This is a genomic window from Pseudomonas sp. NMS19W, from assembly GCF_051554255.1.
Taxonomy (GTDB): domain Bacteria; phylum Pseudomonadota; class Gammaproteobacteria; order Pseudomonadales; family Pseudomonadaceae; genus Aquipseudomonas; species Aquipseudomonas kribbensis.
The window spans coordinates 2,354,395-2,412,065 of the sequence record NZ_CP136718.1 but is presented as its reverse complement, the minus strand read 5'-3'; the positions used below and the strand labels follow the sequence as shown (position 1 = coordinate 2,412,065).

21 protein-coding genes and 2 pseudogenes (2 of these 23 only partly in view) are annotated in these 57,671 nt (G+C 63.1%); 14 read left to right on the top strand and 9 right to left on the bottom strand.

The features are described 5' to 3' along the window. On the bottom strand, window positions 1–511 hold the 5' portion of the coding sequence (locus R1A29_RS10830; RefSeq protein ID WP_438301439.1) for a threonine dehydratase. Its footprint begins 446 nt before the window's first position; 511 of the gene's 957 nt are visible here — the first part of the coding sequence; the start codon lies at window positions 509–511; its stop codon lies beyond the left edge, outside the window. 95 nt (window positions 512–606) lie between these two features. On the opposite strand from R1A29_RS10830, the gene R1A29_RS10825 reads away from it, so the two are divergent. From R1A29_RS10825 to R1A29_RS10795, 7 genes are all read left to right on the top strand, one after another. After that, a complete protein-coding gene (locus R1A29_RS10825; RefSeq protein ID WP_438301438.1) occupies window positions 607–1,452 on the top strand; it encodes a helix-turn-helix transcriptional regulator in 846 nt (281 codons plus the stop codon). 125 nt (window positions 1,453–1,577) lie between these two features. Beyond that, complete coding sequence (gene proP / locus R1A29_RS10820) at window positions 1,578–3,077, top strand: glycine betaine/L-proline transporter ProP (RefSeq protein WP_114882313.1); 1,500 nt, start codon at window positions 1,578–1,580, stop codon at window positions 3,075–3,077. Window positions 3,078–3,207: 130 nt separating this feature from the next. After that, on the top strand, window positions 3,208–4,047 hold the full coding sequence (gene yghU, locus R1A29_RS10815; RefSeq protein WP_438301437.1) for a glutathione-dependent disulfide-bond oxidoreductase: 840 nt from the start codon (window positions 3,208–3,210) through the stop codon (window positions 4,045–4,047). A 38-nt stretch (window positions 4,048–4,085) separates the two neighbouring features. Next, window positions 4,086–5,585 carry a glycolate oxidase subunit GlcD gene (gene glcD / locus R1A29_RS10810; RefSeq protein WP_438301436.1) on the top strand — a complete coding sequence of 500 codons (1,500 nt, stop codon included), beginning with the start codon at window positions 4,086–4,088 and terminating at the stop codon, window positions 5,583–5,585. Next, the gene (gene glcE, locus R1A29_RS10805; protein WP_438301435.1) at window positions 5,585–6,649 is read left to right on the top strand and encodes a glycolate oxidase subunit GlcE; all 1,065 of its coding nucleotides are present in this window, start codon (window positions 5,585–5,587) and stop codon (window positions 6,647–6,649) included. Before glcD ends, glcE begins: the two co-directional genes overlap by 1 nt. 3 nt (window positions 6,650–6,652) lie before the next feature. After that, complete coding sequence (gene glcF / locus R1A29_RS10800) at window positions 6,653–7,885, top strand: glycolate oxidase subunit GlcF (RefSeq protein WP_438301433.1); 1,233 nt, start codon at window positions 6,653–6,655, stop codon at window positions 7,883–7,885. A gap of 1,330 nt (window positions 7,886–9,215) precedes the next feature. Continuing rightward, window positions 9,216–9,575 (top strand): helix-turn-helix transcriptional regulator, encoded by a 360-nt coding sequence (locus tag R1A29_RS10795; RefSeq protein WP_438301432.1) that lies wholly within the window; start codon window positions 9,216–9,218, stop codon window positions 9,573–9,575. A gap of 63 nt (window positions 9,576–9,638) precedes the next feature. Here R1A29_RS10795 and R1A29_RS10790 read toward each other — a convergent pair whose 3' ends face one another. From R1A29_RS10790 to R1A29_RS10760, 7 genes and pseudogenes are all read right to left on the bottom strand, one after another. Then, window positions 9,639–11,597 (bottom strand): MacB family efflux pump subunit, encoded by a 1,959-nt coding sequence (locus R1A29_RS10790; RefSeq protein ID WP_432219296.1) that lies wholly within the window; start codon window positions 11,595–11,597, stop codon window positions 9,639–9,641. Between the two features lie 2 nt (window positions 11,598–11,599). Then, on the bottom strand, window positions 11,600–12,748 hold the full coding sequence (macA, locus tag R1A29_RS10785; protein ID WP_119426608.1) for a macrolide transporter subunit MacA: 1,149 nt from the start codon (window positions 12,746–12,748) through the stop codon (window positions 11,600–11,602). Between the two features lie 66 nt (window positions 12,749–12,814). Further along, on the bottom strand, window positions 12,815–23,479 hold the full coding sequence (locus R1A29_RS10780; protein WP_438301431.1) for an amino acid adenylation domain-containing protein: 10,665 nt from the start codon (window positions 23,477–23,479) through the stop codon (window positions 12,815–12,817). Continuing rightward, window positions 23,476–27,462: an amino acid adenylation domain-containing protein gene (locus R1A29_RS10775; protein ID WP_438301430.1), complete on the bottom strand. Its 3,987-nt coding sequence runs from the start codon at window positions 27,460–27,462 to the stop codon at window positions 23,476–23,478. The genes R1A29_RS10780 and R1A29_RS10775 overlap by 4 nt, the downstream gene beginning before the upstream one ends. Next, entirely contained in the window at window positions 27,459–41,855 is a 14,397-nt protein-coding gene (locus R1A29_RS10770; RefSeq protein WP_438301429.1) for an amino acid adenylation domain-containing protein, read from the bottom strand. Before R1A29_RS10770 ends, R1A29_RS10775 begins: the two co-directional genes overlap by 4 nt. 94 nt (window positions 41,856–41,949) lie before the next feature. After that, window positions 41,950–43,407, bottom strand: a pseudogene (locus R1A29_RS10765) (condensation domain-containing protein); the annotation flags it as partial. A 507-nt stretch (window positions 43,408–43,914) separates the two neighbouring features. Beyond that, complete coding sequence (locus tag R1A29_RS10760) at window positions 43,915–50,325, bottom strand: amino acid adenylation domain-containing protein (RefSeq protein WP_438301428.1); 6,411 nt, start codon at window positions 50,323–50,325, stop codon at window positions 43,915–43,917. Window positions 50,326–50,815: 490 nt separating this feature from the next. Between R1A29_RS10760 and R1A29_RS10755 the strand changes: the two genes are divergently transcribed. The 6 genes from R1A29_RS10755 to R1A29_RS10730 all read left to right on the top strand — a co-directional run bounded on the left by R1A29_RS10755 (window position 50,816) and on the right by R1A29_RS10730 (window position 55,172). After that, window positions 50,816–51,610 carry a helix-turn-helix transcriptional regulator gene (locus tag R1A29_RS10755; RefSeq protein WP_085708573.1) on the top strand — a complete coding sequence of 265 codons (795 nt, stop codon included), beginning with the start codon at window positions 50,816–50,818 and terminating at the stop codon, window positions 51,608–51,610. A gap of 60 nt (window positions 51,611–51,670) precedes the next feature. Next, window positions 51,671–53,083, top strand: coding sequence for an AdeC/AdeK/OprM family multidrug efflux complex outer membrane factor (adeC, locus tag R1A29_RS10750; protein ID WP_438301427.1), 1,413 nt, complete (start codon window positions 51,671–51,673; stop codon window positions 53,081–53,083). Window positions 53,084–53,239: 156 nt separating this feature from the next. Next, complete coding sequence (locus R1A29_RS10745) at window positions 53,240–53,845, top strand: SCO family protein (RefSeq protein WP_085708575.1); 606 nt, start codon at window positions 53,240–53,242, stop codon at window positions 53,843–53,845. Continuing rightward, complete coding sequence (locus tag R1A29_RS10740; protein WP_438301426.1) at window positions 53,845–54,324, top strand: copper chaperone PCu(A)C; 480 nt, start codon at window positions 53,845–53,847, stop codon at window positions 54,322–54,324. Before R1A29_RS10745 ends, R1A29_RS10740 begins: the two co-directional genes overlap by 1 nt. 273 nt (window positions 54,325–54,597) lie before the next feature. After that, on the top strand, window positions 54,598–54,972 hold the full coding sequence (locus R1A29_RS10735) for a hypothetical protein (protein WP_305836199.1): 375 nt from the start codon (window positions 54,598–54,600) through the stop codon (window positions 54,970–54,972). Continuing rightward, window positions 54,969–55,172 carry a helix-turn-helix transcriptional regulator gene (locus tag R1A29_RS10730; protein ID WP_134827244.1) on the top strand — a complete coding sequence of 68 codons (204 nt, stop codon included), beginning with the start codon at window positions 54,969–54,971 and terminating at the stop codon, window positions 55,170–55,172. The genes R1A29_RS10735 and R1A29_RS10730 overlap by 4 nt, the downstream gene beginning before the upstream one ends. A gap of 6 nt (window positions 55,173–55,178) precedes the next feature. On the opposite strand, the gene R1A29_RS10725 is transcribed toward R1A29_RS10730, so the two are convergent. Then, complete coding sequence (locus R1A29_RS10725) at window positions 55,179–55,700, bottom strand: hypothetical protein (RefSeq protein WP_438301425.1); 522 nt, start codon at window positions 55,698–55,700, stop codon at window positions 55,179–55,181. 400 nt (window positions 55,701–56,100) lie between these two features. Here R1A29_RS10725 and R1A29_RS10720 point away from each other — a divergent pair. Next, window positions 56,101–57,671 (top strand): annotated as a pseudogene (locus tag R1A29_RS10720) (LTA synthase family protein) (it continues 638 nt past the right edge of the window).

The window sequence follows — 57,671 nt, the reverse complement described above, 5'->3', positions numbered from 1 at the left end:
GATCCGGCGCCGCGCTGAACAGTTCCAGCGCGTAGGTCGCCACGCCCTTGACCAGCTCGGTGTGGAACGGTGGCACCAGATAGAGTCCGTGTTCCAGCGCCAGACGTGCTGCTTCCTCACGGGCCTCATCGAAATCACGCCCATACTCGACCACTTCGCCGCCAAAGCCGCGCATGGCGTTGTTCTTTTCCAGCGAATTGCCCTCCGGCACCACGATCAACGCCCTTAACCCGACGGCACTGGCCGCCAGTGCCAGGCTTTGACCGTGATTGCCGCGCGTCGCGGAGACAATGCCTTTGACGTTGGGATGTTCGCGGCGCAGCCAGTGCATGAAGGTAATGCCGCCACGTACCTTGAACGCACCGGTGGGTGTGTGGTTTTCGTGCTTGACCCACACGGTGCAGCCCAACCGCCCGGCCAGCAATGGCCAGCGGTATTGGGCAGTGGCCGGCATCACCTGGTAAACCTGACGGGCAGCCTGTTCGATGTCTTCGCGAGTGAATGAATGCATGGGAATCTCCTTGTGCCTGGCCCCAGTCTAGGCACAGGCACATCACGTCGGCTTTCAAAAAACTGACCTGACTTTCGCCTGCACTCTTCACTACTATGGCGCTCATGAGCCATCGAAACCGTCAGCAGCCAGCCGTCGTCCCGGAACCGGTCCGTCGTATCGAGGCCGGCCCGTGGGCGATCGAATTGCTGCCCGGCGCCGCCTACGCGACGCGTTATGTGGCGAGCCAGTCTGCGATCGGCTTCGCCTTCGACAGTCAGCGCGGCGTGCACGCCATCGGCAGCGACCGGGTGCGCCCCTTCGATGCCATGCCCAATGGCCTGGCATTTGTGCCTGCCGGCTGTGACGTGATGTCCGAATCGCCCATGGGCGGTGAATACCTGCGGGTGATTCGCACTGACGGCATCGCACTGGCAGGTGAGCACGCGTTCAACAATCGCATCGACCCGCAGGCCATTCGTCTTGCCTCGCAAATGCGCAACGCGATGCTGATGGCCTCGGTGGACGATGAATGGGAAACCTGGGCTCTGGAACTGGCGGAACGCGCCGAAGGCAAAGACATTCTCTTGCCTCAAGGCACTATCACCGGACGTCGCCTGCGTCTGCTCGATGAGTTCATCGACGCCGGCCTCGACGGCCCGCTCGGCCTTCACACCATGGCGCAACTGCTGGAACTGTCCGAAGGCTATTTCACTCGCGCCTTCAAGCAGGCCACTGGCAAAAGTCCCCATAGCTATCTGATAGATCGACGCTTGGCGCGGGCCCGTGAATTGATGCGCGACTCGAAGGCCAGCCTGGCGGAAATCGCCCTCGCCTGCGGTTTCAATTCCCAGGCGCACATGACCAGTGCGTTCAAGCAGCGACTTGGCGTGAGTCCGGCGCAATTGCGCGCAGGATCGCGTCACAATCCGGTCATTGGCAAAAAACCAAATCAGTGGTGAATTTTTTCGTGTCCACTTGTATCTGATCAGGAAGAAGCCGTGCCATCACAGAGATGGCATCGGTCACGGCAAACCGCTCTGACTCGCGGTTTGCACAAAGACAGATCAGATGCAGAGTGAATCCCATGGAATCAAAGGAAAGCGTCAGCCCGATCGGACTGAAAGACATCACCATTGTCGACGACGCCAAAATGCGCAAAGCCATTACCGCTGCGGCGCTGGGCAACGCGATGGAGTGGTTCGACTTCGGCGTCTACGGCTTCGTCGCCTATGTACTGGGCAAGGTCTTCTTCCCCGGCGCCGATCCCGGCGTACAGATGATCGCGGCACTGGCGACTTTCTCGGTGCCGTTTCTGATCCGGCCGCTGGGCGGGTTGTTCTTCGGTGCGCTGGGAGACAAGTACGGACGCCAGAAAGTCCTCGCGGCGACCATCGTGATCATGTCGCTCAGCACCTTTGCCATCGGGTTGATCCCGTCCTATGCCTCGATCGGCATCTGGGCGCCGATCCTCCTGCTGCTGGCGAAAATGGCCCAGGGCTTTTCGGTCGGAGGCGAGTACACCGGTGCTTCGATCTTCGTCGCTGAGTATGCGCCGGATCGCAAACGCGGTTTCCTCGGCAGCTGGCTGGACTTCGGCTCCATCGCCGGTTTCGTCCTCGGCGCCGGTGTAGTGGTGCTGATTTCCGCGATCATCGGCGAAGAAAAGTTCCAGGAATGGGGCTGGCGCCTGCCGTTCTTCCTCGCCCTGCCGCTGGGCATGATCGGGCTCTACCTGCGCCATGCGCTCGAAGAGACCCCGGCGTTCCAGCAGCATGTCGAGAAGCTTGAACAAGGTGACCGCGAAGGCCTGGCCGGCGGCCCGAAAGTGTCGTTCAAGGAAGTCGCGACCAAACACTGGCGCAGCCTGATGACCTGCATCGGTGTGGTGGCGGCAACGAACGTCACCTACTACATGCTGCTCACCTATATGCCGAGCTACCTCTCGCACAACCTGCACTACAGCGAAAATCGCGGGGTGCTGATCATCATCGCGATCATGGTCGGCATGTTGTTCGTGCAGCCTGCCATCGGTTTCATCAGCGACAAGATCGGCCGTCGTCCCTTCATCATCTTCGGCAGCATCGGCTTGTTCATACTCGCCATACCAGCGTTCATGCTGATCAACAGCGGCAAGATCGGCCTGATCTTTTCCGGCCTGCTGATACTGGCCGTGGTGCTCAACTTCTTCATTGGGGTCATGGCGTCTACGCTGCCGGCGATGTTTCCGACTCACATCCGCTACAGCGCACTGGCCAGTGCCTTCAACGTCTCGGTGCTGATCGCCGGGGTGACGCCGACCGTGGTGGCCTGGCTGGTGGAAAGCACGCAGAACCTGTACATGCCGGCCTATTACCTGATGGTGACTGCCGTCATCGGACTGATCACCGGTGTGACCATGAAGGAAACCGCGAATAAACCGCTGCGCGGCGCAGCACCTGCGGCGTCCGATATCGAGGAAGCCAAGGAGCTGCTGCAGGAGCATCACGACAACATCGAACAGAAGATCGAAGACATCGACGCCGAAATCGCCGAGCTGGAAGCCAAACGCGAGCACCTCGTGCAGCAGCACCCGCGAATCGAATAACGATATAAAGAGTTGATGGGACAACAGGGTGGAATTCAAACGCCCTTCTGTGGTGTTCTGTTCGTCAGGAGCCGGTGGTTTTTTTCCGCCGGCTCACGCCCATTCAGCAGCTGACGATGAGGTTCGTTTCATGAGCAAAACGCCTTACGTACCACCCAAGGTCTGGAAACACAGCGCTCCGTCCGGCGGCCAGTTCGCCAACATCAACCGCCCGATTGCCGGGCCGACTCACGAAAAAACCCTGCCCGTCGGCAAACATCCATTGCAGTTGTACTCGCTGGCCACGCCCAACGGCGTCAAGGTCACGATCCTGCTGGAAGAGTTGCTGGCACTCGGGCACACCGGGGCCGAATACGATGCCTGGCTGATCCGTATCGGTGAAGGCGATCAGTTTTCCAGCGGCTTTGTCGAGATCAACCCGAACTCCAAGATTCCGGCACTCCTGGACCGCAGCGTGGAGCCGGCGATCCGGGTTTTCGAGTCGGGCTCGATCCTGCTTTATCTCGCGGAAAAGTTTGGCGCCTTCCTGCCCACCGACCTCGCCGACCGTACCGAAACCCTGAACTGGCTGTTCTGGCAAATGGGTTCGGCGCCCTACCTCGGCGGCGGTTTTGGGCATTTTTATGCCTATGCGCCGGAGAAACTCGAATACCCGATCGACCGTTTCACCATGGAGGCCAAGCGTCAGCTGGATGTGCTCGACCGGCGTCTTGCCGAGAGTCCTTACCTTGCCGGCGACCGCTACACCATCGCCGATATCGCGGTCTGGCCCTGGTACGGGCAACTGGTGCGCAACAACGTGTACGGCGCGGCCGAATTTCTTTCGGCGCACGAATACACCCATGTGCAACGCTGGGCCGAGGACATCGCGAAACGGCCGGCGGTCATTCGTGGGCAGCGCGTCAACCGGACCTGGGGCGATGAGGCGAGCCAGGTGCCGGAGCGACATGAGGCTGCTGATCTGGACTGATAGTTCGCACCCGATAACAAAAACCAAGGGGCGCCCACATGAACATTCTCTACGACGAACAGATCGACGGCGCCCTTCCGGACGTCGATAAAGCCGCGCTGTTGCAGGCGTTGCAAACCCGGTGGCCGGCACTGGAAATCCTGCATCAGCGCGAGGATCTCGCCCCGTACGAATGCGACGGTTTGTCGGCCTATCGCACCACGCCACTGCTGGTGGTTCTGCCTCGGCATCTGGATGAGGTGCAGGGCATTTTGCGCACCTGCCATGAGATGAACGTGCCGGTGGTTGCCCGGGGTGCCGGCACCGGATTGTCCGGCGGCGCGTTGCCGTTGGAGAAAGGCGTGCTGCTGGTCATGGCGCGCTTCAACAACATCCTGCACATCGATCCGGCCGCCCGCACCGCGCGGGTTCAGCCCGGCGTGCGCAATCTGGCGATATCCCAGGCTGCCGCTCCGTTCGGCCTGTATTACGCGCCGGATCCTTCCTCGCAGATCGCCTGCTCCATCGGTGGCAACGTGGCGGAGAATGCCGGTGGCGTGCATTGCCTCAAATACGGCCTGACCGTGCACAACCTGCTCAAGGTCGAGATCCTGACCGTCGAGGGCGAACACCTCACGCTAGGCTCCGATGCGCTCGACTCCCCCGGTTTCGACTTGCTGTCGCTGTTCACCGGGTCCGAAGGCCTGCTGGGCGTGATCACCGAAGTCACGGTCAAACTGCTGCCCAAGCCGCAGACCGCCAAAGTCTTGCTGGCCGCATTCGATTCCGTGGAAAACGCCGGCCGCGCCGTGGCTGACATCATCGCCGCCGGCATCATTCCCGGCGGTCTGGAAATGATGGACAACCTGGCGATCCGCGCCGCCGAGGATTTCATTCACGCCGGCTATCCGGTGGACGCCGAAGCGATTTTGCTTTGTGAGCTCGATGGCGTCGAAGCCGACGTCCACGATGACTGCATTCGCGTGCGCCAGGTGCTTGAGAACGCCGGCGCCAGCGAAGTGCGTCAGGCCAGGGACGAAGCCGAGCGCGTGCGTTTCTGGGCCGGTCGCAAGAATGCCTTCCCGGCCGTGGGCCGCTTGTCGCCGGACTATTACTGCATGGACGGCACCATCCCGCGCCGCGAACTGCCCGGCGTGCTGCAAGCCATTGCGCAGTTGTCCGCCGAACATGGCCTGCGGGTGGCGAACGTGTTCCATGCCGGCGACGGCAACATGCATCCATTGATTTTGTTCGATGCCAATCAGCCCGGCGAGCTGGAACGCGCCGAAGCCCTGGGAGGAAAAATCCTCGAATTGTGCGTGAAGGTCGGCGGCAGCATCACCGGCGAGCACGGCGTGGGGCGGGAGAAAATCAACCAGATGTGCGCGCAGTTCAACAACGATGAGCTGACCCTGTTTCACGCCGTCAAAGCCGCGTTCGACCCCGGCGGTCTGCTCAATCCGGGCAAGAACATCCCGACCCTGCACCGCTGCGCCGAATTCGGCGCGATGCATGTTCACGCCGGGCAATTGCCCTTTCCCGAGCTGGAGCGTTTTTGATGGTCCGAGAAAAGGAATTCGACGACAGCGTCGCGCTGCTCGAACAGGTCAATCAGGCGTTGCAGGACGCCACGCCCCTGCGGATTCAGGGCGCCAACAGCAAGGCGTTTCTGGGGCGCATCGTCGCCGGAGAAATCCTAGACACCCGCACCCATCGCGGCATCGTCAGCTACGATCCGACGGAACTGGTGATCACCGCACGTTGCGGCACACCGCTGCGCGAACTGCTGGCGGTGCTGGATGCTTCACAACAGATGTTGCCGTGCGAACCACCGGCCTTCGCCGACGATGCGACGGTGGGCGGGATGATCGCCAGCGGACTGTCGGGCCCGCGCCGGCCGTGGTCGGGCTCGGTGCGGGATTTCGTGCTGGGTACGCGGATCATCACGGGTCATGGCAAGCATTTGCGCTTTGGCGGTGAAGTCATGAAAAACGTCGCCGGTTATGACCTGTCACGGCTGATGGTTGGCAGTTACGGTTCGCTGGGGGTGATTACCGAAGTCTCGCTGAAAGTCCTGCCCAAACCCCGTGAGTGCCTGAGCATCAGCCTGGAAATGGACAGCGAGCGTGCCTTGCAGCGCCTGGCGGAATGGGGCCAGCAGCCGTTGCCGATCAGCGCCGCCTGCCATGATGGCCAGCGCCTGCACTTGCGTCTGGAAGGTGGCGAAGGCTCGGTGGCGGCAGCCCGTGATCGTCTCGGTGGCGAAATGCTTGATGGTGCTTATTGGTCGGATCTGAATGAACAGCGCCTGGACTTTTTTGATGAGGACCAGCCCCTGTGGCGCCTGTCGGTGCCGAACAACACCCCGCCGCTGGCCTTGGCCGGTGTACAAATGCTCGACTGGGGCGGCGCACAGCGGTGGCTGAAATCAGGGGCCGAAGCTGCTCTGATTCGCCAGGTAGTTTCGGCTGTTGGCGGGCATGCGACCTGCTACAGCCATGGTTTGATCGACGCGCCGTTCCATCCCTTGCCGCCCGCGCTCCTGCACTATCACCGTCGCCTCAAGCAGCAACTCGACCCTCAGGGCATCTTCAATCCCGGTCGCCTGTACGCGGAGCTTTGAGCCATGCAAACCTCTCTCAGCGAAAAGGCCCGACAACTCCCCCGCGCCAAAGAAGCCGAAAGCATCCTGCGCACCTGCGTGCACTGCGGCTTCTGTAACGCGACGTGCCCGACCTATCAGTTACTCGGCGATGAACTCGATGGCCCACGGGGTCGCATCTACCTGATCAAACAGGTGCTGGAAGGCAACGAGGTTACCCGCAAAACCCAGCTGCATCTGGATCGTTGCCTGTCCTGCCGCAATTGCGAAACCACCTGCCCCTCGGGTGTGGATTACCACAACCTGCTCGATATCGGCCGCGCCGTGGTGGATGCCGCTGTACCGCGGCCCATCGGCGAACGTTTGTTGCGCGAAGGTTTGCGCGCAGTGGCGCCCGATGCTTCTTTGTTCAAGGGATTGCTCGGTGCTGGCCGGATCTTCCGCGCGCTGTTGCCCGAGACTCTGCAAACAAAACTGCCACGCAGCACTTCTGCAACCGGGCGCCACCCGGTTACCCGGCATGCCCGCCAGATGTTGATGCTTGAAGGCTGCGTGCAACCGGGTCTGTCGCCCAACACCAACACGGCGGCAGCAAGGGTGCTGGATCGACTGGGGATCAGCATTACTCCGGCGCTGAATGCCGGCTGCTGCGGCGCCGTGGACTATCACCTCGATGCCCAGGCCAAAGGACTTGAACGGGCCCGCAAGAACATCGACGCCTGGTGGCCGGCCATCGAGCAAGGCGCCGAAGCGATCGTGCAGACCGCCAGCGGTTGTGGTGCGTTCATCAAGGATTACGGGCACTTGCTCTGCACCGACCCGGCCTATGCCGAGAAGGCGAAAACCGTCAGTGCGCTGGCGAAAGACCTGGTGGAAGTGCTGCGCGAGGAACCGCTCGAATCCCTCGGCATCCATGCCGATCAACGCCTGGCTTTCCACTGCCCCTGTACCTTGCAACACGCACAGAAACTCGGAGGTGCGGTGGAGTCGGTGCTGACCCGGCTGGGCTTCAACCTCACGACCGTGCCGGACGCCCATCTGTGCTGTGGCTCGGCGGGCACTTATTCGATAACCCAACCCGCACTGGCTCGGCAACTGCGCGACCAGAAGCTCAATGCACTGGAAAGCGGTCATCCGGATGTCATCGCTACCGCCAATATCGGCTGCCAGACCCACCTCGACGGCGCGGGACGCACGCCGGTCAGGCACTGGATCGAGCTGGTGGATGCCGCGATGCCCTTGGTGAGCGACGCGTAGGATTGCTGGCGGCGGTCAAACGATGGGCGAAAAAAAACCGCCTTAGCGGGGCGGTTTTTCGGTAGGCCTCAGTTTGCGGCTGGGGCCTGTTTTGTCTCACGGACAGAACTGACGTGCCGGAATACTATTAATCTTTGGTCTTCGTTGCAACGTTATTTTGCGTGTTACACGAAGACAAGGAAGATGCTGATGGACGTGAACCACCCAAAAACATGCTGACAGAAATAACGAATTACAAAACATATAAAACCTTTATCCATGTTCCTCAAAATCCCGCCACTAGGCAGGTTAATATGCCAGCGCTCACTCGTCAGTATGTCCATAAGGTTTGGCTGGAACCATAACGGTTTCATGCCCTTCGACACGGTTTTGCGCCCGTGCCGGAATGATGGCTCGGAGGGATCACAACCGGCCGCCTCATGGACAGAACTGACGTTTATGTCCGAAGGCACACATGGTCCGGTAAGTGCGCTGGAGGTCTGGCCCCCGACCTGGAGGCCAAAACGTATGAAGCTTTTGCTGCGTACGCTGAGCCTCGTATGGAGATCGTTTCAAGCGTTTCGCTTTTACGAGTTCCTGCGAGACCACTTTGACAACCTGAAGTAACGGTTGTCGATGCGGAAAAAAAGCCCGTTTTGGTTTCGGCTGAAACGGGCTTTTTTTGTTCACAAACACTGTCATTTGTAGGATTTTTTATAAAATTAATCCTGTTCAGCTGTAAGGCATTTCTCTGACACCTGTCATCCCGACATCCTCCTCACCGTCAGTTATGAGCTAATAGCGCCTTCATTAAACCGTCGCTGAAACGTTGTACTAGGATAGGATCCAATTTCCTGATTCGCTGTCGCCGGGCATGGAGCTGTTTTCCGGTGGTTCAGGAACACGAGTACCACACTGCAACTCATGGATGAACGACATGAACTCACAGCTGTTTCCTCACATTGGCAAGGTCATCGCCAGCACTGGCAGCCGACATTTCCCACGGATGCTGCACGACCTGATCCTGACCCAACTGGCGGTGGACGCCACGCATATCCGGCAGATGCGCGTGGAATCGGTCGGACGCACGCAACCGCGCGGCGAACCCGAATGCATCAAGGAAGCGCCACTGCCGGCTGAAACGGTGTATTCCGAACTGAGCACCCTGCCAAGTGCCAATGATTTGCCCGCTCCCGAACCCTCGACGGTCACCGACGCCTCGCAATTGCACCTGACCCGCCGCAAGGACGGTTACCGCTACGTGATCTCGGTCTACCGTTGCGGCCCGGCAAAACGCTTCTCCGCTCATGAGCGCAGTCTGTTGCAGGATATTTCCCCCGTACTGCTGCCGATGGTCGAGAAACACATCAACGCCCTGCAACCGGCGAACACTGACGCTCAGGGGCAATCCCAGGAACAATCGGATTCCACCCTGCTGGGCCTGGAAACCCTGCGCCTGCGCTTTTGTGAACGAGTGGAGCAATTGGGGCTGAGCCTGTCGAACCGCGAAATGGAAGTGTGTGTCGGCCTGCTGGCTGGGCGCACCGCGCCTGAACTGGCCGAACAGTTGAAACTGAAGGTCAATACCGTGGAAAGCTACCTCAAACGCGCAGCCATCAAACTGGGCATCAGCGGACGTCACTCGCTGATGCGCTGGATGTATTCGCCGCAGGACTGCCCGACAGCCTGCGGTCCGTCAAACGCGGCCTGATAATCCCCCGGCCCCTGCCGAAACCGCTCTCCTGCAAAGGACGGCGGTTTTTTCGTGCCCTCATCAATCCCGGGCCAGCGCCTCGATCGGATCGAGCCGCGACGCATTGCGTGCCGGCACAAAGCCGAACACGATGCCGATCAGGGTCGAGCAGATCACGGCAGTCAGTACCGAGGTCAGCGAGAACACCATTTCCCATTCCTTGATGAACAGCGAGAACAGGTGGCCGATGGCATAACTCAGCGAGATACCGATGGCGCCGCCCAGCAGGCAGACCATCACCGCCTCCACCAGAAACTGCTGGCGGATGTCCGACTGCCGCGCCCCGACCGCCATGCGGATGCCGATCTCACGGGTACGCTCGGTGACCGACACCAGCATGATGTTCATCACGCCAATACCGCCCACTACCAGGGAGATCACCGCAATCAGCGACAGCAGCAAGGCCAGTGAGCGGCTGGTTTTCTGAACGGTCTGCATCACGCTGTCGAGGTTGTTGGTGAAGAAGTCCTTGGTGCCGTGGCGCTGCAGCATCAGTTTGTTGACATTGTCTTCCACCACCTTGCTCGGCTGACCGTCCTTGATCCGCACACTGATGCTGTCCAGATAACGCTGGCCCAACAGCCGTCCGGCGGCGGTTTCATAGGGCACCCAGACGTTGAGCGACTTGCTCGACGAGAAGATGTTCTTGTTCTCCGCCGCCACACCGATCACGGTGCACGGCAGATTGCCGATCAGGATCACCTGCCCTAGCGGATCGACGCCCTCGCCGAACAACCGATGGCGGGTGTTGTGATCGATCACCACCACCTGCGCCTGACGCCGGGCATCGCTTTCACTGAACGGGATGCCTGACTCCATCTTGATTCCGCGTACCTGGAAATACAGATCGCTGACGCCGTTGACCTGCGCATCGAGGTCGATGTTGCGATAGCGCAGCAACAGGTTGCGCCCGACCACCGGCGTGGCGCTGTCAACGTAGTAGAGCTGATTGAGTGCCGTCACATCCGCCGGCACCAGGGTTTCGATGGCCGCCGAGCGACTGTCGCCGAAACTGGTGCCGGAATAGATATCGATGGTGTTGCTGCCGATGGCCTGAATGTCCTTGAGTACGTAGCGCTTGGCCCCTTCGCCGATGGCCGAGATGGATACCACCGAGGTGATACCGATAACGATCCCGAGCATGGTCAGCAAAGTGCGCATCCGATGCGAGATCAGCGCCACCCAGGCCATGTTGAACGCTTCCTTGAACAGGCCGAAGCTGGCCACCAGACGTCGTGCCGCACCGGATTTACGCGACACGGCGTCTTCGTTGGTCAGTGCCGTGGTGTCGCGCTCGTTGCGGCGGTCGCTGAGGATTTCGCCGTCGCTGACCTCGATGATGCGTTCGGCGTTGGCCGCGACCTTGGGGTCGTGGGTCACCAGGATCACCGTGTGCCCGGCGGCGTGCAGCTCCAGCAGAATGCGCATCACCTCCTTGCCGCTGGTGGTGTCGAGGGCGCCGGTGGGCTCGTCGGCGAGGATCACTTCGCCACCGTTCATCAAGGCCCGGGCGATACTCACCCGCTGCTGCTGACCGCCGGAGAGCTGGCTGGGGCGATGCGTCAGGTGTCCTTCGAGCCCCAGCCGTGCCAAAAGCTCACGGGCCCGGGCGTGGCGCTGCGGCTCTGGCGTGCCGGCGTAGATCGCCGGCATCTCGACGTTATGCATCGCGCTCAGATGCGGCAGCAAGTGATAGCGCTGGAAGATGAAGCCGAAATAGTCGCGACGCAGTTCGGCCAGCGCCTGATTGTCCAGATCCCGAGTTTCCCGGCCGTTGATCTTGTAGCTGCCGGCCGTGGCGTAGTCGAGGCAGCCGAGGATGTTCATCAGGGTCGATTTGCCGGAGCCCGAAGCGCCGATGATCGCCACCATTTCCCCGGCATTGATCGTCAGGTCGATATTTTTCAGCGCCAGAAACTCACGGTCGCCAGCGGTGAAACTGCGGCTGATGCCGCTCAGTTGCAGCAGAGGTTCGGTCATGCTCATGCCCCTGCCACTTTCGCCACCGGATCACCGATCACCACCCGGTCGCCTTCGGCCAGACCGTCATTGACCTGCACCTTGACGTTGTTGTTGATTCCGGTCTGCACATTGCGCGACTGCGCCTGGCCCTTGGCGTCCAGCACCCGCACCGGAAAACTGCCGTCGTTGTTGCGCGGGCCCAGCGCCGCCACCGGAATCGTCAGTACCGACTTGGCGGTGTCGAGCACCACGCGTACCTGCGCCGTCATGGAAATACGCAGGCGATGATCCGGGTTCGGCACCTCGAACAGCGCGTTGTAGAACACCGCCGTGTTCTGCTTCGGTGTGCCGGCGGGCGGGGTTTCGAGGAAGTTCTGCGGCGCCGGCTCGGTGCCGCGCAACTTGCCGTAGTAACGCTTGTCCTCACCCAGAATGGTGAAATACACCTCCTGCCCCGGCGCGATGTGGATGACGTCCGCCTCCGACACCTGAGCCTTGACGGTCATGGTGTCCAGGTCCGCCAGTTTCAACAGGATCGGCGCCAGTTGGTTGGCGATCACGGTCTGGCCTTCCTGGGTGACGATGCCCACCACGTCGCCGTCGATGGGTGCGACGATCCGCGTGTAGGCCAGGTTGACCTTGGCCGTGTCGATCTGGATATGCGCGCTCTTGATCTGCGCGTCCAGAGACAACAGGTTGGCCTGTTGCACCTCGTAGTTGGATTGCGCGGTTTCGAAATCCTGCCGCGAGATCGACGCGTCTTCCTGCAGATTCTGATAGCGCTCGTAGATTGCCTTGGTCTGGCGCAATTGAGCCTGAGTCGCCCGGCGCTGGGCTTGCAGGTTTTCCTCGTCGACCTGCGCCTGACGCAAGGTGTTCTGCAGCACCAGCGGGTCGATTTCCGCCAGCCACTGGCCCTTCTTGACCTTGTCGCCGACCTTGACCTTCAGCGACTTCAACTGCCCCGAGACCTGGGCACCGACGTCCACCTGCTTGATGCCTTCCAGCAATCCGGTGGCCAGCACCGCATTTTCAATGTCACCGCGTTCAACCGTGGCGGTCAGGTATTGCGGTGCTTCAGCCGGTGCCTGCACCGTGTAGAACACCAACCCGGCCACCAGCGTCAACGCGATTCCCAGACCGACTTTGCGCAACTTCGACTGTTCCATAAATGACCACAATTCCGTTCAGGGTTGAGCCCGGCCAGAGGCCGGGTTCCAGGATAAAAACTTCAATCAGGACAACACTTGACCCGCCGCCACCGTCAGCCCGTCATGCCACCACGCCGCGAGACTGAAGACGTTGGGCGCCTTGAGGATCGTGAAGTGGTTGCCGGGGCCGTACCACACCGCCAGATCCCGGGCCTCGCGCTGCCAGCCTTCGAGCATCGCTGCCTGTTCGCGCTGGTTGCCCGAGGCGTCCAGTGTCGGATCGTCCACCAGCGCCAGACGCACCGGTCCGGTATAGGCCAGCGCCGGCTGATAGACCGTGCGCAGCGCCGTGGCGAAGGTACGCACCGGGCCCTGCATCGCGTCAGCTGACGAGCGTTCGGACAGCACACCGGCATGCACCAAGCCGTCATGCAGCAGACGCATTTGCGTAGCGTCATCGGCTTCAGCGAAGGCCAGTGCATCGATCGCCAAAGACTTGCCGCTGGACAATTGCAGCGACTCGATCAGTCGCAGCAACGCCGCCGTCGTGGTGTACGGCTTGCCCACGACGCTGTTGCCACCCGGCGATTCGCTGTCGATCAGGGTCAGGGACGCCACCTCGCGCCCCGCAGCCTGCAACTGCGCCGCCATGGCGTAGGCCACCCAGCCACCGAACGAATGCCCGATCAGGTGCACCGGTCCTTGCGGATACAACTGCTCAAGTGCCCGCAGGTAGAACGTGGCCGCACTTTCGACCCGGCTGTGCGGCACGGTTGCGCCGTCGAGGCCACGGGGTTGCAGCCCGTAAATCGGCCACTCCGGCCCCAGCGCCTCGGTCAGGTGGATGAACCCTGTGACACTGTCGCCAGCCCCCGGCACACAGAAAATCGGCGCATGCCCGGCGTGACCGGTCTGGATCGTCAACAGCGGCTGATACGCCCGGGATTCGATCACTGCCGACGCCTGAACTGCCTGACCGAGCGCGTGACCAAGCACCTGCACATGCGGCGCCTGCATCATGCTCTGGTGATCGCCCGGCACATCGATGCAGTGCAGGAGCGTGGCCGGCACTTCATCCGACCAGCCCAGGGTCGGATGACGACGAGACAGCTCCGTCGGATGCTCCTGCGCCCGGAACAGGTAAAGCGGCAAGCCCAACGGATTGATCCGGTAATGCGCCAGCGCATGCCCGTGGGCGACCTCGCGGTCGAGGTAGTGCCAGAGGTCTTGCGGCGCGGCGGCGGCCATCTCCGGATGCAGCAATTGCTCGTCCCGGCAGCGCTGCAACAGTGGCTGGAAGTCGATCTGTTCCAGTTCGGTCTGCAACAGCGCCAGATGCGCCAGGGCGGCTTGCCCCGCGTCGCCAAGAGAGGCCCGGTACATCGTGCAGTGCTGCAGCAACTGGCGCTTGTGCGCATGCTCGTCGCTCCAGCGCGCCTTGCCCTGATCGGTCAGGCGCGGCACGAAACTGTCGATCAGGCCAACGAACGCCACCGTCTCATCCATACCGAGCAACTGCATCGCCACTTCATAGGCCAGCACCCCGCCGAACGACCAGCCGGCCAGACGATACGGCCCCTGTGGCTGCACCGAACGGATGATCTCCACCATGCGCGCCGCCAGGCATTCCATGGTGCGCAGCGGTGCCTGGCCGAACGGGATGCCCGGCAGGCCGTAGATCGGGAAATCACCCTCGATGTGCAGGCCCAGCGCCGGGAAGTACGCGTCCATCCCGCTGAACTCATGCATCAGGAACAGCGGCGAGCCTGCGCCACCGGCCCGCACCAAGACCAGCCCGTCATCCTGTTGTTCTGCGCCAGTACGCTGGCTGAGCAATGTACCGAGCGACTCGATGCTGGCGTGCTGGAACAGCTCGGCCAGCGTCACTTCCAGCCCGCTCTGCTGCATCAGGTTGACCAGACGAATCGCCAGCAACGAGTGCCCGCCCAGTTCGAAGAAGTTGTCGTGACGACCCACCTGCTCGACCTGCAACACCTCGGCCCACAACTGTGCCAAAGTCTCTTCCAGCGGATTGGCCGGGGCCTTATAGGCGCGGCTGAGCAGCGCGTCCTGCGCCGGGATCGGCAAGGCTTTGCGGTCCACCTTGCCGTTGTTGTTCAGCGGCAAGGCGTCGAGTTGCACCCAAGCCGAGGGCACCATGTACTCCGGCAGACGCGACTGCAATTGGCTGCGTAAAGTAGCGCTGTCCACGCCCTCTTCGGCGGTGAAATACGCCACCAGACGCAGCGGTTCCTGGCCGTCCTGACGGGCCAGCACGATGGCCTCCTTGACCCCTTCGCAGTTCAGCAGGCGGTTTTCGATTTCTCCCAGTTCGATGCGGAAACCACGAATCTTTACCTGATCGTCGTTGCGTCCGATGCATTCCAGTTGCCCCGGTGCCAGCCAGCGTGCGAGGTCGCCGGTGCGGTAAAGCAACGCACCCGGTTGATCGCCGAACGGGTCTTGCAGGAATTTCTCGGCGGTCAGGTCCGGGCGATTCAAATAGCCCAGCGCCACGCCCTGGCCGCCGATGTACAGCTCGCCGGTTACACCCATCGGCACCGGTTGCTGACGGGCGTCGAGTACGTAGATCTGGGTGTTGGAGATCGGGCCGCCAATCGGCACGCTGTCGGCATCTTCTGCCACTTCGCGCACTTCGAACGTCGTGGCATAGGTGGTGGTTTCGGTCGGGCCGTAGCAGTGGACGATGCGCAGGTTTGGCGCCTCGGCCAGCAAGCGGCGGAAGGCCGCTGGATCGGCGCGTTCGCCACCGCACAACACCATGCGCAGGCCTTTCAGTGCCTCGGGGATCAACTGCACGTACTGGTTGAACAGCGCGGTGGTGACGAACAGGATCGTGGCACCCGAAGCTGCCAATTCTTGTCCGAAGGCTTGCGGATCAAGCAAGGTCGTGTGATCGATGACTACCACTCGACCACCATTGAGCAACGGCCCCCAGACATCCATCGTGCTGGCGTCGAACGCCGGGTTGGAAGCGAATGCCACGCGATCCTGCGGGTTGAAATCCGCATAGCCGTTGTTGATCACCAACCGGCCAATCGCCCGGTGCGGCACCATCACACCCTTCGGTGTGCCGGTGGAACCGGAGGTGTACATGATGCAGGCCAGGGACTCGGAAGACTGCGGCAAATCCGGGTTGTGAACCGGTTGTGTGTCCAACGACAGCAAATCCAGATCAATCCGGCGCACAGCGTAATCAGCCGTTTCAGTGCTCAAGGTCAGCAGCGCTTTCGCCCTGCAATCCTCAACCATGAACGCCTGACGTTCAGCCGGCGCATTGATGTCCAGCGGCACATAAGCCGCCGCGCATTTACCGATGGCCAGTTGCGCGACCAGCAGATCCAGCGAACGAGGCAGCAGGATCGCCACGTGGTCGCCCGGTTGCACGCCCTGCCCGTTCAGGTAATGGGCCAGGCGATTGGCCCGTTGATTCAACGCTTCATAAGTCAACGCCGCGCGGCCATGCACCGCCGCCACCGCTTGCGAGTGCTTCATCACCTGCTGTTCGAACAGACGATGAACCGTCAACGTCGCCGGGTAATCCCGTTGAGTGGCGTTGAACTCGACCAGCAATTGCCGGCGCTCATCCCGCGGCAAGATCGACAACTGATCGATGCCCAGTTGCGGCGTCCGCTCCAGCGCCTGCAACAAGCTCTCGACCGCAAGATCCATGTAGTCGCAGATCCGCCCGGCGTCGATCCCGGCCATGGTCAACGCGGTCAGGCTGAAGTCTTCGCCCAGATCATCGACGCTCAGGCTCAGGCGGTAGTTGCTGTGTTCTTCGGCATCGAGCAACTGCATGCCCTGCCATGCCGCCACGACGTCGTCGGACGGCGTGCCCCCGCCGCCACTGTGACGGTAATTGAACAAGGCATTGAACAGCGGCACCCCCGGCGCCATGGCGCTGCAGCGTTGCACCAGCGCCAGCGGCGCGTGTTCGTGATGCAGCAGGCGGTTCAAGCGCTGATGGGTCGCCAGCGCGGCTTCTTTCACCGATTGCCCGTCCAGATCGATGCGCAGCGGTAAGGTGTTGATGAACACGCCCAGCGCCCGCTCGGCACCTTCACCACCGTGCAAGCGGCCGAGCATCACGGTGCCGAACACCACGTTTTCACGCCCCGACAGTTGCCCCAGCACGCTGGCCCAGGCCAGGTGCATCAGGCTGGCAGCGCTGATGCCCAGACGCCTGGCCTTGGCCCTGACCCGCTGGCTCAGCGCGGTGCTCAACAGCCGCTGCGCATGCCCGTTGCCGCCATCCGCGACAGTGCCCTGGCCATACGGCAGGGTCGGTTCGTCGATATCGCCGAGCATGTCGCGGAAGAACGTCTCATGTTCCTCCTCGCTGAGCCCCGAGCGAGTGCGGGCGACATAGGTGCGATACGGCACCGGTTCGGCCAGCTGCCGCACCTGGCCGAGCAGGACCGACTGCATCTCGTGGCGCAGCACCTCCAGCGCAATGTGGTCCATGATCAGGTGATGGAACAGCAGCAGCGCCACCACACGCCGATTGACCGCGTCCCAGCTGTGCACCACGCGCATCAGTGGCGCCTGAGTGACGGCCATGCGGTAGTGGCGGGTATCGAACCGGTTGCGCAACTGGCTCAATGCATCCGTTTCACTCTCGTCCAGCTCCACCGTTTCACACACCAACGACGCCTGACGCCAGACCACTTGCACCGGTTCTTCCAGGCCGTCCCAGAACAGCGACGTACGCAGGATGTCATGGCGTTCGATCACGGCCTGCAAGGCTTCGGCGAACACCCGCAGACGGGATTCATCGGCAAACGCGAACTGCGCCTGCAACACATACGGATCGCCCTGAGGTGCCGACAAGTGATGGAACAGGATGCCGGCCTGCAACGGCGCCAGCGGGTAAATGTCCTGCACGTTCGCGGCGCCACCGGGAATGCTGGCGACGATGCGGTCAATGGCAGGCTGATCCAGTGCAACCAGTGGCAGCATGTCAGGGGTGATGTGTTTGCAGTCCGGTGCAATCCGGCTGGCCGGGATTTCGGCCTCCGTCTCATCGCCGACCGCAGCGGCTAGAGCGGCAAGCGTCGGCTGGCTGAACAGCACACGCACATCGGCCGTCAGCCCGACATGGCGCATCCGCGCCACCAGGTTGACCGCCATCAGCGAATGTCCGCCCAGCTCGAAGAAGTTGTCGTGGCGCCCTACCCGCTCCACGTTGAGCAGTTCGGCCCAGAGTCCGGCCAGCAGGATTTCCACCTCGCCGACCGGGGCTTCGTATTCGCGAGTGATGACCGAGGCCTGATCCGGCACCGGCAGAGCCTTGCGGTCGAGCTTACCGTTGGGACTCAGCGGCAGCGCATCGAGGTGCACGAACACCGCCGGCACCATGTAATCCGGCAGATGCTCAAGCAGGTGACCGCGCAGCACGTCGATTTCCAGCCGGGAGCCGGTGTAGTAAGCGACCAAACGCTTGTCTCCCGGCACGTCTTCACGGGCCAGCACCGCGGCTTCCTGCACGCCGCCGATGTCAGTCAGGCGTGACTGGATTTCACCCAGTTCGATGCGCAGGCCACGGATCTTCACCTGATCGTCGTTGCGGCCCAGGTATTCGATGTTGCCGTCGGCCAGATAACGGGCGACGTCGCCGGTGCGGTACAGGCGGCCGTTTGGCTGGAATGGATCCTGAAGGAAACGCTCGGCGCTGAGTTCAGGACGGTTCAGGTAACCGCGCGCCACCTGCACGCCGCCGATGTAAAGCTCGCCGACCACGCCTTGCGGCACCGGTTGTTGCTGGGCATCGAGGATGTACATCCGCGTGTTGGCGATCGGTTTGCCGATTGGCGTGTTGTCCGGGGTTTGCTCCAGCGGACCAGAGCAATCCCACGCGGTAACGTCCACCGCCGCTTCGGTCGGGCCGTAGAGGTTGTGCAATCCAGAGCCCGGCAATTGCTGCTTGAAGCGCCGCACCAGACTGCCCGGCAGCGCTTCGCCGCTGCACATCACCTGGCGCAAACCGTGGCAACGTGCGCTATCGCCATGGGCGAGGAACACGTCGAGCATCGACGGTACAAAGTGCAGCGTGGTGATGTGTTCGCGCTCGATCACTTCGCTCAGATAGAGCGGATCCTTGTGCCCGCCCGGACGGGCCATCACCAGTCGGGCGCCGGTCATCAACGGCCAGAAGAACTCCCACACCGAGACGTCGAAGCTGAACGGCGTCTTTTGCAGCACTGAATCTTCAGCCGTCAGGCAATAGGCGTCCTGCATCCAAAGCAAGCGGTTGACTACACCACTGTGCTCGTTGATCACGCCTTTCGGCTGACCGGTCGAACCCGAGGTGTAGATCACGTAAGCCGTGTGTTGCGGAGTCAGCCCATCGACGTAAAGGTTATCCGCCGACAACGATTGCCAGGTGTCGTGATCCAGATCGACCACCGGCACCGCCACCTCACCCAGCAACGAGCGGGTCGAGCCTTGCACCAGCACCGCCGAAGGCGCGCTGTCTTCCAGCATGTAGGCCAGCCGCTCCAGCGGATACGCCGGATCCAGCGGCACATAACCGCCGCCGGCCTTCAGAATCGCCAGCAGCCCGACCACCATCTCCAGCCCGCGCTCGACGCAGATCGCCACCCGCGCATCCGGGCCAACGCCCAAGCCACGCAAGTGATGCGCCAGACGGTTGGCCCGCTGATTCAGCTCGGCATAACTCAGTTGCTGCTCGTCGGAAAGCACCGCCACAGCCTGCGGCGTGCGCAACACCTGCGCCTCGAACAGACCGTGAATGCTTTGCTGAAGGTTGTAATCAACGTCAGTGGCATTGAAGCCGTGCAGCAAATGCCGGCGTTCATCCTCTGCCAGCACATCGACCTGCTCCAGCAATGCCTGATCATTGCTGACCATGGCCTGCAGCAATTGCTGCAAGTAACCGGCGTAACGCTGGATCGTCGATTCATCGAACAGCGCCGTGGCGTATTCCAGTGAGCCCCGGATCACGCCCTGGGCCTCGCCCAACGTCAACGACAGATCGAACTTGGCGAAGTGACTCGGCTCGGCTACGCCTTCCAGTGTCAGATCACCAAGAGCCAGGGTCGCACCGCTGCCGCTGTCCCAACTCAACAGCGTCTGGAACAACGGACTGTGGGACAGGCTGCGCACCGGCCGGGTGATTTCCACCACTTGTTCGAACGGCAGATCCTGATGGGCCTGCGCCTCAAGGGTGCGGGCCTTGACCCGGGCCAGCAACGCCTCGACGGTGAGCGCGCCCGAAGTATCGATGCGCACGGCAAGCGTGTTGACGAACAGTCCGATCAACCCTTCGATTTCCGCCCGGTTACGGTTGGCGACCGGCGAGCCGATCACCACGTCCGACTGCCCGGACAAGCGACCGAGCAACATCGCCCAGGCACTCATCACCGCCATGTACGGCGTCACGCCGTGGCGTTGGCACAGCGCCTTGAGACCGGCGCTCAAGTGCTCGTCCAGCCGGATGTCGACACTGCTGCCGGCGTAATCCTGCAAGGCCGGACGTGGGCGGTCGGTCGGCAGCATCAACAGTGCCGGCGCACCGGCCAGGGTCTGTTGCCAGTAGTCGCTCTGTCGCTGCAAGACTTCGCCGCTCAACCAGCGGCGCTGCCACACGGCGTAGTCGCTGTACTGCAACGCCAGCGGCGGCAGCGGATCGCCCTCGCCGTGGCTGAACGCCTGGTACAGCGCCATCAGTTCGCGGGTCAGCACACCCATCGACCAGCCATCGGAGACGATGTGGTGCAGGGTCAGCAGCAACACATGATGATCATCGGCCAGTCGCACCAGACGCCCGCGAATCAGCGGATCGTCCTGCAAATCGAACGGCCCCGAGGCTTCACCCTGAATCAGCGCGAGCAAGGCGTCGTCGGCCTGCGGGTGCCGGCGTAAGTCTTCGACCCGCAGCAGCACTCCGCTGTCGAGGGGCGCGATCAGCACCTGGGCTTCATCGTTGAACTGGGCGAAGCGGCTGCGCAGGGTTTCGTGACGCTCGACGATCCGCGCCAATGCCCGTTGCAGGGCCGCTTCGTCGAGGCGACCGCGCAAGCGCAGGCCGAGGGGAATGTTGTAGGCAGTGTTCGCCCCTTCCAGTTGCGCCATGAACCACAACCGTTGCTGGGCAAACGACAACGGCAGCGTGCCGTCACGCGGCGCCGGCATGATCGCCGGTTGCGTGCAGCGTCCGGCCTGGGCCAGCACCTCGGCGACAGCGGCGAGTTCGGCATTGGCGAACAACTCGGCGAGGGTCAGTTCCACCCCCAGCCGCTGGCGAACCTGAGACAGCATGCGCATCGCCAGCAACGAGTGGCCGCCCAGTTCAAAGAAATGATCCTGACGCCCGACCTGCTCGACCTGCAGCACCTCGGCCCAGATCTGCGCCAGGGCAGTTTCCAGTTCACCTTGCGGCGCCTGATAGTCGCGGGTGAACAAGGCACTGCGATCCGGCACCGGCAAGGCCTTGCGATCGACTTTGCCGTTGGCGGTCAGCGGCAGCGCGTCGAGTCTGACGAAGGCCGCCGGCACCATGTATTCCGGCAGTTGACCGAGCAGATGCGCCCTCAGGTCGGACACCGCCAGCGCTTCGCCCTGCCCGTGTTCAGTGAAATACGCCACCAGTCGCACCTGCCCGGGTTCGTCTTCGCGGGCCACCAGCACCGCTTCCTGGATGCCGGGCAACTGATTCAGGCGAGTTTCAATTTCCCCCAGCTCGACCCGCACGCCACGGATTTTCACCTGATCGTCGTTGCGCCCCAGGTACTCGATGGAACCGTCGGCGCGCCAGCGCGCCAGGTCGCCGGTGCGGTACATGCGCCCGTGATTGAACGGGTCGCGCAGGAAGCGTTCTTCGGTCAGATCAGATCGATTGAGATAACCCCGAGCCACACCGGCGCCACCCACATACAGTTCTCCAGCCACGCCAACCGGCACCGGACGCTGCTGTTCATCGAGCAGGTACACCGTCGCGTTGGCGATCGGTTTGCCGATGTGCAGCGCCTGTCCCGCCTCGACAATGCCCGACGTTGCAACCACCGTCGCCTCGGTCGGGCCGTAGTTGTTGACCACATCGAAGGACTGCTGACGGTTGAACTGACGCAGACGGTCGCCGCCAATCAGCAGTGTGCGCAGGGTCGGGTGTTCGAGGTTCTGGCTGAACGCGTATTCGGCCACCGGTGTCGGCAGGAAGCTCACGTCCAGCGGTTGCGCGCGCCACCAGTCGAGCAACGCGTCCACGTCTTCGCTGCCGTCGCGGGCCGGCGCCAGATGCAGGGTCGCGCCGGCGCACAGAGCCGGCCAGACTTCCCAGGCCATGGCGTCGAAACCGAATCCGGCGAGGCTCGACGTGTGGCGTCCGGCGCACAGATCGAAAGCTTTGCAGTGCCAGTCGACGAGGTTGCTCAAGGTGTGGTGCTCGACCATCACGCCCTTGGGCAGGCCGGTGGAGCCCGAGGTGTAGATCACGTAGGCCAGGTGTTCGACAGTCAGGTCCGGCACCTGCGGATTGCCGGTCTCGGTGTCCGGCCAGGCCTGCAAATCGAGGTCGATCACCGGCACGTCCAGCGCCGGCAGTCGTTCACGCAAATCACTCAGGCACAGCACCGCCACCGGGGCGCTGTCGCTCAGCAGATAGTTCAAACGCTCCGCCGGGTGCGCCGGATCCACCGGCACATAACCGGCGCCGGCCTTGAGAATGGCCACCAGCCCCACCAGCGTATCCAGCCCGCGTCGGGCAACGATAGCCACGCGATCGTCAGGACGAACGCCCAGCCCGATCAGGTGATGAGCCAAGGTGTTGGCCTGCCGGTTCAGCTCGGCAAAGGTCAACGCCTGCCCCTGACAGACCGCCGCGACCGCTTCGGGCCGCTCGACAACTTGCGCCTCGAATCGCTGCGCAATGGTCAGCCCCGACACAAACTCCGCATGGGTGTCATTGAACGCAACCAGCAACTGTTCACGCTCGTGAGCCTGAACCATCTCGAGCTGTTCCAGCTGCGCCTGATCGTTGGCGACCATCGCGTGCAGCAACTGCTCGAAGTAGCCGACATAACGCTGGATCGTCGACTCATCGAACAACGCCGTGGCGTATTCCAGCACGCCGCGAATGCCATCGCGGGTTTCGCCCAACGTCAGCGACAGGTCGAACTTGGCGAAGCGGGTCGGACCGGCCACGTTTTCCAGCGCCATCTCCCCCAGTTCCAGCGCCGGCCCTGAGCTGCTTTCCCAGCTCAGGGTGGTCTGGAACAACGGACTGTGGGACAGGCTGCGCGCCGGCCGGGTGACTTCCACCACCTGCTCGAACGGCAGGTCCTGATGGGCCTGGGCCTGCAATGTCAGCGTTTTGACCCGGGCCAGCAGCGCCTCGACGCTGAGCCCGCCGGAGGTGTCGATGCGCAGGGCCAGGGTATTGATGAACAAGCCGATCAGCCCTTCGATTTCCGCACGACCACGGTTGGCAACCGGCGAGCCGATCACAACGTCTGACTGGCCGGACAAGCGACTGAGCAACAGGGCCCAGGCGCTCACCATCGTCATGTACATCGTCACGCCATGGCGCTGGCTGAGTACCTTGAGGCCGGCGCTCAGTGGCTCGTCCAACCGAAACTCGACGCTGCTGCCGGTGTAATCCTGCTGCGCCGGACGCGGACGGTCGGTCGGCAGCACCAGCAAGGTCGGGGCCCCGGCCAGGGTTTGCTGCCAGTAATCGCTCTGTTGCTGCAGCACTTCGCCGCTCAACCAGCGGCGCTGCCAGATCGCGTAGTCGGCATATTGCAGCGCCAGTGGCGGCAGAGGATCGGCCTCCCCTGGCTGAACGCTTGATACAGCGCCATCAGCTCGCGGGTCAGCACGCCCATCGACCAGCCGTCGGAAATGATGTGGTGCAGGGTCAACAGCAACACATGGTGATCGTCGGCCAGCCGCACCAGACATCCGCGAATCAACGGATCGTTCTGCAAGTCGAACGGGGTCGAGGCCTGTTCACGGATCAACGCCTGCATGGCGTCGTCGGCGTGTGGATGCTGACGCAGATCCTCGACCCGCAGCAGCAGGCCGCTGTCGACCGGCGCAATCATCACCTGCACGTCATCGGCGTGCGGGACAAAACGGCTGCGCAGGGTTTCGTGGCGGTCGATGATCCGCGCCAGTGACCGTTGCAGCGCCGCCTCGTCGAGATGACCGCGCAAGCGCAGGCCCAGCGGGATGTTGTAGGCGGTGTTGACCCCTTCCATCCGCGCCAGAAACCACAGCCGCTGCTGGGCGAACGACAGCGGCAGCGCGCCGTCCCGTGGCACCGGCAACATGGCCGGCTGCGAGCTGCGTCCGGCCTGGGCCAGCACTTCGGCGACCGCTGCCAGTTCGGCATTGGCAAACAAGTCGCTCAGGGCCAGTTCGACGCCCAGACGTTGGCGAACCTGGGACACCATGCGCATCGCCAACAACGAGTGGCCACCCAGCTCAAAAAAGTGATCCCGGCGTCCGACCTGCCCGACCTGCAGCACTTCGCCCCAGATCCGCGCCAACGCGATTTCCAGCTCGCCGTGCGGTGCCTCGTAATGACGAGTGAACAACGCCGCGCGATCCGGCGCCGGCAAGGCCTTGCGGTCGACCTTGCCGTTGGCGGTCAGTGGCAACGCGTCCAGCCGCACGAACGCCGTTGGCACCATGTACTCGGGCAATTGCGCCAGCAGGCAGGCGCGCAGCTTGGCCACCGGTTGCGGTTCGACCTGAGCCTGTTCGGTGTAATAGGCGACGAGGCGCGGCTGGCCGGGCTCGTCTTCACGGGCCAGCAACACCGCTTCCTGAATGCCGGGGAGCTGGTTGAGACGGGTTTCAATCTCGCCCAGTTCGATGCGCACCCCGCGAATCTTCACCTGATCGTCGTTGCGTCCCAGGTACTCGAGGGTGCCGTCGTCCTGCCAGCGCGCCAGGTCACCGGTGCGGTACATGCGCCCGCTGTTGAACGGATCGTCGAGAAAGCGTTCGGCCGTCAGGTCCGGACGATTCAGATAACCCCGGGCAACCCCGGCGCCACCGACATACAACTCCCCCGCCACGCCGATGGGCACCGGACGTTGCTGCTCATCCAGCAGATACACCGTGGCATTGCTCACCGGCCGGCCGATATGCAGCGCCTGCCCGGCTTCGACCTTACCCGAGGTCGCCACCACCGTGGTTTCGGTCGGGCCGTAGTTGTTGATCACATCGAAATGCCGGTGACGGCTGAACTGCCGCAAGCGATCCCCGCCGATCAACAGTGTGCGCAAGGTCGGGTGTTCGAGGTTTTGACTGAAGGCGTATTCGGCTACCGGCGTTGGCAAGAAGCTCACGTCCAACGGCTGCGCGCGCCACCAGTCGAGCAAGGCATCGATGTCTTCGTTGCCGTCGCGGGTCGGGGCCAGGTGCAACGTCGCACCGGCACACAGGGCGGGCCAGACTTCCCAGGCCATGGCGTCGAAGCCGAAGCCGGCAAGGCTTGAAGTGTGACGACCGGCGCACAGGTCGAACGCGCTGCAATGCCAGTCGACGAGGTTCGACAAGGTACGGTGTTCGACCATCACGCCCTTGGGCAGACCGGTCGAGCCCGAGGTGTAGATCACGTAGGCCAGATGCCCGGCGGTCAGGCCCGGCACCTGCGGATCGAGGGCCAGGCTCAGTGGCCAGGTGCGGCGGTCGAGGTCGATCACCGGGGCGTCCAGCGTCGGCAACCGGTCACGCAGATCGCTCTGGGTCAGTACCACCGCCGGGGCACTGTCGCTGAGCAGGTAGCCCAGGCGTTCGGGCGGATGCGCCGGGTCAACCGGCACATAACCGGCCCCGGCCTTGAGAATCGCCAGCAGCCCCGCCAGTGTATCCAGCCCGCGGCGGGCGACGATGGCCACGCGATCATCGGGGCGCACGCCCAGGCTGATCAGATGATGGGCCAGGGCGTTGGCATGCAGGTTCAGCTCGGCGTAGGTCACTTGCTCACCGAGGAACACCGCCGCCACCGCTTCCGGCCGTTCAATGACTTGCGCTTCGAAACGCTGATGAATCGTCAACCCTTGCGGATAGTCGGCCCGGGTGGCGTTGAAGCCGCGCAGGATCTGCTCGCGCTCCGCGTCCGGGAGGATCGGCACCTGGCTGACCGGGGAATCCGGCGCCTGTTCCAGTGCGGACACCAGACCGTTCAGGGCGCCGAGCATGTAATCGCAAACCCGTTGCGGGTCGACTTCAGTGGTGGCGAGCAGGGTCAGGCTGAAGGCGTCGCCCAGGTCGTCGATACTCAGGGTCAGCGGATAGTTGGTGCGTTCTTCCGAGTGCAGGGTAGTGATGCCTTCCCATGCCGACAGGTTTTGTGCGCTGGCCGACGCGGCGCCATGGCTGTGGCGGTAATTGAGCAAGGCGCTGAACAGCGGCGTCGGCGCAGCCACACTGCTGCAGCGCTGGGCCAGCGCCAGCGGCGCGTGTTCATGGCGCATCAAGGTGGTCAGGCGTGCGTGGGTCGCCTGCACGGCGCTGCGCACGCTCTGAGCATCGACGTCTACTCGCACCGGCAAGGTGTTGATGAAAATGCCCAGCGCCCGGTCGGTAGCCTCGGCACCTTGCAGACGGCCCATTAGCACCGTGCCGAACACTACGTGTTGCTTGCCGGCAAGCGAGGCCAGCACTTGCGCCCAGGCCAGGTGGAACAGACTGGCCGCGCTGACCCCGAGCTGCCGTGCCTGCCCCCGCAGGCGTTGGCCCAAGGCCGGTTCGACCGGCACGCTCAGTTCGGTGATGCCGTGCCCGTCGCCCTGCACATCCTGCAGGCCGAATGGCAGAGTCGGCTCGTCGATGTCACCGAGCATGTCGCGGAAGAACGATTCGTGCTCGGTTTCGCTGACACCCAGCCGTGCCTGCGCCACATAGTCACGAAACGCGACCGGCCGCCCCAGCAGATGGCCCTGCCCCGTGAGAAACGCACGCATCTCATGACGCACCACGTCGAGCGCCGAGTGATCCAGCGCCATGTGGTGAAACAGCAAAGTCGCGACCACCCGCTGCCCGGCTTCGTCCCAGGCATGGGCCAGGCCCATCATCGGCGCCCGGGTTACATCCATGCGAAATTCCCGGGCATCGAAACGCTCGTGCAAATACGCCAGCGCATCGCCTTCGGCATCGATCTCTTCCACCGGCAATTCGGCGTCACGCCAGACCACTTGCTGCGGCGTATCCAGTCCCTCCCAGACCACTGCCGTACGGAGGATGTCATGGCGATTGATCACAGCCTGCAAAGCCTCAACGAACGCGTTCAAACGCCCGCGATCGGCAAAGGCGAAATGCGCCTGCATCACGTACGGATCGCCCTGGGCGGCGCTGACGTGGTGGTAAAGAATGCCTTCCTGCAACGGCGCCAGCGGGTAGATGTCCTGCACATTGGCCGCGCCGCCCGGCACGTCGTCCACCAGACGGTCGATGGTCGCCTGATCGAGTTCGGCCAGGGTCAGCATCGCCGGTGTGATGCGCGTGGTGCCGGGTCCAATGCCATTGGCCGGCACGTCGACCTGGCCGCTCTTGGTCGCTGAATATTGCCCGGCCTTGATCAGCTCGATCAGCGCCGGTTTGTGCTCGCGCAACAGCGCCAGCACCGCCGGATCGCTCAGCGCCTGTTTGTTGCCTTGTACGCGCAACTGGTCGTCGGTGACCGCCAACTGGATGTCTTTCGCTTTAAGTGTTGCCAACAGTTCGATCACGTTCACAGGACGATCTCCATTCTTTCCGTAATTGCGGCGTATCCGGCCAGGGTCGGTTGTTCGAACAACGCCCTGACCTCGGCTTCCATGCCTTCCTGACGTAACCGGCCGATCAGACTGACCGCCAGCAATGAGTGCCCGCCCAGTTCAAAAAAGTTGTCGTGGCGCCCTACCCGCTCCACGTTGAGCAGTTCGGCCCAGAGTCCGGCCAGCAGGATTTCCACCTCGCCGACCGGCGCTTCGTATTCGCGAGTGATGACCGACGCCTGATCCGGTAACGGCAACGCCTTGCGGTCGAGCTTGCCGTTCGGACTCAGCGGCAATGCATCGAGATGCACGAACACCGCCGGCACCATGTAATCCGGCAGGTGCTCCAGCAGATGGCCACGCAGTACATCGATTTCCAGTCGGGCGCCGGTGTAGTAAGCGACCAAACGCTTGTCTCCCGGCACGTCCTCGCGGGCCAGCACCGCCGCTTCCTGAACGCCGCCGATGTCGGTCAGGCGGGACTGGATTTCACCCAGTTCGATGCGCAGGCCTCGGATCTTCACTTGGTCGTCGTTACGGCCCAGATATTCAATATTGCCGTCGGCCAGATAACGGGCGACGTCGCCTGTGCGATACATCCTTCCATTGAGTTGGAACGGGTCCTGAAGGAACCGCTCGGCGCTGAGTTCAGGACGATTCAGGTAACCGCGAGCAACCTGCACGCCGCCGATATACAGCTCGCCGACTACGCCTTGCGGCACCGGTTGTTGCTGGGCGTCGAGGATGTACATCCGGGTATTGGCGATCGGTTTGCCGATTGGCGTGTTGTCCGGGGTTTGCTCCATCGGTCCAGCGCAATCCCACGCCGTGACGTCCACTGCCGCTTCGGTCGGGCCATAGAGATTGTGCAAACCACTGTTCGGCAATTGCTGCTTGAAGCGCCGCACCAGACTGCCCGGCAGAGCTTCACCGCTGCACATCACCTGGCGCAAACCGTGGCAACGCGCGGTGTCGCCATGGGCGAGGAACACGTCGAGCATCGACGGCACGAAGTGCAGCGTGGTGATGTGTTCTTGCTCGATCACTTCGCTCAGGTACAGCGGATCCTTGTGCCCGCCGGGACGGGCCATCACCAACCGGGCGCCAGTCATCAGTGGCCAGAAGAACTCCCACACCGAAACGTCGAAGCTGAACGGGGTTTTCTGCAGCACTGAATCTTCAGCCGTCAGACGATAAGCGTCCTGCATCCACAGCAAGCGGTTGACTACACTACTGTGTTCGTTGATCACGCCTTTCGGCTGCCCGGTGGAGCCGGAGGTGTAGATCACGTAGGCCGTGTGTTGCGGGGTCAGTCCATCGACCGACGGGTTATCCGCCGACAACGATTGCCAGGTCTCGTGATCCAGATCGACCACCGGCACCGCCACCTCACCCAGCAACGCGCGGGTCGAGCCTTGCACCAGCACCGCCGATGGCGCGCTGTCCTCCAGCATGTAGGCCAGCCGCTCCAGTGGATACGCCGGATCCAGCGGCACATAACCGCCGCCAGCCTTCAAAATGGCCAGCAACCCGACCACCATTTCCAGCCCGCGCTCGACACAGATCGCCACTCGCGCATCCGGGCCGACGCCCAGACCGCGCAAGTGATGGGCCAAGCGATTGGCCCGAGCATTCAGCTCGGCATAGCTCAGCCGCTGCTCTCCGGAAAGCACCGCCACAGCCTGCGGCGACCGCAAGACCTGCGCCTCGAACAATCCATTGATGCTCTGCTGAAGGTCATAACCGACATCGGTCGCGTTGAAGTCGAACAACAGCCGCTGACGCTCCGCCCCCTCAAGAACCGGCAAACGATTCATCGCCTGCGTCGGTGCCTGTTCCAGCGCCTCCACCAACGCCAACAACGCCGTCTGCATGTAGCCGCAAATCCGCTGCGCGCCGATGTCCGCCGGCACCATGGCGATCAGCGAGAAGCCGTTGCCCAGGTCATCGACGTTCAGGCTCAGCGGGTAGTTGGTGCGCTCTTCGCTGCTCAGGGTCTCGATGCCCTGCCAGGCCTGAACCACGCTGTCCGCATGCTCTGCACCGTGGCTGTGCCGATAGTTGAGCATCGCGCTGAACAACGGCGACGGCGCCGCGATCCCGCTGCAACGCTGGGCCAGTGCCAGCGAAGCGTGTTCGTGGCCCAGCAGCGCAGTGAGACGCTGATGCGTCGCCTTGACCGCCTCGCGCACCGGGGTTTCGCCCAGATCGACCCGCAACGGCAAGGTGTTGATGAACATGCCCAGTGCACGGTCGGCACCCTGGCCGCCTTGCATCCGGCCCATCAGCACGGTGCCGAACACCACGTTGTCCTGCCCGGAGGTCGCCGCCAGTACCTGGGCCCAGGCAAGGTGGAACAGGCTGGCCACGCTGATGCCCATCTGCCGTGCCTGACTGCGCAGGCGCAGGTTCAGGCCGCTGTCGAGGACCTGCTGCACTTCCTCGATGCCGCGTCCGTCGCCGCGCACATCGCGCAGACTGAACGGGAGGGTCGGCTCGTCGATGTCGCCGAGCATGTCGCGGAAAAATGCCTCATGCTCCTGCTCCGTGACACCCAGCCGCGCCTGTGCCACGTAATTTCGATACGGCACCGCCGCCGGCAACGGCTCATCGGAGCCGCGCAGGTAAGCCTGCATTTCGTGGCGCACCACTTCCAGCGCGGTGTGGTCGAGCACAATGTGATGGAACAGCAGCATCGCCACCACCCGGCCACGGGCCGGATCCCGGGCATACACCAGGCGCAGCAACGGCGCCTGGGCGATGTCGAGGCGGTAATGCCGGGCATCGAAGCGGGCATGCAACTGTTCAAGGATGTCGCCGGCCGCAGGATCGAGCAGGACCTCCTGCACCACCAGTTCAGCCCGACGCCACACCACCTGCACCGGCACGCTCAAACCTTCCCACACCACACCCGTACGCAGCACGTCATGGCGGTCGATGACCTGTTGCAACGCCGCACTGAAACGCTGCACACGTTCAAGACTGTCGAACGCGATACGCGATTGCAGCAGGTACGGATCGCCCTCTCCCGCGCTCAAGTGGTGATAAAGAATGCCTTCCTGCAACGGCGCCAGCGGATAGATGTCCTGCACATTGGTAGCGCCACCCGGCACGCTGGACACCACGCGGTCGATGGCGGCCTGATCCAGCGAAACCAGCGTCAGCATCTGCGGAGTGATGCGGGTGCAATCGGCTGCAATGCGATTGGCCGGCACTTCGATTTCACGACCGCTGCCCACAGCCGCAGCCAGCGCGGCCAGGGTCGGCTGACTGAACAGCACCCGCACATCGGTGCTCAGGCCGATCTGGCGCATGCGTTCGATCAGGCTCACCGCCAGCAGTGAGTGCCCGCCCAGTTCGAAGAAGTGATCATGGCGCCCGACCCGTTCGACGTTCAGCACCTCGCCCCACAGTCGGGCCAGGGCGATTTCGGTCTCGCCGAGCGGAGCCTCGTACTCGCGCACCAGCACCGACTCGGCACCGGGAGCCGGCAGCGCCTTGCGCTCCACCTTGCCATTGGGGCTCAGTGGCAGGCTGTCGAGCGCGACGAAAGCCGACGGCACCATGTAGTCCGGCAGGCGTGCAAGCAAGTGTTCGCGCAACGCCTCGATCCCCGGTTGCCCGGCCTCGGCGTGCCAGGTGAAGTACGCCACCAGACGTTCTTCACGCACCAGCACCACGGCCTCACGCAGGGCCGGATGGCTGAGCAGTTGCGCTTCGATTTCACCCGGTTCAAGGCGCAGGCCACGCAACTTGACCTGGAAGTCGTTGCGCCCGATGAATTCGAGCTGACCATCGGCACGGTAGCGCACCAAGTCGCCCGTGGCATACAACCGGTCGCCGGCCACGAACGGGCTCGGGACAAACCGTTCAGCCATCAACTGCGGCAGGCCCAGATAGCCCCGCGCGACCCCGGCACCACCAATGAACAACTGACCGATGACGCCCATCGGCACCGGCTGCTCGGCGGTATCCAGTACATACAAACGGGTGTTGATGATCGGTCGCCCGATCGGCAAGGCGTTGTCCGGCACCGGCATCGACGGTTCCAGCGTCCACACCGTGCTGTCGACCGTGGCTTCGGTCGGGCCGTAGACGTTGTGCAAGCGCACCTGCGGCAGGCGCTCGCGCACAAGGCGCGCCAGTGTCGGTGTCAGGTCGCCGCCGCCACAGAACACATCGGTGAGGCTGCTGCACTGGCTGACGTCGTCCTGCTCGAGGAACTGTTGTAGCAACACCGGCACAAACTGGATCACGCTGATCCGCTGCTCGCGAATCACCTGCGCCAGATACGCCGGCTCGCGGTGCCCGTCAGGACGCGCCAGCACCAGACGCAAACCGGCGCTCAATGGCCAGAACAGCTCCCAGACCGAGGCATCGAAACTGAACGGGGTTTTCTGCAACAGCGCGCCGTCCGTCACGGCGGGACACAGCTGCGAACTCCAGTGCAGCAGGTTGCCGACGCCGCGATGCTCGACCATCACGCCTTTCGGCGCCCCGGTCGAACCGGAGGTGTAGATCACGTAGGCCAGGTTCGAAGCGTTGAGGCCCGGTACTTGCGGATTGTCCTGCGGGTTGAATGTCCAGTGGTCCTGATCCAAATCGATCACCAGCGCGGTGCTCTCTTCGAGCAATGCGCGAGTCGCCCCATGCACCAGCACCGCTACCGGCGCACTGTCCTTGAGCATGTAATCCAGACGTTCCGCCGGGTACGCCGGGTCCAGCGGTACATAGGCACCGCCGGCCTTGAGGATGCCGAGCAGACCGACCATCAGTTCCAGCCCGCGCTCGACGCAGATTGCTACCCGCGAATCCGGCCCCACACCCAGTTCGCGCAGGTGATGGGCCAGACGGTTGGCCTGAGCATTGAGTTCGGCGTAGGTCAGCCGCTGCTCACCGGCCTGCAACGCGATGGCTTGCGGCGTACGTTGGACTTGCGCTTCGAACAACCCGTGAACGGTTTGCTCCAGATTGTCTGCGGTGCCGGTGGCGTTAAGGTCGTACAGCACCTGCTGACGTTCTGCACCGTCGAGGATCGGCAAGCGATTCAGCGGCTGATCCGGTGCCTGTTCCAGGGCATCCGCCAGTTTCTCCAGCGCGGTCTGCATGTAGTCGCAGATGCGCTGTGAACCGATGTTCGCCGGGGTCATGGCGGTGAGCACGAAACCGTTGCCCAGATCATCGACGCCCAGGCTCAGCGGATAGTTGGTGCGTTCTTCGCTGCTCAGGGTCTCGATGCCTTGCCAGGCCTGACGGACGCTTTGCTGCTGCGCCTCGTCGGCGCTGTGCCGGTAGTTGAGCATCGAACTGAACAGCGGCGACGGCGCGGCCACGCCGCTGCAACGCTGGGCCAGCGCCAGTGACGCATGCTCATGGCCGAGCAATGCGCTCAGACGTGCATGCGTCGTCCGAGCCCCTTCGCGCACCGGGGTTTCACCGAGATCGACCCGCAGCGGCAAGGTGTTGATGAACATCCCCAACGCCCGGTCGGCACCCTCGCCGCCCTGCATCCGGCCCATCAGCACCGTGCCGAATACCACACGATCCTGCCCGGACGTCGCGCCCAGCACCTGCGCCCACGCAAGGTGGAACAGGCTGGCCACGCTGATGCCCAGTTGCCGGGCCAGGCTGCGCAGACGCTGACCGGTTGCAGCGGTCAGGGCCTGTTGCGTTTCCTCGATGTCGCGACCGTCGCCTTGCACATCCTGCAAACCGAACGGCAGAGTCGGCTCGTCGATATCGCCGAGCATGTCGCGGAAGAATGCTTCGTGGTCCTGCTCGCTGACACCCAGCCGCGCCTGCGCAACGTAATTACGATAAGGCACCGCCGCGCCCAACGAGGCTTCGCGCCCCTGCAGGCAGGCGAGCATTTCGTGCTGCACCACGTCCAGCGCGGTGTGATCCATCACGACATGGTGGAACAGCAACATCGCGACTACCCGGTCGTGGGCCGGATCACGGGCATACACCAGACGCAGCAACGGTGCCTGGCTGATGTCGAGGCGGTAATGACGGGCATCGAAACGCCCGTGCAATTGCTCGAGGATGTCGCCCTGTGCAGGGTCGAGCACAATTTCCTGCACCGCCAGTCCGGCGTGACGCCACACCACCTGCATCGGCGCGGCCAGTTCCTGCCAGATCACCGCCGTGCGCAGGATGTCGTGGCGGGCAATGACCTGACGCAGCGCCGACGCAAACGCGTCCACACGTTCGACGCTGTCGAAGGCCAGCCGCGATTGCAGCAGGTACGGGTCGCCCTGTTCGGCGCTCAAGTGGTGATAAAGGATGCCTTCCTGCAACGGCGCCAGCGGATAAATGTCCTGCACGTTCACGGCGCCACCGGGCACCGTGGCAACGATGCGGTCGATGCTCGCCTGATCAAGCTCGGTCAGGCTCAACAGGTCCGGGGTGATATGGGTGCAATCAGCAGGAATGCGGTTGGCCGGTACTTCGATCTCACGACCGCTGCCCACCGCAGCGGCCAGCGCAGCCAGCGTTGGCTGGCTGAACAGCACGCGCACATCGGTGTTCAGGCCGATCTGGCGCAGACGTTCGATCAGGCTCACTGCCAGCAGCGAATGGCCGCCCAGTTCAAAGAAGTTGTCGTGACGACCGACCTTTTCCAGCTTCAGGACGTCGGCCCAGATCTGCGCCAGCGCGGTTTCCACCGGGCCTTGCGGGGCTTCGTATTCACGGCTGAGCCAGGCGTTCTGATCCGGCTCCGGCAAGGCCTTGCGGTCGAGTTTGCCGTTGGCGGTCAGCGGCAAGGCGTCGAGTCGCACGTAAGCCGCCGGGATCAAGGCTTGCGGCAGAAGCCCTTGCAGATGATTGCGCAAGGCTTCGATATCGGCCGGTGCCCGTTCGGTGAACCACACCAGCAACTGCCCGTCGCGCACCAGCGCCACGGCGTCCTGCACCGTCGGGTGGCTGGCCAGCGCGGCTTCGATTTCCCCGAGTTCGACCCGCACGCCGCGCAGTTTCACCTGATCGTCGTTGCGGCCCAGGTATTCGATATTGCCGTCCGCCCGCCAGCGCGCGAGGTCGCCGGTGCGGTACATCCGCGCCTGCGGCTGGTCGCTGAACGGGTCGGCGAGGAAGCGTTCGGCGGTCATTTCCGGACGGTTCAGGTAACCCCGCGCCACACCGGCGCCGGCCACGTACAACTCACCCGTCACACCAACCGGCACCGGGCGTTGCTGGTCATCCAGCAGATAGATGCGAGCGTTAGCCATCGGCTTGCCAATGTGCAGCGGCTGACCGACCTCCACCGGCCCGGAGGTCGCGACCACCGTGGCTTCGGTCGGGCCATAGTTGTTGATCACCGCAAAGCGCTGCGCACGGTTGAACTGGCGCAGTTTGTCGCCACCGATCAACAAGGTGCGCAGGGTCGGGTGTTGCAATTCGCGGCTGAAGGCGTATTCGGCCACCGGCGTCGGCAGGAAGCTCACCTGCAACGGCTGCGCCCGCCACCAGTCGAGCAATTCGTCCAGATGTTCATTGCTCACCGATTCCGGCGGCAGGTGCAGGGTCGCGCCGACGCATAATGCCGGCCAGACTTCCCAGGCCATCGCGTCGAAACCGAACCCGGCAACGCTGGCGGTGTGGCTGCCGGCGTGCAGGTCAAAGGCTTCGGTGTGCCAGTGCACAAGGTTTTCCAGGGTCGCGTGTTCGACCATCACGCCTTTCGGCTGGCCGGTGGAGCCCGAGGTGTAGATGACGTACGCAAGATTTGCCGGAGTCAGGTACGGCAGTTGCGGGTTGCTGTCGGGCAGGTGTTGCCAGGCGTCGCTGTCCAGATCGATCACCGGCATCATGCCCGGCAGATCCCGGGTCGAGGCCTGGACCAGCACGGCCACCGGATCGCTGTCCTGCAACAGGTAGGCAATGCGCTCCGCCGGGTGCGCCGGATCCACCGGCACATAACCGGCGCCGGCCTTGAGAATCGCCAGCAGCCCCACCAGCATCTGCGGGCCGCGACGCACGCAAATGGCGACGCGGTCGTCCGGTTGCACGCCGAGGCCGATCAAGTGATGGGCCAGTTGGTTGGCGCGCTGATTGAGCTGCCCATAGGTCAGCTGTTGCGCGCCCTGAATCACGGCGAGGGCATTCGGGTTGCGCCGGGCCTGCGCCTCGACCATTGCGTGAATCGTTGCGCCACGAGGATAGGCCGTGACCGGGGGATTGAAGCCCTCGACCAGACGCTCCAGTTCTGCGGTCGAAAGGATCGGCAAGCGGTTCAACGGTTTTTGCGGCGTCTGTTCCAGCGCCTGCACCAGTTGTTCCAGCGCGGTGTGCATGTAACTGCAAATCCGTTGCGCACCGATCTGGCTCACCGCCAGAACCGACAAGGCGAACCCTTCACCCAGATCGTCCACGCTCAGGGTCAGCGGGTAGTTGGTGCGCTCTTCACCGCCGAGTTTCTGCACGCCCTCCCAGATGCCCTGGCCGTTCTGCGATTGTTGCGCGGGGGCACTGTGACGGTAGTTGAACAAGGCACTGAACAGCGGCGACGACGCCGCGACACCGCTGCAACGCTGGGCCAGCGCCAGCGGGGCGTGTTCATGTCCCAGCAGCGCGGTCAGTCGTGCGTGAGTCGCCTTGACCCCGTCCCGCGCGCCGGCACCGACATCGATGCGCAGCGGCAAGGTATTGATGAACACCCCCAGCGCCCGGTCGGCGCCATCGCCGCCCTGCATCCGTCCCATCATCACCGTGCCGAACACCACATCGCGGCGGTTCGACAGCACGCCCAGCACTTGCGCCCAGGCCAGGTGCATCAGGCTGGCGGCACTCACGCCCAGTTGCCGCGCCTGTTCACGCAGACGTACATTGAGTTCAGTGGCCACCGGTTGCAGCGCTTCCTCGATGCCGTGACCGTCGCCCTGCACGTCCCGCAGCCCCAGCGGCAGGGTCGGCTCGTCAATGTCACCGAGCATCTCGCGGAAAAACGCTTCGTGTTCCTGCTCGCTGAGCCCCAGGCGTGCCTGGGCCACGTAGTTGCGATAGGGAATCGGCGCCGAAAGGCTGTCGACCTCACCGAACATCACACCGCGCATTTCATCGACGATCACTTCCAGCGCGGTGTGATCGAGAATCAGGTGATGGGACAGCAGGATCGCCACCACGCGCTGCTGCTTCGGATCTTCGGCATACACCATGCGCAGCAGCGGCCCCTGGCTGATGTCGAGGCGGTAGTGACGGGCATCGAAGCGCTCGTGCAACTGTTCAAGGATGTCGCCGTTTGCTGAATCCAGCGCGACGCGCTGAACCACCAGTTCGGCGTGGCGCCACACCACTTGATGAGGCGTCGCCAGGCCTTCGTGGACAACGCTGGTACGCAGGATGTCGTGGCGTGCGATGACCTGCTGCAAGGTGTCGGTGAAGGTGCGCAGGCGCTCGACACTGTCGAAGGCCAGCCGCGATTGCAGCAGGTAAGGGTCGCCCTGCTCCGCGCTCAAGTGGTGATAAAGGATGCCTTCCTGTAGCGGCGCCAGCGGATAGATGTCCTGCACGTTGGCGGCGCCGCCCGGCACTGTGGCGACGATCCGGTCGATGCCGGCCTGGTCCAGTGCGGTCAGGCTCAGCAGGTCCGGGGTGATGTGAGAGCAATCAGCAGGAATGCGGTTGGCCGGCACTTCGATTTCGCGACCACTGCCTACCGCCGCAGCCAGTGCAGCCAGGGTCGGCTGGCTGAACAGCACGCGCACGTCGGTGCTCAGGCCGATCCGGCGCAGGCGCTCGATCAGGCTCACCGCCAGCAACGAGTGCCCGCCCAGCTCGAAGAAGTTGTCGTGGCGACCAACCTTTTCCAGCTTCAGGACATCGGCCCAGATCTGCGCCAGCGCAGTTTCCACCGGGCCTTGCGGGGCTTCGTATGCCTGGCTGAGCCAGGCGCCCGGATCCGGCAGCGGCAAGGCCTTGCGGTCGACCTTGCCGTTGTTGTTCAGCGGCAACGCATCGAGCTGCACCCAGGCCGAGGGCACCATGTATTCCGGCAGGCGTGCCTGCAATTGGCTGCGCAGGCTGGCGCTGTCCACTCCCTTTTCGGCCGTGAAATACGCCACCAGACGCAGCGGTTCCTGGCCGTCCTGACGGGCCAGCACGATGGCTTCCTTGACCCCTTCACAGTTCAGCAGGCGGTTTTCGATTTCTCCCAGTTCGATGCGGAAACCACGGATTTTCACCTGATCGTCGTTGCGGCCGATGCATTCCAGTTGCCCCGGTGCGAGCCAGCGTGCGAGGTCGCCGGTGCGGTACAGCAGCGCCCCCGGCTGATCGCCGAACGGGTCTTGCAGGAATTTCTCGGCGGTCAGGTCTGGGCGATTCAGATAGCCCAGCGCCACGCCCTGGCCGCCGATGTACAGCTCGCCGGTTACACCCATCGGCACCGGTTGCTGGCGGGCGTTGAGTACATAGACCTGGGTGTTGGAGATCGGCCCGCCAATCGGCACGCTGTCGGCGGTTTCCGCCACTTCGCGCACTTCGAAGGTTGTGGCGTAGGTGGTGGTTTCGGTCGGGCCGTAGCAGTGGACGATGCGCAGGTCTGGCGCCTCGGCCAGCAAGCGGCGGAAGGCGGCCGGGTCGGCACGTTCGCCACCGCACAGCACCATGCGCAGGCCCTTCAGAGCTTCCGGGATCAACTGCACGTACTGGTTGAACAGCGCGGTGGTGACGAACAGGATCGTGACGCCCGAAGCCGCCAATACCTGCCCGAACACGTTTGGATCAAGCAAGGTGTCGTGATCGATGACCACCACTCGCCCGCCGTTGAGCAACGGCCCCCAGACGTCCATGGTGCTGGCGTCGAACGCCGGGTTGGAGGCGAACGCCACATGATCCTGTGGGTTGAAATCGGCGTAGCCGTTGTTGATCACCAGTCGCCCGATGGCCCGGTGCGGCACCATCACACCCTTCGGCGTACCGGTGGAACCGGAGGTGTACATGATGTAGGCCACGGATTCCGAGGACTGCGGCAGGTCCGGGTTGTGCGTCGGCTGCGCGTCGAGTTTCAGCGCATTGAGGTCGATCCGGCGCACGCTGTAGCCGACTGACTCGGTGCTGAAGGTCAGCAACGCTTTCGCCCCGCAGTCCTCAACCATGAACGCCTGACGCTCGGCCGGCGCATTGATGTCCAGCGGCACATAAGCCGCCGCACATTTGCCGATGGCCAGTTGCGCGACCAGCAGATCCAGCGAGCGCGGCAGCAGAATCGCGACGTGGTCGCCCGGTTGCACGCCCTGCCCGATCAGGTGATGGGCCAGGCGATTGGCCCGTTGGTTCAGCTCTTCATAGGTCAACGCGGTGTTGCCATGCACCGCCGCCACGGCTTGCGGATGCCGTTTCACTTGCTGTTCAAACAGACTGTGAACCGTTGAACCTGACGGGTACTCCCGCTGAGTCGCATTGAACCCGACCAGCAATTCCCGCCGTTCCTCCGGCGGCAAAATCGACAGCTGATCGACACCCCGTTGCGGCGTCTGCTCCAGCGCCTGCACCAGACTGTCGAAGGCAATATTGATGTACTCGCAGACCCGCGCCCCATCGATCCCCGGCACTGCCTGCACACTCAGACGCAAGCCTTCGCCAAGGTCATCGACGCTGACCACCAGCGGATAATTGCTGCGCTCGCGGGAGCTGAGCAGTTCAATGCCATCCAGCGTCAGCCCCGCCGCCTGCGGTGCGCTGTGGCGATAGTTGAGCAACGTGCCGAACAGCGGCAACGAGCCGGAAACCCCGCTGCAACGCTGGGCCAGCGCCAGTGACGCCTGTTCATGGGCGAGCAATTGCGCCAGCCGTTCATGGGTGGCAAGCACGCTGTCGCGCACCGCCGTGGCGGTCACGCTGACGCGCAGCGGCAAGGTGTTGATGAACAGGCCTAACGCCCGGTCGGCGCCCTCGCCGCCCTGCATCCGGCCCAGCAGCACCGTGCCGAACACCACCTCGTCCCGGCCGCTGGTCTGCGCCAGGACCTGCGCCCAGGCCTGGTGCGCCAGACTCGCCACACTGATGCCGAGCCGCCGTGCCTGCTCACGCAGACGCAAGGCCAGCGCTGTGTCCAGCGTGAGTTGGCTGTCGACTACCGCGCTGCCGTCGCCGTGTACGTCCTGTACGCCGAACGCCAGGGTCGGCTCGTCGATGTCGCCGAGCATGTCGCGGAAAAACCCTTCATGGGCCTCGACATCCGCGCCGAGCCGGGCCTGCGCGACATAGTTGCGGTACTGCACCGGGGTCGCCAGTTCGGCGGCGTGACCGTGCAGCACGCTGTTCATCTCGCTCACCAGCACTTCCAGCGCGGTGTGATCGAGCATCAGGTGGTGCATCAGCAGGATGCCGACCCAGCGCTTCTGTTGCGGATCCTCGGTGTAGGCGAAGCGCATCATCGGTGCGCGGCCCAGGTTCAGACGGTAGTGACGCGGGTCGAAACATGCCTGCATCTGTTGCAGCACGTCGCCGTCCTGCGGGTCAGCATCGACTCGCTCAAGCGCCAGCGGCGCCGCACGCCAGACCACTTGCACCGGTTCTTCGAGGCCTTCCCAGACCACACTGGAACGCAGGATGTCGTGGCGCGCGATTACCACGTTGACGGCGCGGACGAACGCCTTGACCGACTGGATCCCGTCAAACACGAACTGCGCCTGCAACACGTAAGGATCGCCGGCCGTTGCCGCCATGTGGTGATACAGAATCCCCGCTTGCAACGGCGCCAGGGCGTAGATGTCCTGCACGTTGGCGACGCCACCGGGGACGCTTTCCACGATCCGGTCGATGCCGGCCTGATCGAGTGAGGCCAGGGGCAACATGTCTGGCGTGATGTATTGGCAGTCAGGGGTGATGCGATTGACCGGCACTTGAACGCCGGACGACGCGCCCAGGGTTGCCGCCAGTCCTGCCACTGTCGGCCGGCCGAACAGGACCCGCACATCGCAGCTCAATTCCTGCTGGCGCATGCGCTCGACCAGTTTCACCGCCAGCAAGGAATGCCCACCCAGCTCGAAGAAATTGTCATGGCGCCCGACCTGCTCGACGTTCAGCAGGGTCTGCCAGATTTCGGCGATTCGGCATTCCACCTCGCCGACCGGCGCCTCGTACCCACGCAGCAACTGGCCGCTTTGATCCGGCGCCGGCAACGCCTTGCGGTCGAGTTTGCCGTTGGGGCTCAGGGGCATGGCGTCGAGATGGACGAACGCCGTCGGCACCATGTAATCCGGCAACTGCTCCAGCAGATGGCTGCGCAGTTCGCCGATGTCCAGCGGTTCACCGCTGTAGTACGCCACCAGCCGTGGATCGCCGGCCACGTCTTCGCGCACCAGCACTTCGGCGGCGAGCACGGTGTCGAGTTGCATCAGCCGCGCCTGGATTTCCCCGAGTTCGATACGCAAACCGCGAATCTTCACCTGATCGTCGTTGCGACCGAGGTATTCGAGGTTGCCGTCGGCCCGATAGCGACACAGGTCACCGGTGCGGTACAGCCGCGCATTGGGCTGGTCGCTGAACGGATCATCGAGGAAACGCTCGGCGGTGAGCGACGCAAGATTCAGGTATCCACGCGCCACCTGCACGCCACCGATGTACAGCTCGCCGGCCACACCCAGCGGCAGCGGTTGCAGTTGGTCGTCGAGAATGTACAAACGGGTGTTGCTGACGGGCCGACCGATTGGCAACAGCGCCTCTGGCACCGGCATCGACGGCTCCAGCGTCCACACTGTGCTGTCGACCGTGGTTTCGGTGGGGCCGTAGACGTTATGCAAGCGCACCTGCGGCAGACGCTCGCGGACTTGACGGGCCAACGCCGGCGTCAGCTCGCCGCCGCCACAGAACACATCCGTGAGGCTGGTGCACTGGCTGACGTCTTCCACGTCGAGGAACTGTTGCAACAGCGCCGGCACGAACTGGATCACGCTGATGCGCTGCTCGCGCACCACGTGCGTCAAGTACGCCGGTTCGAAGTGCGCATCGGGGCGCGCCAGTACCAGACGCAGACCCGATGTCAGCGGCCAGAACAGCTCCCAGACCGAGGCGTCGAAACTGTAAGGGGTTTTCTGCAACAGGGCGCCGTCCGCCACGGGCGGGCACACCTGCGAGCTCCAGTGCAGCAGATTGCTCAGGCCACGATGCTCGACCATCACCCCTTTCGGCGTGCCGGTGGAGCCCGAGGTGTAGATCACGTAGGCCAGGTTCGAAGCGTTCAGGCCCGGCACCTGAGGATTCTGATCGGGGTAGTCCTGCCAGTGATCCTGATCGAAATCGAGCAGCGGCACGCCACCCACCTCGAACAGCGCCCGGGTCGCGCCGTGCGCCAGCAGCGCCACCGGGGCGCTGTCCTTGAGCATGTAGTTCAGGCGTTCCGCCGGGTACGCCGGGTCCAGCGGCACATAGGCGCCGCCGGCCTTCGAGGATGCCCAGCAGGCCGATCACCAGTTCAGGCCCGCGATCGACGCAGATCGCCACCGGCGTATCCGGCCCGACACCCAGCTCACGCAACCGGTGAGCCAGGCGATTGGCCCGGGCATTGAGTTCGACATACGTCAGTGATTGCGCATCGGCCTGCAATGCAACGGCCTGCGGCGAACGCTGGACCTGAACCTCGAACAGGCCATGAACGGTCGGCTGCAGATCAAGATCGACACGTGTGTCATTGAAGCCCATCAGCAATTGCTGCCGCTCCAGCTCCGGCAAAACCGGCAACTGGTTGATCAGCGTCTCGGGCGACTGCTCCAGGGCATCGAGCAAACCGTCGATTGCGGTTTGCACATAGGCGCAGACCCGTTCGGCACCGATGCCGCTCGGCGCGATGGCAGACAGCCGGAAACCACTGCCCAGGTCATCGACGCTCAGGGTCAGCGGATAGTTGGTCGGTTCCTTGCCACTCAGGACCTGGACGCCGGGGGCCAGTTCGATCACTGCGGCAACATCACCGACAGCGCTGTGGCGATAGTTGAGCATGGCGCTGAACAACGGCGTCTGCGCATTCAACGCGCTGCAACGCTGGGCCAGTGCCAGCGAGGCCTGTTCATGGGCGAGCAAGGCGCTCAGGCGACGATGCGTGGCGAGCACGCCGTCGTAAACGCTTTGCGCGCCGACATCGACCCGCAGCGGCAAGGTGTTGATGAACATGCCCAGCGCCTGCTCACCACCGTCGCCCGCCTCCATGCGCCCCAGCAACACGGTGCCGAACACCACCGAGGTGCGCCCGGACAACTGGCCCAACACCCGTGCCAGCGCCAGGTGCATCAGGCTCGCCACGCTCACGCCGAGTTGCCGTGCCTGCGTGCGCAGTCGCAGGTTCAGTGCGTCACTGAGCGTCAGCTGCGCGTCTTCGAAGTCCTGCCCGCCGCCCTGAACATCCTGCAACCCCCACGGCAGTGTCGGCTCGTCGATATCGCCGAGCATCTCGCGGAAGAACGTTTCGTGGGCCTGCTCATCGAGGGCCATGCGCGCCCGCGCCAGGTGATTGCGAAACGGCACCGCCGGCGCCACCCGTTCGGTCTGCCCTTGCAGCCAGGCCTGGATTTCCCGGCGCACCACGTCCAGCGCCACGTGGTCGATGATCATGTGATGGAACAGCAGCAGCGCGACGATCCGTCCCTGCGCCGGATCCCGCGCATACACCAGGCGCAGCAGCGGCGCCTGTTGCAAGTCGAGGCGCAAGTGACGGGCGTCGTAGCGCGCCTGCAACTGACTGAACACATCGGTGGACGTGTCGAGCTGCACCTCTTCGCAGACCAGCGGCGCCTGGCGCCAGACCACCTGCACCGGTTCGTCCAGGCGCTCCCAGACAAACGAGGTGCGCAGAATGTCGTGACGGTCGATCACCCATTGCAAGGCTTGGGCAAACGCGTCGAGGCGCTCGTGACTGTCGAACGTGAATTGCGCCTGTTGCACATACAGATCGCCTTCACCGGCGGCGAGGTGCAGATACAGCATGCCTTCCTGCAACGGCGCCAGCGGATAGATGTCCTGCACATTCGCCACGCCGCCCGGCACGGTGGCGACGATGCGGTCGATGGCCGGCTGATCCAGTTGCACCAGCGGCAGCATGTCCGGGGTGATGCGCAGCGCCGGGCTCGACCAGTCGCCGCCATGGCTCGCCACCAGCTCCAGCAACTGCGCCTTGTGTTTGGCGAGGCTGTCCCAAAGCGCGTCGTCCAGCGCCTCGTCGTCGCCCAGAATGACCAGGTCTTCATCGTCCTGTTGAAGGCGGATCGCATGGGTGGAAATAACAGCCATCAGCTCGCGAAATTGCATGGGGGGTAACCTGCTGTAAATTCGGGAAAAAGGAGCGCGCAGCGGCGAATCCGTGCGGCCACGCGCAGCCCGGAAAAGCTAAAACATCGGGGCTTGGGTGTCTGACATGGGAAGCGGGGACAAGCCCCGTGACCGGCCAGTCATGGCGTCGATCCGCGGGAACCGCGAATCGACGCCGATGTCGGCTCAGAGCCGGCGTTTGCGGTTGAGGGTCGGTATGGTGGTTTGCGGGACTTCAACCTGTCTGGCCTGCGCCGAAGTCTGGGCCGCCAGCGCCGCCAGGGTCGGCTGGCTGAATAGCGTGCGGGCATCGACATGCAGCCCGGCCTGACGCATGCGCGCCACCAGACTGACCGCCAGCAACGAATGCCCGCCGAGTTCGAAGAAATGGTCGTTGCGCCCGACCTGCTCCAGTTGCAGCACTTCGGCCCAGATCTGCGCCAGCCGGATTTCGACGTCGCCCTCGGGCGCCTCGTAGCGACGACTAAGCACCGCCTCCGCCCCCGGTGCCGGCAAGGCTTTGCGGTCGACCTTGTCGTTGGGGGTCAGGGGCAACGCATCGAGCTTCACGTAGGCGCCCGGCGCCATGTACTCCGGCAAGCGCTCCAGCACGTGGGCACGCAAGCTTTCGATACGTGGCGCGTCGAAGCCTTCGCGGACGGTGAAATACGCCACCAGTCGCTCGTCGCGCACCAGCACCACGGCTTCACGCACGGCCGGATGCTCGATCAGCCGCGCCTCGATTTCACCCGGCTCCAGACGCAGGCCACGCAGCTTGACCTGGAAGTCGTTGCGCCCGAGGAATTCGAGGTTGCCGTCCGCCCGGTAGCGCACCAGATCGCCGGTGCGATACAGGCGATCACCGGCCACGAACGGGCTGTCGATGAAGCGCTCGGCCTGCAGCTCCGGCAGTCCCAGATAACCCCGCGCGACCCCGACCCCGCCGATGTGCAAGTGACCGCTGACCCCGAATGGCACCGGTTGGTCGTGGGCATCCAGCACATAGAGCCGGGTGTTGCTCAGGGCCTTGCCGATTGGTACTACGGCCTCTGGCACCGATTGATCGGGTTCCAGCGTCCAGCCGGTACTGTCGACCGTGGTTTCGGTCGGGCCGTAAACGTTATGCAGACGCACCCATGGCAGGCGCTCGCGGACGCACCGCGCCAGTGCGGCGGTCAGTTCACCGCCACCGTTGAGCACGTCGGTCAGGCTGGTGCACTGGCTGACATCGTCCTGCTCGATGAACTGTTGCAGCAGCGCCGGCACGAACTTGACCACGGTGATCTGCCGTTCGCGAATCACCTGGGTCACATAGGCCGAATCGCGGTTGCCGTCAGGCCGCGCCAGCACCAGCCGCAGGCCGGAACACAGCGGCCAGAAGATCTCCCACACCGAACTGTCGAAGCTGAACGGCGCCTTCTGCAACAGCGCACCGTGCCCGGTCGGCGGGCTGATCTGCGAACCCCAGTGCACCATGTTGCAGGCGCTTCGATGCTCGATCATCACGCCCTTCGGCGTGCCGGTGGAACCCGAGGTGTAGATCATGTAGGCCAGGTTCGCAGCGCTCAAACCCGGTACTTGCAGATTGTCGGCGGAAGCGTGCTGCCAGGTGCAACGGTCGAAATCGATGACCGGCACACCCGGATCAGCCAGCAGATTGCGGGTGGCCTCGTGCACCAGCACCGCCACCGGGGCGCTGTCTTGCAACATGTAGTGCAGGCGTTCCAGCGGATAGTCGGGATCCAGCGGCACATATGCGCCGCCCGCCTTGAGAATGCCCAGCAGACCGACTATCAGATCCAGGCTGCGCTCGACGCAGATCGCCACCCGGGAATCCGGTTGCACACCTTGCTCCCGTAGATGATGCGCCAAGCGGTTGGCCTGCTCATTCAACTGGCGATACGTCAGCTGTTTATCCCCGGCCTGCAAGGCGATGGCGTCGGGTCTGCGCTGCGCTTGCTGTTCGAACAAGGTCTGCAGCGGTTGATCCATCGGGCAATCGACTTCGCTGGCATTGAACTCGACCAGCAGTTGTTCAAGCTCCGCCGCCGGCAGGATCGACAAGCGATTCAGCGGCTGTTGCGGTGTCTGCTCAAGCGCATCGACCAGCGCCTGCAATGCGGTTTGCACGTAGTCGCCGATGCGCTGGGCGCCGATGCTGATCAGGGTCCGCGTAGTGATCTGCAAGGCGCTGCCCAGGTCATCGACGCTCAAGGTCAGCGGGTAGTTGGTGCGTTCTTCGTTGTCCAGAGTCTGGATGCCTTGCCAGGCCGGATCCGCCGTCGATTCCTGCACCTCAAGGTCGGTATGCCGATAGTTGAGCAGCGCACTGAACAGCGGTGCCGGCGACGCGACGCCGCTGCAACGCTGGGCCAGCGCCAGCGATGCATGCTCGTGCCCGAGCAGGTCGGTCAGTCGGGCGTGGGTCAGCAACACGGCATCACGCGCGCCCCGATCCATGTCCACTCGCAAAGGCAAGGTGTTGATGAACACCCCCAGCGCCCGGTCCGCGCCCTCGCCGCCCTGCATGCGACCCATGAACACGCTGCCGAACACCACATGTTCCTGCCCCGAGGTCGCTGCCAGCACCTGCGCCCAGGCCAGGTGAATCAGGCTGGCCACGCTGACGCCTGCCTGTCGCGCTTGCAGGCGCAAGCGGCGATCCAGTTCAGGCGCAAGGGTTCGCACGGCTTCGTCGATCCCGCGCCCGTCGCCCTGCACGTCCTGCAAACCGAACGGCAGGGTCGGCTCGTCGATGTCGGCCAGCATTTCGCGGAAGAACGCTTCATGTTCCTGCTCGCTGACGCCGAGCCGGGTCTGGGCCACGTAATTGCGATACGGCACCGCTGGCGGCAACGGCTCGCCCTGCCCCAGCAGGTTGGCGCGCATTTCATGGCGCAGGACTTCCAGCGCGATGTGATCCAGCGCCAGGTGATGGAACAACAGAATCGCCACGATCCGCCCGTGGGCCGGATCGCGGGCATACATCAGCCGGATCAGCGGCGCCTGACTGACGTCGATGCGATAACGCCGGGCATCGAAGCGCTCGTGCAGCTGCGTGAGGACATCGCCCTCGGCCGGATCAAGCATGATTTCCTGCACCGGCAGTTCGGCTTCGCGCCAGACCACCTGCACCGGCGTGGTCAAACCTTCCCAGACCACCGCAGTGCGCAGGATATCGTGGCGCGCCATGACCTGACGCAACGCGGCCGCATAGGCCTCGACCCGCTCGACACTGTCGAACGCCAGCTGCGATTGCAGCAGGTACGGATCGCCCTGGGCGGCGGTGATGTGGTGATAAAGGATGCCTTCCTGCAACGGCGCCAGCGGGTAAATGTCCTGCACGTTGGCCGCCCCGCCCGGTACCGTAGCGATGATCCGGTCAAGGGTGGCCTGATCCAGCTCTACCAATGGCAACAGATCCGGCGTGATTTGCGTGCAGCCCGCCGGAATGCGGTTGGCCGGCACTTCGACTTCGCGACCACTGCCCACCGATGCGGCCAGTGCCGCCAGGGTCGGCTGGCCGAACAGCACGCGCACGTCGCTGCTCATGCCGAGCTGGCGCATGCGCTCGATCAGGTTGACCGCCAGCAACGAATGCCCGCCCAGCTCGAAGAAGTGATCGTGACGCCCGACCTTTTCGACTTGCAGCACCTCGGCCCAGATCTGCGCCAGGAGGATTTCGACGTCGCCTTGCGGAGCTTCGTATTCACGGCGGATCAACGCTTCCGGCCCCGGCGCCGGCAACGCCTGGCGATCCAGTTTGCCGTTGGCGGTCAGGGGCAACGCCGTCAAGCGCACGTAGGCCGATGGCAGCATCGCGCTCGGCAGACGGGTTTGCAGATGGGCATGCAGCTGCGTGATGTCCAGCGGCTGGTGTTCGGTGAACCAGGCCAGCAACTGCCCGTCGCGCACCTGCACCACCGCATCACGCACGGATTCATGACTGCTCAACGCCGCTTCGATTTCGCCGGGCTCGATGCGCACACCACGGATTTTCACCTGATCGTCATTACGGCCCAGATACTCGATATTGCCGTCCGGGCGCCAGCGAGCCAGGTCGCCGGTGCGGTACATCCGCGCGTTGGGCTGGCGGCTGAACGGATCGTCGAGAAAGCGTTCGGCGGTCAGTTCCGGACGGTTGAAGTAACCCCGCGCCACCCCGGCACCACCGACGTAGAGCTCACCGACCACGCCAATCGGTACTGGTCGCTGTCGGTCATCCAGCAGATAGGTCGTGGCGTTGCTCACGGGCTTGCCGATGTGCAGCGTCCGGCCCGGTTCGATGCGACCCGAGGTGGCGACCACCGTCGCTTCGGTCGGGCCGTAGTTGTTGATCACCTCGAACGTCTGCTCGCGATTGAACTGACGCAGGCGATCACCGCCGATCAGCAGCGTGCGCAACGTCGGATGTTCGAGGTGGCGGCTGAAGGCGTATTCGGCAATTGGGGTCGGCAGGAAACTTACGTCCAGCGGTTGTGCACGCCACCAGTCGAGCAGCGCGTCGATGTCTTCGCCGCCGTCGCGGGACGGCGCCAGGTGCAGGGTCGCGCCGGCACACAGTGCGGGCCAGACTTCCCAGGCCATGGCATCGAAGCCGAAGCCGGCGAGGCTTGACGTGTGACCTCCAGCACTCAGATCAAAAGCTTCACAGTGCCAGTCCACCAGGTTCGACAACGTGTGGTGTTCGACCATCACGCCTTTGGGCTGACCGGTGGAACCGGAGGTGTAGATCACGTAGGCCAGATGCGCGGTGGTCAGGCCCGAGACGTCGGGGTTGAGATCGTTGACCGGCCAGGTGCGCGAGTCGATGTCGATCAGCGGCACATTCAGTACCGGCAGACGCTCACGCAGATTGCCCTGGGTCAGGACCACGACCGGCGCGCTGTCGCTCAATAAATAGCTCAAACGTTCCGCAGGATGGGCCGGATCGACCGGCACATAACCGGCGCCGGATTTGAGGATTGCCAGCAACGCGACCAGCGTGTCCAGCCCTCGACGGGCGACCAGCGCCACGCGGTCATCGGGTTGCACACCGAGCCCGATCAAATGATGGGCCAGGGCGTTGGCCTTTCGGTTCAGCTCGGCATAGGTCAGCCGTTGTCCCTGGGATTCTGCTGCCACCGCATCCGGCCGCATCGCCGCCTGCGCTTCGATTCGCTGATGGAGTGTCAGCCCGTCGGGGTAATCGGCGCGGGTGTCATTCCACGCTTGCAGCAACGCCGACTCGGCTGGCAGGTTCAGACTGAAATCCCCCATCGCCAGCGAGGTGTCTTCAAGTCCCTGCTCCAGCACCCACAGCAATCGGCCGCACAGCGCCGCGATTTCATCCGCGTCAAAGTAGGCCTCGTTGTACACCAGGTACAAACTGTCCTCTTCGTCGCCACGGCTGCTCAACAGGTGCACGGACAGCGGCGTGCCCTCTTCGTGGTTGGACACTTTAACCACCCGCCCCCGGGCCTCTCCGTACCGGTATTCATGGGCGTCCCGCTCGTAGGAGACGGTCACTTCGAACAGCTGTGAACGATCCTCTCGCAGCAGACCCAGCGCACGGTTCATCTCACTCAGGGGAAAACGCTGATGGCGGAAATCCTGTTTCAGCTCATCGCGAACGGCCTTGACCAGCGCACCGAACGCCAGCTCGCGCCCGAACCCCATGCGCACGGCGCTGACCTGGGTGAACAGCCCCAGGGTCGACTTGAAACGGGCGCCGGATCGATTGAGCAACGGCAAGCCCACCACCCATTCATCACGCTGGCCGATGCGGCTGAAGTACACATGCATCGCCGCCAGCAGGAAGTGCAACGCCGAAGCCCCGTACTCCGCGGCCACCTGCTTCATACGGTCGTGAAGGCGCGCCGGAAAGACCTGCGAGAAAATCCGCGTCGGTGCCGTCGCGCCGGCAAAGCGTTCCTGATAGCGCGGCAACAACAGCGGCTCGGGAAGATGCCGGTATTTTTCCAGCCAGTACGCACGGTCACGCGCATAGCGGGCGGACTCGTAATACCGTGCGTCGTCATGAATGAAGTCGATATAGGACGGCGCCGAATCCGGCGGCTGTTGCCCGAGCGCCAGGGCGTTGTAGATCTCGTCGAGGGACTTGAGCATTTCGCCAAAGCCCCAGCCATCGACAATCAGGTGGTGGGCCTGGAGCGAAAACCAATGGCAGCGATCATCGAGACGGATCAGGCAGAAACGGAACAGCGGCCCGCCGTCCAGCGTGAACGGCAGTTCGATGCGCTCCTGAGTCAACCGGCGCGCCGCCGCCTCCGGCTCGGGATGGGCGCTGAAGTCATGGAACGGCATCGGCACCGGCATCGAGGGCGCAAAACGCTGCAACGGCAGACCGTGCTCACCGGCACCCAGCAGCAGACTGGTGCGCAGGGCGTCGTGCCGGGCCACGAGACATTCAAGGGACGCTTGCATCAACGCAGGGTCAAGGGCGCCGGTCATCTCGACATAACCACCGATGTTGTACACCGGCGAATCCCCCTGGCGCAGTTGATCGAGCCAGATGTCACGCTGGGCAGCGGTCAGCGGGAAGGCTTCGGAAATCGCGGACAGACCGTCCGCCGCATCGGCAGCAAATTGGTTCATAAGATCCGTCTCATGTGATTTGGCGCGTATTCAAGCATCGGCCCCGAAACCCGCATGACACGTGAAACCCGGACAACTCCCCCTCTTAGCACCGCCCTGAGGGTCCCTGGCCCCGGACAAGTCAGTTATTCCCCCGAAAGTTCGGAAAGAAATGGCTGAAAATCCTGTAGGACAATCGCCACACACCTCTACCGACCAACGCCTCGCAGATGTGGGACGCGGCGGTCCGAGCCCCGGATCTCGGGGTTCCCACTAGACCGTACAGTCAGGGACCACGAGCACTTACACATTGATCTGACAGAAACGTGACGCCATTTTTTCGGAAATAGTGGCACTTTGTGTCCCCGTTTTCCCCTACAGACGTAGGACAAATGCATAGGCTTAAATCCCGCTCCAGATCGATTTCAAGGAGAAACGCTGGTTGGCGGCTTCACAGGTGTATGCACGGCAGATGATTCGGCAATGGCTTTAAATCAGGGATGACAAGGATATGAATCTGACCGGCAGTCTTCGCAACATGGAAAACCCGCACTTCTACTGGCAACTGGGCGAGTTGATCGCCAGTACGGGGAACGAACGATTCGCCTCCAACATGTTTCAGTTGGTCGACACCCTGGTGCCGGTCAACCGGGTGGATCTCAGCGAATGGACACTCGACGAGCGCGAGGCCAGCGTGGTCGAGATCAAGGCCCTGGGCAGCGCCGGTTTGCCGGATACCTTCCCGCCCCCGGACCCGCTGCAATGTCAGGACGATCATCCGCTGTTGCAGAAGATGATCGAGATGAATGACTCGCTGCTGATTCAACTCAAGGCCTCGCTGCAGCAACGACACCCGCACCACAGCGTCCATCAGTGCAATCTGGTGTCACGCACCTCCAACCGCCGCTGTGTCATCTCGTTCTGCCGCCCTCACACGCACCGGGTGTTTTCCCTGCCGGAGCTGTCGTTTCTCAAAAGCCTGTCCGACACCCTGCTGCCGTTGATCGAGCGTCACGCGCAGATCCGTCGGCAAATCATCGCCCGGCAACCGCGCCCACTTCAGGCCGATCAGGAGCAGACACCGTTGCAACAGGTGTTCGACGAGCGCCTGGCACTGGGCGACATCACCCTGTCAGTGCGTGAGAAGGAAGTCTGCCTGGGCCTGCTGACCGGCGGCACCGTGCCGCAGATGGCCGAGCGGTTGCGGGTCAAGAACAGCTCGATCGAGACCTACCTCAAGCGCGCGGCGGCCAAACTCGGGGTCAGCGGGCGTCACGGTCTGGCGAAATGGATGGCCGGGGCCTGATCCGGCGTTTTCTCATCACGGGCCTTCGCGCCCACTCCTATTTGTGAACGAGGCTGTTTGATGTCCAGGTTGCCGATCTCCCTGCTGTCCATGGCGTTGCTGATGGGCGGCTGCTCGCTGATTCCCGATTACCAGCGTCCGGCGTCACCCAGCGCGGCGCAGTATCCAAACGGCCCCGCCTACCCTGCGTCAACCCGGACCACGACCGCTATCGAGGACTGGCGCGGGCTGTTCAATGACCCGGCGTTGCAGCAGCTGATTGAAAGCGCACTGGTCAACAACCGTGACCTGCGCGTTGCGGCACTGAACGTCGAAGCATTCCAGGCGCAGTACCGCATTCAGCGCGCCGATCTGCTGCCGGCGGTTTCAGCCAATGCCAATGAGCTGCGCCAACGGGTGCCGGCGAGCGTGACCAAAACCAAAGCTGCAATCACCTCGACCTACTCGGCGAACCTCGGCATCAGCGCCTATGAACTGGATTTCTTTGGCCGGGTCCGCAGCCTCAGCGAACAGGCCTTAATGAGCTGGCTGGCCACCGAAGAAGCCCGGCGCAGCGCGCAATTGAGCCTGGTGGCGAACGTCGCCAATGCCTACCTGACCTGGCGCGCCGACCAGGAGTTGCTGGCCCTGGCCCAGGAAACCCTGGCCGCCGACGAGAAAAGCCTGCGCCTGACCACCCGCAATCGCGAGGCCGGCAAATCCTCGGCACTGGATCAGATCCAGGCGCAGACCAGTGTCGACAGCACCCGTGCCAGCCTCGCCCGCTATCAACGCCAGGTGGCCCAGGACCTTAATAGCCTGACCTTGCTGGTCGGGGCGCCGGTTCCGGAAACCCTGCCGGCGCGCCCGCTGGCCAGTGATCTGGTGGCGCAAGTACCGGCCGGGTTGCCGTCGGATCTGCTGCAACGCCGGCCGGACATTCTCCAGGCCGAATACAAACTGAAAGCTGCCAACGCCAATATCGGCGCAGCCCGGGCGGCGTTTTTCCCCAGTGTCAGCCTGACCGCCAATGCCGGCACGTCGAGTCGGGACCTGTCGGGACTGTTCAAGGGCGGCTCCGGCGCCTGGACCTTCCAGCCGCAGATCAACCTGCCGATCTTCAACGCCGGCAGCCTGCGCGCCAGCCTCGATTACGCGAAGCTGCAGAAGGACATCACGGTCGCCGAATACGAAAAGACCATTCAGACCGCTTTCCAGGAAGTGTCCGACGGTCTCGCCGCGCGGGAGACCTATCAGCAACAGCTACAGGCCCAGCGCGATCTGGTGCAGGCCACTCAGGACTACTACAACATGGCGCAGCACCGTTATCGGACCGGTGTCGACAGCAGCCTGACGTTTCTCGATGCCCAGCGTTCGCTGTTCAGTTCGCAGCAGGGTCTGATCTCCGACCGGTTGGCGCAACTGGTGGCGCAAGTGAACCTGTACACCGCACTGGGCGGTAGCTGGAGCCCTGTCGAACCGTCGCCGCAATAACCGCAGGTCATGTTTTCTTACACCTTTTGTCGCCAGATCTGACATCCGTCGGTGATCAAAAACCGACCTGCCGGTTCATTTTGGTATCATGCGCCGCTTTTACGGTTAACCCCCCGCCTGTCTTGCTGACCGGCGGGCTGCAAAAGGCGGTATTAGATGACGGCTTTGTTGACTCGCCGCAAGGTGCTTGCGGGAATGGGCGTGCTCGGTCTGGGCCTGCTCGCCGGCTGCGACACCCGTGGCCAACTGTCGTACAAGTACGGCAAGGATCTGAGCGACAAGATCCTCGGACGCACCTTCAAGCTCAAGGACACCGAAGGCAACACCGTGACACTGTCGAGCTTTCGCGGCCTGATGCCGATGATTTTCTTCGGTTTCACCCAATGCCCGGCCGTCTGCCCGACGACCCTGGCCCGCGCGGCGAAAATCAAGAAGCTGATGGGCAAGGATGGCGACATCCTGCAAGTGGTGTTCATCACCCTCGACCCGGAACGCGACACGCCGCAAATCCTCGACGCCTACGTCAAGACCTTCGACCCGAGCTTCGTCGCCCTGTACGGCACCCTCGAGGAAACCAAGGCCACCGCCAAGGAATTCGACGTCTTCTACGAAAAAGTCCCTGCCGGCGACACCTACACCCTGTCGCACACGTCCACCAGTTATGTCTACGACACCCGCGGCAACCTGCGCGTGGGTCTGTCCCAATCGCTTTCTGCACAAGAGTGTACGGAAGATTTGCAAACCGTCATGGAGGTCTGCTGATGAACCCTTTCCTGAACAACATCAAACGTGCCGCACTGGGCCTGTCCCTGCTGGGCCTGGCCTTCCAGGTTTCCGCGCAGACCAAGGTCGATGACGCCTGGGTCCGTGCAACCGTGCCAAACCAGTCGGCCAGCGGTGCGTTCATGACCGTCACCGCCGACAGCGACAGCAAACTGCTCAGCGTTGCATCGCCGGTGGCCAAGGACGTACAGATTCATGAAATGACCATGAAGAACGACGTGATGAGCATGGGCCCGGTCAACTCGGTCGACCTGCCGGCCGGCAAGGCTGTGAAGCTCGATCCGAATGGCTACCACGTGATGTTGATGGGCCTGAACGGTCAACTGAAGGAAGGCGAAACCGTGCCGCTGACCCTGACCGTGGAAAACGCCAAAGGCGAAAAACAAGCCATTGAAGTGCAGGCGCCAGTGCGCTCGCTGACCAACATGGAAGGCCACGATCACAGCAAGATGCATTGATCGCTGGCTGACGGCTTTACGGCTTCAAAAAACAAACGGGGCGGCACGATCGACGATCATGCCGCCCTGTTTGCGTCTGGGTGTCACCCGACACGTCACCCGTTTCGCACAGCCTTGTCACTATAGACGGGCGTGTGCGGTTCAACCGCACTACAGATGTACGGCGAACGGCGTCCCGGGGTTTTATGGAAAGCACCCTTTACATCGAAAAACGTTTCCGCGAGTATGTAAAGCGCCTTTTACATCGCGTTTTTCGAAACAGGGAGTTGAGCAATGAACCGATTCAACCGAGAAATGACCGCCGCCATGGTGCTTTACGCCGCAGTGCTGCTGGCCTCGCAGTTCGCGTTACTGAATCTGCAGGACGCCAATGTGTACCTGCGTGGTGTCATCGTGCTGATGCCGATGATTCCGGTCGGGCTATTCTGCTGGACGGTCGTGCGCGACATGCGCCGCCTCGATGAAATGTACTTACGGATTCAGTTCGAAGCCCTGGGCTTTGCGTTCGCGGCCTCGGCACTGCTGACATTCACCTATGGTTTTCTGGAAACCGTCGGCGCCCCGCATATCCCTTGGCTCTATGTGTGGCCGGTGATGGGTCTGATGTGGATGATCGGCCTGCGCATCGCCCGGCGCCGTTATCAATGAAAAACCGCCTCAAGGAACTGCGCGCCGAGCGCAAGTGGTCGCAGATGGATCTGGCCGAACGCCTCAACGTTTCACGCCAGACCATCAATGCGATTGAAAATGAGCGCTACGACCCGAGCCTGCCTCTGGCCTTTCAGATTGCCCGGGTGTTCGAGATGACGATTGAAAGCATTTTCGATGATGGGCAAGGCATCATCTGATCGACGTCAACGATGGCGCGCCAGCGCATCCCGCACGTTCTGTCTGGATAGTTTTGAAGGATTGGTTTGAGCGCGATCTTGCGCTTTAGTGGAGGTTAACGGCAGTGACTGTCCATTCGACAGCAGCTTCTTGCGCTTGGCCACCTGCCGCCACTGGTAACCGAAATAACCCGCGGCCACGAAGAATCCCAGCGCGCCTGAAAACAAACCCACAAAAACCCACAGGAAAAAGGTGATCAGCAACGTCTTCCAGTTGAACACCGACAAGGACTTGCCGGCAGGCGTCTGTTTGTCTTCGATCGGTTCAGGTTCAACATTTGGCACTTGCTGAACGCCATCCAGATCAAAACGCAAGGCGACATCCATACCCGGCATTTGCACCTGGATCTGGTTGCCTTCCACAGACTGGACCCGAATCTCGCCATTGATGATCGAAGCCGAGCTGAAGCTGATGTGAGTTTCGCGGCGGATTTCACCGTTCACCAGCGTCACCACTGTGGGATTGTCACCATTGGCACTTTTACGCATGTCGATTCCTTGAGGGTTCACGCCGGACCACGTGAATAAAGCAGATCCCGAAGGCGCGAATGCTACTGAGTGGCCATCACCCTGTCCATAAAGAGCGGCTTTCATCATGGCGTTCGATGACCAGCGCTTAGCCGTTTCCACCAGACTTCATAGCGTCAGGTAACGCTTGTCAAAGGCGCAGTAAACAGCCTGAAACAATTAATCCCCTGTTTCGCCGGGGCCGAAAACCGCCTCCCTCTCCGCTGATACGAACGCAGGTCAAGGCTTCAGGCAATTCGACCGGATCGCCCACGCGTTCGACAACGGATCAGCCATGCGTTTAAAAAGGCGATCAGACAGCCCACCCTTGGTATCATCGCCCACACTTTTATGACGGTTTGATGGCTGGAAGGTCTTTTTTGTGAGCGCTCTTTTTCAACGGCTTCGGCACCCCGACGCCCGTCTTCTTTCTCTGGTTTTTCTGGTACTGATCGTGCCGGTGTGCCTGCGTGCGGCACTCGGCTGGTCGAGCCTGTTCGGCTATCTTTCGGACCTGGCCATCGGCAGCCTGCTGGTAGTTCTGTTGCATCGCCGGCCGTGGTGGCTGGCCCTGCCGGTGCTGGTGTTCTGGGGTCTGCTGGCGGTAGCGACGGCAGAACTGGTCAGCGCGGTCGGGCGCCTGCCCAACCCCAGGACCTGCATTACCTGATCGACCCGCAATTCGTCGAGAACTCAACCGGCGGCGGCTTCGCCCATCCGGCAGTGGCCGGTGCATTGCTGCTGGCGCTGTTGCTGTGGCTGGCGACGCAGTGGGCAAACCGCGGAACGCTGGCGCCGGCCCTGCCCCGCGCCGTGTGGTCGGCACCAGTGTTGCTGTTCGCCGCCCATTGGGGCGCACAGAATCTTTCGCCGAGCGACGCCGACCCATGGCGCCTGTACAACCTGCCTCACCAATTGCTCGCCGCCCAGGTCGCCGACGCGCAGATGCAGGCCGAAGAATGGCTGGAAGGCGGCAGCGAAATACCTCCCCCTCGATGGCCGGGCTCACCGATCTCGACTTGAATGGCCATTCGTTACTGGCCGCAAAAGGTCAGGCGCGCAACGTGTTGATCGTCACCGTCGAAGGCATTCCCGGCGCCTACATCCGCGCCAATCGCGAGGCCATCGGCAGCCATTATCAGGAAGACCTGATGCCCAAGCTCAGCCGCTGGGCCGAGCGCGGCATGAACACGCCGGATTACGTATTGCACACGCACCAGACCATTCGCGGCCTGTACGCCATGCTTTGCGGCGATTACGACAAGCTGAACAACGGTACGCCCAAAGGCGTGGAAATGCTGACCCAGAACGAACGCAATCAGGCCTGCCTGCCAGCCCAATTGCGTCAGAACGGTTTCACTACGCATTACCTGCAAGGCGCCGGCCTGCGCTTCATGGCCAAAGACAAGATCATGCCGCACATCGGCTTCGATGCGACCCATGGCCTTGAGTGGTTCACCAACGCCAACTACCTGGAATTCCCGTGGGGCAAGGACGACAAGGCCTTCTTCGAAGGCGCGCTGGGTTACGTCGGCCAACTGAAGAAACAGAAAAAACCGTGGATGCTGACCCTGCTGACCGTCGGCACCCATCAGCCCTACTCCGCGCCGGAAGACTACCTGCAACGCTACGACACGCCGAAACAGGCCGCCGTCGGGTATCTGGACGATGCCCTGGACCAGTTCCTCAGCGGCCTCGAACGCCAGGGCGTGCTGAAAGACACGCTGGTGGTGATCACCTCGGACGAATCCCATGGCATCGATGGCGTGCGGCTCGCCTCGTCCTGGGGCTTCAACCTGACCCTCGCACCGGAACAGGCCCAGTTGCCACACCTGAACGCCGGGGTCTACGGGCATGTCGATCTGAGCGCATCGATCCTCGATTACTTTGACCTGCCGGTGCCCGCCGCACTTAGCGGCCGCTCGCTGTTTCGCGACTACGACACCGGGCGCG

What these genes read in the sequence shown, in the direction of transcription:
- R1A29_RS10825 (WP_438301438.1), top strand. Translation starts at nt 607, where the DNA reads ATGGCGCTCATGAGCCATCGAAACCGTCAGCAGCCAGCCGTCGTCCCG.
- proP (WP_114882313.1), top strand. Translation starts at nt 1,578, where the DNA reads ATGGAATCAAAGGAAAGCGTCAGCCCGATCGGACTGAAAGACATCACC.
- yghU (WP_438301437.1), top strand. Translation starts at nt 3,208, where the DNA reads ATGAGCAAAACGCCTTACGTACCACCCAAGGTCTGGAAACACAGCGCT.
- glcD (WP_438301436.1), top strand. Translation starts at nt 4,086, where the DNA reads ATGAACATTCTCTACGACGAACAGATCGACGGCGCCCTTCCGGACGTC.
- glcE (WP_438301435.1), top strand. Translation starts at nt 5,585, where the DNA reads ATGGTCCGAGAAAAGGAATTCGACGACAGCGTCGCGCTGCTCGAACAG.
- glcF (WP_438301433.1), top strand. Translation starts at nt 6,653, where the DNA reads ATGCAAACCTCTCTCAGCGAAAAGGCCCGACAACTCCCCCGCGCCAAA.
- R1A29_RS10795 (WP_438301432.1), top strand. Translation starts at nt 9,216, where the DNA reads ATGGTCGAGAAACACATCAACGCCCTGCAACCGGCGAACACTGACGCT.
- R1A29_RS10790 (WP_432219296.1), bottom strand. Translation starts at nt 11,597, where the DNA reads ATGACCGAACCTCTGCTGCAACTGAGCGGCATCAGCCGCAGTTTCACC.
- macA (WP_119426608.1), bottom strand. Translation starts at nt 12,748, where the DNA reads ATGGAACAGTCGAAGTTGCGCAAAGTCGGTCTGGGAATCGCGTTGACG.
- R1A29_RS10760 (WP_438301428.1), bottom strand. Translation starts at nt 50,325, where the DNA reads ATGAACCAATTTGCTGCCGATGCGGCGGACGGTCTGTCCGCGATTTCC.
- R1A29_RS10755 (WP_085708573.1), top strand. Translation starts at nt 50,816, where the DNA reads ATGAATCTGACCGGCAGTCTTCGCAACATGGAAAACCCGCACTTCTAC.
- adeC (WP_438301427.1), top strand. Translation starts at nt 51,671, where the DNA reads ATGTCCAGGTTGCCGATCTCCCTGCTGTCCATGGCGTTGCTGATGGGC.
- R1A29_RS10745 (WP_085708575.1), top strand. Translation starts at nt 53,240, where the DNA reads ATGACGGCTTTGTTGACTCGCCGCAAGGTGCTTGCGGGAATGGGCGTG.
- R1A29_RS10740 (WP_438301426.1), top strand. Translation starts at nt 53,845, where the DNA reads ATGAACCCTTTCCTGAACAACATCAAACGTGCCGCACTGGGCCTGTCC.
- R1A29_RS10735 (WP_305836199.1), top strand. Translation starts at nt 54,598, where the DNA reads ATGAACCGATTCAACCGAGAAATGACCGCCGCCATGGTGCTTTACGCC.
- R1A29_RS10730 (WP_134827244.1), top strand. Translation starts at nt 54,969, where the DNA reads ATGAAAAACCGCCTCAAGGAACTGCGCGCCGAGCGCAAGTGGTCGCAG.
- R1A29_RS10725 (WP_438301425.1), bottom strand. Translation starts at nt 55,700, where the DNA reads ATGCGTAAAAGTGCCAATGGTGACAATCCCACAGTGGTGACGCTGGTG.